The 56753-nt window shown below is 65.9% G+C and carries 52 protein-coding genes and 1 pseudogene (2 of these 53 only partly in view); 34 read left to right on the forward strand and 19 right to left on the reverse strand.

Annotation, left to right across the window (positions count from 1 at the left end):
- A protein-coding gene (locus C7401_RS22270; protein WP_112173562.1) for a methyl-accepting chemotaxis protein crosses the window boundary here: on the forward strand, positions 1 to 368 show its 3' end. The gene continues 1198 nt to the left of window position 1, outside the view; only the last 368 of its 1566 coding nucleotides appear in the window; its start codon lies off the left edge, out of view; its stop codon occupies positions 366 to 368.
- Positions 369 to 437: 69 nt separating this feature from the next.
- Complete coding sequence (locus tag C7401_RS22275; RefSeq protein ID WP_112173563.1) at positions 438 to 836, forward strand: VOC family protein; 399 nt, start codon at positions 438 to 440, stop codon at positions 834 to 836.
- 40 nt (positions 837 to 876) lie between these two features.
- On the opposite strand, the gene C7401_RS22280 is transcribed toward C7401_RS22275, so the two are convergent.
- Positions 877 to 2289 carry a DUF2252 domain-containing protein gene (locus tag C7401_RS22280; RefSeq protein ID WP_112173564.1) on the reverse strand — a complete coding sequence of 471 codons (1413 nt, stop codon included), beginning with the start codon at positions 2287 to 2289 and terminating at the stop codon, positions 877 to 879.
- 291 nt (positions 2290 to 2580) lie between these two features.
- Here C7401_RS22280 and C7401_RS22285 point away from each other — a divergent pair, with 291 nt between their 5' ends.
- The 5 genes from C7401_RS22285 (at position 2581) to C7401_RS22305 (ending at position 7893) form a co-directional block, all read left to right on the forward strand.
- A complete protein-coding gene (locus C7401_RS22285; RefSeq protein ID WP_372460399.1) occupies positions 2581 to 2847 on the forward strand; it encodes a hypothetical protein in 267 nt (88 codons plus the stop codon).
- 313 nt (positions 2848 to 3160) lie between these two features.
- Positions 3161 to 4426, forward strand: coding sequence for an ABC transporter substrate-binding protein (locus tag C7401_RS22290; RefSeq protein ID WP_112173565.1), 1266 nt, complete (start codon positions 3161 to 3163; stop codon positions 4424 to 4426).
- Positions 4427 to 4520: 94 nt separating this feature from the next.
- Positions 4521 to 5396 carry a branched-chain amino acid ABC transporter permease gene (locus tag C7401_RS22295; RefSeq protein WP_112173566.1) on the forward strand — a complete coding sequence of 292 codons (876 nt, stop codon included), beginning with the start codon at positions 4521 to 4523 and terminating at the stop codon, positions 5394 to 5396.
- Between the two features lie 23 nt (positions 5397 to 5419).
- Positions 5420 to 6346 (forward strand): branched-chain amino acid ABC transporter permease, encoded by a 927-nt coding sequence (locus C7401_RS22300; RefSeq protein WP_112173567.1) that lies wholly within the window; start codon positions 5420 to 5422, stop codon positions 6344 to 6346.
- A complete protein-coding gene (locus C7401_RS22305) occupies positions 6343 to 7893 on the forward strand; it encodes an ATP-binding cassette domain-containing protein (protein ID WP_112173568.1) in 1551 nt (516 codons plus the stop codon). The genes C7401_RS22300 and C7401_RS22305 overlap by 4 nt, the downstream gene beginning before the upstream one ends.
- 23 nt (positions 7894 to 7916) lie before the next feature.
- Here the strand turns inward: C7401_RS22305 and C7401_RS22310 are convergent, their stop codons facing one another.
- Entirely contained in the window at positions 7917 to 9650 is a 1734-nt protein-coding gene (locus C7401_RS22310; protein WP_112173569.1) for a Na/Pi cotransporter family protein, read from the reverse strand.
- A gap of 57 nt (positions 9651 to 9707) precedes the next feature.
- Positions 9708 to 12479 carry an HAD-IC family P-type ATPase gene (locus C7401_RS22315; RefSeq protein WP_112173570.1) on the reverse strand — a complete coding sequence of 924 codons (2772 nt, stop codon included), beginning with the start codon at positions 12477 to 12479 and terminating at the stop codon, positions 9708 to 9710.
- A 226-nt stretch (positions 12480 to 12705) separates the two neighbouring features.
- On the opposite strand from C7401_RS22315, the gene C7401_RS22320 reads away from it, so the two are divergent.
- The 3 genes from C7401_RS22320 to C7401_RS22330 all read left to right on the forward strand — a co-directional run bounded on the left by C7401_RS22320 (position 12706) and on the right by C7401_RS22330 (position 16294).
- Entirely contained in the window at positions 12706 to 13614 is a 909-nt protein-coding gene (locus C7401_RS22320; protein ID WP_112173571.1) for a LysR substrate-binding domain-containing protein, read from the forward strand.
- Between the two features lie 118 nt (positions 13615 to 13732).
- Positions 13733 to 15040 (forward strand): MFS transporter, encoded by a 1308-nt coding sequence (locus tag C7401_RS22325; protein WP_112173572.1) that lies wholly within the window; start codon positions 13733 to 13735, stop codon positions 15038 to 15040.
- Between the two features lie 24 nt (positions 15041 to 15064).
- A complete protein-coding gene (locus tag C7401_RS22330) occupies positions 15065 to 16294 on the forward strand; it encodes a metal-dependent hydrolase family protein (RefSeq protein ID WP_112173573.1) in 1230 nt (409 codons plus the stop codon).
- Positions 16295 to 16306: 12 nt separating this feature from the next.
- Here the strand turns inward: C7401_RS22330 and C7401_RS22335 are convergent, their stop codons facing one another.
- The 5 genes from C7401_RS22335 to C7401_RS22355 all read right to left on the reverse strand — a co-directional run bounded on the left by C7401_RS22335 (position 16307) and on the right by C7401_RS22355 (position 19239).
- Complete coding sequence (locus tag C7401_RS22335; RefSeq protein ID WP_112173574.1) at positions 16307 to 16783, reverse strand: hypothetical protein; 477 nt, start codon at positions 16781 to 16783, stop codon at positions 16307 to 16309.
- A 3-nt stretch (positions 16784 to 16786) separates the two neighbouring features.
- Positions 16787 to 17140, reverse strand: a complete 354-nt coding sequence (locus C7401_RS22340; RefSeq protein WP_258397188.1) for an aggregation-promoting factor C-terminal-like domain-containing protein — start codon at positions 17138 to 17140, stop codon at positions 16787 to 16789.
- A 175-nt stretch (positions 17141 to 17315) separates the two neighbouring features.
- Positions 17316 to 17981 carry an O-methyltransferase gene (locus C7401_RS22345; protein WP_112173576.1) on the reverse strand — a complete coding sequence of 222 codons (666 nt, stop codon included), beginning with the start codon at positions 17979 to 17981 and terminating at the stop codon, positions 17316 to 17318.
- Between the two features lie 102 nt (positions 17982 to 18083).
- Entirely contained in the window at positions 18084 to 18470 is a 387-nt protein-coding gene (locus C7401_RS22350; RefSeq protein ID WP_112173640.1) for a VOC family protein, read from the reverse strand.
- Positions 18471 to 18672: 202 nt separating this feature from the next.
- On the reverse strand, positions 18673 to 19239 hold the full coding sequence (locus C7401_RS22355; RefSeq protein ID WP_112173577.1) for a helix-turn-helix domain-containing protein: 567 nt from the start codon (positions 19237 to 19239) through the stop codon (positions 18673 to 18675).
- 248 nt (positions 19240 to 19487) lie between these two features.
- Here C7401_RS22355 and C7401_RS22360 point away from each other — a divergent pair, with 248 nt between their 5' ends.
- From C7401_RS22360 to C7401_RS22370, 3 genes are read left to right on the forward strand one after another with little or no spacing between them, the layout of a single operon-like run.
- Positions 19488 to 20864 (forward strand): LLM class flavin-dependent oxidoreductase, encoded by a 1377-nt coding sequence (locus tag C7401_RS22360; RefSeq protein ID WP_112173578.1) that lies wholly within the window; start codon positions 19488 to 19490, stop codon positions 20862 to 20864.
- A 39-nt stretch (positions 20865 to 20903) separates the two neighbouring features.
- Positions 20904 to 21407, forward strand: coding sequence for a flavin reductase (locus tag C7401_RS22365; RefSeq protein WP_112173579.1), 504 nt, complete (start codon positions 20904 to 20906; stop codon positions 21405 to 21407).
- A 53-nt stretch (positions 21408 to 21460) separates the two neighbouring features.
- A complete protein-coding gene (locus C7401_RS22370; RefSeq protein ID WP_112173580.1) occupies positions 21461 to 22690 on the forward strand; it encodes an MFS transporter in 1230 nt (409 codons plus the stop codon).
- A 32-nt stretch (positions 22691 to 22722) separates the two neighbouring features.
- Here C7401_RS22370 and C7401_RS45050 read toward each other — a convergent pair whose 3' ends face one another.
- The 3 genes from C7401_RS45050 to C7401_RS45055 are packed head-to-tail and all read right to left on the reverse strand — an operon-like array spanning position 22723 to position 23339.
- Positions 22723 to 22893 carry a hypothetical protein gene (locus C7401_RS45050; RefSeq protein ID WP_165842026.1) on the reverse strand — a complete coding sequence of 57 codons (171 nt, stop codon included), beginning with the start codon at positions 22891 to 22893 and terminating at the stop codon, positions 22723 to 22725.
- A 52-nt stretch (positions 22894 to 22945) separates the two neighbouring features.
- Positions 22946 to 23143: a hypothetical protein gene (locus C7401_RS22380; protein WP_112173582.1), complete on the reverse strand. Its 198-nt coding sequence runs from the start codon at positions 23141 to 23143 to the stop codon at positions 22946 to 22948.
- A 19-nt stretch (positions 23144 to 23162) separates the two neighbouring features.
- Positions 23163 to 23339, reverse strand: a complete 177-nt coding sequence (locus C7401_RS45055) for a hypothetical protein (RefSeq protein WP_181565648.1) — start codon at positions 23337 to 23339, stop codon at positions 23163 to 23165.
- A 224-nt stretch (positions 23340 to 23563) separates the two neighbouring features.
- Between C7401_RS45055 and C7401_RS45630 the strand changes: the two are divergent.
- From C7401_RS45630 to C7401_RS22430, 9 genes and pseudogenes are all read left to right on the forward strand, one after another.
- Positions 23564 to 24739 (forward strand): annotated as a pseudogene (locus C7401_RS45630) (GNAT family N-acetyltransferase).
- Between the two features lie 135 nt (positions 24740 to 24874).
- On the forward strand, positions 24875 to 25879 hold the full coding sequence (deoC, locus tag C7401_RS22395; protein ID WP_112173585.1) for a deoxyribose-phosphate aldolase: 1005 nt from the start codon (positions 24875 to 24877) through the stop codon (positions 25877 to 25879).
- Positions 25880 to 25892: 13 nt separating this feature from the next.
- Positions 25893 to 28274: an aldehyde dehydrogenase family protein gene (locus C7401_RS22400; protein WP_112173586.1), complete on the forward strand. Its 2382-nt coding sequence runs from the start codon at positions 25893 to 25895 to the stop codon at positions 28272 to 28274.
- 97 nt (positions 28275 to 28371) lie between these two features.
- A complete protein-coding gene (locus C7401_RS22405) occupies positions 28372 to 28851 on the forward strand; it encodes an RbsD/FucU family protein (protein WP_112173587.1) in 480 nt (159 codons plus the stop codon).
- On the forward strand, positions 28848 to 29789 hold the full coding sequence (locus C7401_RS22410) for a ribokinase (protein ID WP_112173588.1): 942 nt from the start codon (positions 28848 to 28850) through the stop codon (positions 29787 to 29789). The genes C7401_RS22405 and C7401_RS22410 overlap by 4 nt, the downstream gene beginning before the upstream one ends.
- A 64-nt stretch (positions 29790 to 29853) precedes the next feature.
- Positions 29854 to 30903, forward strand: a complete 1050-nt coding sequence (locus tag C7401_RS22415) for an ABC transporter permease (protein ID WP_112173589.1) — start codon at positions 29854 to 29856, stop codon at positions 30901 to 30903.
- Between the two features lie 133 nt (positions 30904 to 31036).
- Positions 31037 to 32050, forward strand: coding sequence for an autoinducer 2 ABC transporter substrate-binding protein (locus tag C7401_RS22420; protein WP_112173590.1), 1014 nt, complete (start codon positions 31037 to 31039; stop codon positions 32048 to 32050).
- A 71-nt stretch (positions 32051 to 32121) separates the two neighbouring features.
- Positions 32122 to 33642 carry a sugar ABC transporter ATP-binding protein gene (locus tag C7401_RS22425; protein WP_112173591.1) on the forward strand — a complete coding sequence of 507 codons (1521 nt, stop codon included), beginning with the start codon at positions 32122 to 32124 and terminating at the stop codon, positions 33640 to 33642.
- A 37-nt stretch (positions 33643 to 33679) separates the two neighbouring features.
- Positions 33680 to 34723, forward strand: coding sequence for an ABC transporter permease (locus tag C7401_RS22430; RefSeq protein ID WP_112173592.1), 1044 nt, complete (start codon positions 33680 to 33682; stop codon positions 34721 to 34723).
- A 48-nt stretch (positions 34724 to 34771) separates the two neighbouring features.
- On the opposite strand, the gene C7401_RS22435 is transcribed toward C7401_RS22430, so the two are convergent.
- Positions 34772 to 35500 carry a DeoR/GlpR family DNA-binding transcription regulator gene (locus C7401_RS22435; RefSeq protein WP_112173593.1) on the reverse strand — a complete coding sequence of 243 codons (729 nt, stop codon included), beginning with the start codon at positions 35498 to 35500 and terminating at the stop codon, positions 34772 to 34774.
- Positions 35501 to 35828: 328 nt separating this feature from the next.
- Here C7401_RS22435 and aldA point away from each other — a divergent pair, with 328 nt between their 5' ends.
- The 4 genes from aldA to C7401_RS22455 all read left to right on the forward strand — a co-directional run bounded on the left by aldA (position 35829) and on the right by C7401_RS22455 (position 41644).
- Positions 35829 to 37250, forward strand: coding sequence for an aldehyde dehydrogenase (aldA, locus tag C7401_RS22440; RefSeq protein WP_112173594.1), 1422 nt, complete (start codon positions 35829 to 35831; stop codon positions 37248 to 37250).
- Positions 37251 to 37452: 202 nt separating this feature from the next.
- A complete protein-coding gene (locus C7401_RS22445) occupies positions 37453 to 38694 on the forward strand; it encodes an MFS transporter (protein ID WP_112173641.1) in 1242 nt (413 codons plus the stop codon).
- Positions 38695 to 38707: 13 nt separating this feature from the next.
- Positions 38708 to 39925, forward strand: coding sequence for a mandelate racemase/muconate lactonizing enzyme family protein (locus C7401_RS22450; protein ID WP_112173595.1), 1218 nt, complete (start codon positions 38708 to 38710; stop codon positions 39923 to 39925).
- Between the two features lie 42 nt (positions 39926 to 39967).
- Complete coding sequence (locus tag C7401_RS22455; RefSeq protein WP_112173596.1) at positions 39968 to 41644, forward strand: GMC family oxidoreductase; 1677 nt, start codon at positions 39968 to 39970, stop codon at positions 41642 to 41644.
- Here the strand turns inward: C7401_RS22455 and C7401_RS22460 are convergent.
- The 5 genes from C7401_RS22460 to C7401_RS22480 form a co-directional block, all read right to left on the reverse strand.
- Positions 41617 to 42495 (reverse strand): LysR substrate-binding domain-containing protein, encoded by an 879-nt coding sequence (locus C7401_RS22460; protein WP_112173597.1) that lies wholly within the window; start codon positions 42493 to 42495, stop codon positions 41617 to 41619. The two genes, C7401_RS22455 and C7401_RS22460, sit on opposite strands and share 28 nt — an antisense overlap.
- 90 nt (positions 42496 to 42585) lie before the next feature.
- Positions 42586 to 43752 (reverse strand): MFS transporter, encoded by a 1167-nt coding sequence (locus tag C7401_RS22465; RefSeq protein WP_112173598.1) that lies wholly within the window; start codon positions 43750 to 43752, stop codon positions 42586 to 42588.
- 9 nt (positions 43753 to 43761) lie between these two features.
- Entirely contained in the window at positions 43762 to 44586 is an 825-nt protein-coding gene (locus C7401_RS22470) for a quaternary amine ABC transporter ATP-binding protein (RefSeq protein ID WP_112173599.1), read from the reverse strand.
- Between the two features lie 76 nt (positions 44587 to 44662).
- A complete protein-coding gene (locus C7401_RS22475; RefSeq protein WP_112173600.1) occupies positions 44663 to 45628 on the reverse strand; it encodes an ABC transporter permease in 966 nt (321 codons plus the stop codon).
- A 72-nt stretch (positions 45629 to 45700) separates the two neighbouring features.
- On the reverse strand, positions 45701 to 46738 hold the full coding sequence (locus tag C7401_RS22480) for an ABC transporter substrate-binding protein (protein ID WP_112173601.1): 1038 nt from the start codon (positions 46736 to 46738) through the stop codon (positions 45701 to 45703).
- 266 nt (positions 46739 to 47004) lie between these two features.
- On the opposite strand from C7401_RS22480, the gene fae reads away from it, so the two are divergent.
- The 5 genes from fae to infA all read left to right on the forward strand — a co-directional run bounded on the left by fae (position 47005) and on the right by infA (position 51205).
- Positions 47005 to 47526, forward strand: coding sequence for a formaldehyde-activating enzyme (gene fae / locus C7401_RS22485; RefSeq protein ID WP_112173602.1), 522 nt, complete (start codon positions 47005 to 47007; stop codon positions 47524 to 47526).
- 28 nt (positions 47527 to 47554) lie between these two features.
- Positions 47555 to 48574, forward strand: a complete 1020-nt coding sequence (locus tag C7401_RS22490; RefSeq protein WP_112173603.1) for an aldo/keto reductase — start codon at positions 47555 to 47557, stop codon at positions 48572 to 48574.
- The gene (locus C7401_RS22495) at positions 48571 to 50025 is read left to right on the forward strand and encodes an NAD-dependent succinate-semialdehyde dehydrogenase (protein WP_112173604.1); all 1455 of its coding nucleotides are present in this window, start codon (positions 48571 to 48573) and stop codon (positions 50023 to 50025) included. The genes C7401_RS22490 and C7401_RS22495 overlap by 4 nt, the downstream gene beginning before the upstream one ends.
- A 375-nt stretch (positions 50026 to 50400) precedes the next feature.
- On the forward strand, positions 50401 to 50604 hold the full coding sequence (locus C7401_RS22500) for a cold-shock protein (protein ID WP_112173605.1): 204 nt from the start codon (positions 50401 to 50403) through the stop codon (positions 50602 to 50604).
- Between the two features lie 334 nt (positions 50605 to 50938).
- The gene (gene infA / locus C7401_RS22505) at positions 50939 to 51205 is read left to right on the forward strand and encodes a translation initiation factor IF-1 (protein ID WP_112173606.1); all 267 of its coding nucleotides are present in this window, start codon (positions 50939 to 50941) and stop codon (positions 51203 to 51205) included.
- Between the two features lie 131 nt (positions 51206 to 51336).
- Here the strand turns inward: infA and C7401_RS22510 are convergent, their stop codons facing one another.
- Positions 51337 to 51804 carry a YaiI/YqxD family protein gene (locus C7401_RS22510; protein ID WP_112173607.1) on the reverse strand — a complete coding sequence of 156 codons (468 nt, stop codon included), beginning with the start codon at positions 51802 to 51804 and terminating at the stop codon, positions 51337 to 51339.
- Positions 51805 to 52050: 246 nt separating this feature from the next.
- Here C7401_RS22510 and C7401_RS22515 point away from each other — a divergent pair, with 246 nt between their 5' ends.
- From C7401_RS22515 to C7401_RS22525, 3 genes are all read left to right on the forward strand, one after another.
- Entirely contained in the window at positions 52051 to 53103 is a 1053-nt protein-coding gene (locus C7401_RS22515) for a sensor domain-containing diguanylate cyclase (protein WP_258397189.1), read from the forward strand.
- Between the two features lie 136 nt (positions 53104 to 53239).
- A complete protein-coding gene (locus C7401_RS22520; RefSeq protein WP_112173609.1) occupies positions 53240 to 55072 on the forward strand; it encodes an SLC13 family permease in 1833 nt (610 codons plus the stop codon).
- Positions 55073 to 55128: 56 nt separating this feature from the next.
- Complete coding sequence (locus C7401_RS22525) at positions 55129 to 56589, forward strand: alpha/beta hydrolase (protein ID WP_112173642.1); 1461 nt, start codon at positions 55129 to 55131, stop codon at positions 56587 to 56589.
- Between the two features lie 69 nt (positions 56590 to 56658).
- Here the strand turns inward: C7401_RS22525 and C7401_RS22530 are convergent, their stop codons facing one another.
- Positions 56659 to 56753, reverse strand: partial view of a S1C family serine protease gene (locus tag C7401_RS22530; protein WP_112173610.1) — the final stretch only. 979 nt of this gene lie beyond the right edge of the window; the window shows 95 of its 1074 coding nt (coding positions 980-1074); the start codon falls outside the window, past its right edge; the stop codon is at positions 56659 to 56661.

Consider the following 56753-nt stretch of genomic DNA (forward strand, 5'->3'; position numbering starts at 1 on the left):
CGAGCGAAGTGCGCTCGCTCGCGCAGCGCAGCGCCGCCGCCGCGAAGGAGATCAAGGAGCTGATCGAATCGTCGACCTCGCGCGTTCAGACCGGCGCGGGCCTCGTCGAACGCTCGGGCTCGACGATGGGCGAGATCGTCGACTCGATCGCGCGCGTGAGCGCCATCATGAACGAGATCGCCTCGGCGGCTTCGGAGCAGAGCACGGGCATCGATCAGGTCAACGTGGCCGTGGGCCAGATGGATCTCGTGACGCAGCAGAACGCGGCGCTCGTGGAGCAGGCGTCGGCCGCGGCGTCGTCGCTCGAAAACGAAGCGCATCGCCTGAGCGCCGCGGTATCGGTGTTCCGCACGGCGCACGCGGCTTAAGGCGCGATCGAGGCGCTGCCGCCCGCCGGTTATAGTCGTGATCTTTCACGACGGGTGACAGGAGAAACGATGCAGCTTCTCGATCATGTGTCGATCGGTGTTCCCGATCTCGACGCGGCGCGGCCTTTCTACGACGCGATCATGACCGCGTTGGGCGCGACCAAGGTGTATGACCGCCCCAACGCGCTCGGCTACGGCGAGCGTTGCAGCGCGGCGGACACGCAGTCGACATGCCTCGCCGTTTATCTCGATGCGAGCGTCATCGAGCCGAACAAGCGGCACTGGTGTTTCAAGGCCGCCACGCGCGCGCAAGTCGATACCTTTCACGCGGCGGGACTCGCCGCCGGCGGGCGCTCCGACGGCGATCCGGGCCTGCGCGCGCACTATCACGCCGACTACTACGGCGCGTTTCTCATCGATCCCGCGGGAAATCGCGTGGAAGCCGTGTGCCATTCGGCTTCGGCGTGACGCTGCGCGCCGAAGCTGTCACCCACTGTTATCGGCCGCGCTAGATGCGGAAATCGGCGGCCATGTCCTCGTCGCTGCGCGCCTGAAGTTTGCCCGAGCGGCATGCCGCCATGAACGTCTGGTAGTCCTTTTCATTCTGGACGGCGCAGGCGAGGGCGTACTGCACGAGCGCGTCGGCGAAGGGATCGCCGCTGCCGAGATAGGCGTCGATTTCGACCGCCTGGCCGCTCGCCTTCGCGTGGGCGCGTGCGAGCGCCCAGCCGCATGCGCGCGCGTAGCCCTGGAGCAGCGTGTTGTCGAGGCGCTCGACATCGGCGGAATACTTCATGTCGCGTAGCTGGCGGAAATAGAAGTGGCGCCCGGCCGGCCCCGTGGTCCAGCCGAGGAAGAGATCGCTTGCGGCCTGAAGGAGCCGCTGGCCGCTCACCACGCGCTCGCCTTCGTGGGCCGCGTCCTGCACGCCGAAGAACTGCGCGACGACCGACTTGCGCGCTTCCTTCACCTGGAGAAAGAGCGGCTTGTCGTGGCTGTCCACCATCAGCATCACGAGGCAGACCGTGCCGACGCTGCCCACGCCCACCACCTTGAACGTGATGTCGTGCAGCTCGAACTGGCGCACCAGCGCACGGCGCTCGGAGGCGAGCGTGGCGAGATAGCCCTCGAAGGTCTTGCCGAGCTTGCCCTTCCAGCTTTCTGTTTCCGCCCAGTTGCTGTCCTTGCCGAGCAGCGAGTTCGGACCGCCGGGGTGGAACATCGCGGGCGGCGCGTCCTGCATGATCCAGGTGTCGTCGCGCTTCACGGCCATCTTGCGCAGCACGCTTTCGTGCGTGCGCGTCTGGCCTTTTTCCTTCGCGCGCTGGATCAGGCGGCGGCCTTCCGCCGTCGCCGCTTCCTCCATCATGCGGTCGAACGTGACGAGCTCGTACCAGAGTTCGAGCGCGCTGCGTTCCGAATATTCGTTCATGCGGTTGCGGTACTCGTACACCGCCGCGCGCACGATGTCGCCGATGGTGGCGTCATCGACGCCCATATGGCGGCCCGCGACGGCGAGGCTGCCGCACAGACGCTTGACGTCCCATTCCCACGGGCCGGTCGCGACTTCGTCGAAGTCGTTCAGATCGAACACCTGCTGACGCTCGGGCGTGGCGAAACCGCCGAAGTTCATCAGGTGCGCGTCGCCGCAAATCGGAAACGTGAAGCCCGAGTTGGGCGTGCGCGCGAGATCGTGCGCCTGCAAGATCGCGCTGCCGCGAAAGAACGTGAAGGGCGAGACGGCCATGCGCCCATAGCGCAGTGGAACCAGCGCTTCCACGCGGCCGCGGCTGTTCGCTTCAAGCAGTTTGATGGGATCGCGATTGACGTTGCCGATCGCGTTATGCTCCGAACGCTTCGCGCGTTCGCGTGCCTGCCGACCGGCGGCTTGCCGCTCGGCCAGCGTTTGTGTCCCCGCCATATGCGCACCTCGATTCGTTCATGTCGTCAGAATGCGATTCGTGAGGCTGCGGACTCGCAGCGTTGCTGCACCATACGCGGTACGCGGTACCCATGCGCCGCGCGGCGCTGCCCAGTGTAGCACCGAAAACTTTGGCGAATCCCGTGCGTGAGACGCGGCGCAATGGGCGTTGGCGGGCGTAGGGAGAAGTGGAAGCCAGGTTAAAGGCGCGCGGCAAAGCGGTTGCCAACCCAACCACGCGCGACGATGATGCGCGCAGTTGCGGCAGTTCGCTACGCACACGAGGGCAACATGAAGGAAGACATGACACGCGCCGACGGCTACTGGTTTCGAGCCAAGCGCTATGGCTGGGGATGGGGACTCCCCCTCACCTGGCAGGGATGGGTCACGCTGGCCGCGTATGTCGTGCTGGTGTGTCTCGTCGCGGTATTTTTCGAGCCGCATGCGCATCCGTTCGTGTTTGCGGCGTTGCTGGTCGTGTTGACGCTCGCGCTTACGGCGGTGTGCTGGCTCAAGGGCGAGCCGCCTCGCTGGCGCTGGGGCAAAGATCGCGAATAACACGGTCGGCGGGCTGCCCGAGTGCTGCCCGAGCGCGTTCTCGCATTCCCGTATTCCCCCGCCATCTCCATCCCGCCGCTCGTGCAGTGCAATGGCTCACGCCCTTTGCGGAGGCGTCGCGTTTTGCACGGAGTCCGTAACGTTGCGCGGCGATATTTTTTCCGCTTTGCACCATCCGTTGCGCAGGGTTCCTGTAATCGTTTGTACCGATTGAGCGCCCGAAAGCGGGTGATAGTGTTGTGGGCGCATTCTTCAAAGCTGCCACATAGCGAGCAGCGGTCGTTCAACGAACCCACCGAATCGGAGATGCCTGATGTCCAGCAACGGAATGTGGAGAAACCTGCATCGTGTCCTGGCTTCGGGCATGGTGGCGACGGGGCTTGGTTTCACGGTGGGCGCCCACGCCGCCGGCGACCCGATCAAGATTGGCGTGATCAGCGAGGAGTCCGCGGTGGCGGGCGCCTCGATCAGCAAGGCGGCGCAACTGGCGGCCGACGAGATCAACGCGAGCGGCGGCGTGGACGGCCGTCCCATCCAGATCATCGCGTACGACGACCACTCGTCGGCCTCGGACGGCGTGCGCGCGTTCCAGCGCGCCGCGACCCAGGACAAGGTCGTGGCCGTGATCGGCAGCTATATCAGCGAAGTGGCGCTCGCCATGGAGCCGTGGTCGGCGCGCCTGAAGATGCCCTTCGTCACGCCCGGCGCCGCGAGCAACGACATCTCGAAGCACGTTCACGACGACTACGACCACTACAAGTACACGTTTCACGGCTGGATGACGTCGGCGTTCATCGCGCAGTCGATCTGCGATTTTTCGCATGACGTCCTCGTCGGCCAGTTCAAGATGAAGTCCACGGTCGTGATGAGCGAGGACGCCGCGTGGACCAAGCCGCTCGACGAGCGCTACATGGAATGCCTGCCCAAGGCCGGCCTCCAGGTGCTCGACCACATCCGCTTCAATCCGGACACCACCGACTTCACGCCGATCTTCAACCAGATCGAGGCGAAGCATCCCGACACCATCACCACGGGCATCAGCCACGTGGGCGTGCAGCCGACCGTGCAGTGGCACGACCAGCAGGTGCCGATCCCCATGTCGGGCCAAAGCTCGCAGGCCACGACCACGAGCTTCTGGAAGGACACGAACGGCGCGACCGAAGGCGTGATCACGGCCTCGGCCGCAGCGCCGGGCGTGGCGATCACGCCGAAGACGGTGCCGTTCGCGGACGCGTACCAGAAGAAGTTCGGCGTCTCGCCCGCCTATTGCGGCTTCTCGACCTATGACCTCGTCTACATCCTCGCGGACGCGATCAAGCGCAACAAGGGCTCGACCGACCCGGACAAGATGGTCGATGCGATGGAGAAGACCGACTACGTGGGCACGATCGGACGCTGGCAGTTCTACGGCAAGAACGATCAGTTCACCCATGCGCTGAAATACGGTCAGGGCTATATCACCGGCATCAACCTGCAATGGCAGAACGGCAAGCAGGTTGCGATCTGGCCGAAGTCCGTGGCCAACGGCACGGTCAAGTTCCCGACCTTCATCAAGGTGCAGCAGGCAAGCGCCAACTAGCCGCGTAGCGGCACCGCGCGCGACACGGCCCCTCGCGAGGCGACGGGCCGCGTCGCGCATGGATCGATATCCTGACTACCATGAAGGGCCGGACATGCTGCTATTGCAGATTCTCGTCGACGGCTTTGCGATCAGTTCGCTCTATGCGCTGGGCGCGATCGGCTTCACGTTGATATTCGGCGTTTCGGGCATATTGAATCTCGCGCACGGCGGCGTGATGCTGGTCGCGGCGTTGATGGGCTGGATGCTCGCGGGCGAAGCCGGTCTCGGCACCTACCTCGGCACGCTGCTGGGCGTAGTGGCCGGGCTCGTCACGGCGTTCATCACCTATCTGATGGTGGTGCGGCCCATTCAGCGCTCGGCGGCCATTCCCGCCGAAGAGAAGGAAATCTTCGTGCTCACCGGCACGCTGCTGTGGGGCATCATGATCCAGCAGGGCATGGCGTGGCTCTTCACCGACAACCCGGTGACGATGCGCCCGCTCATCAGCGGCGTGGCGAACCTCGGCGGCGTGCGTGTGCCATTCAACGAAATCATGATCGCGGTAGTGTGCTGGGCCGTGATCGGCTTGCTGTGGCTGTTCGTGAACCGCACGCGTGCGGGCAAGGCGCTGCTCGCGGCTTCGATGAATCCGCGCGGTCTCACGCTGCTCGGCTTCGAGCTCTCGCGCATCTATCTGCTCGCGTGGAGCATTTACGGTGTGCTGGCGGGCATCGCGGGCGTGCTGCTCGCTTCGTTCCTTGGCGTGAGCACGAACAACGCGGGCCAGCTCACGGCGAGCGCGTTTTCCATTGTCGTGCTGGGCGGGCTTGGCAGCGTGTCGGGGTCGTTGATGGCCGCGTATGTCGTTGGCTATCTGGAGACCGTCACCGCCTATCTCGTCGCGCCGACCCTGCGGCCCTTGCCCGCGCTGCTGCTGCTCGTGCTCGTGGTGTACGTGCGGCCCCAGGGCTTCCTTGGGCGGCGCTAGGCGCGCGACTGGAGCGTATCGACATGTCCGTTCTTCTTCGTTCGCGCGCGCTGTGGGTGGCCGTGCTGCTTGCCGTGGCGGCGGTCACGCTGCCGTGGTGGCTCTCGGGCTATATCCTGGGAGTGCTGACGGTTGCCTACTACTTCGGCGTATTCGCGATGTCGTGGGACCTGCTGTTCGGTTTCGCGGGCGAGGTCAATTTCGGCCCGACGTTTCTGATCGGCCTCGGCGCCTATTCGGCGGCGATCATCGACGCCCATTGGGGCTTGCCGATACCCGTTTGCGTGATCGCGGGCGGTCTCGTTGCGCTGGTGGGCGGCCTGCTGCTCGCGGTGCCCGCGCTGCGCCTGCGCGGCCCGTATTTCGGCCTCGTCACGCTCGTGGCCGTGCTGCTGCTACAGAACGCCATCGTGATCTTCGCGGGCGTGACGGGCGGCGAGATCGGCATGATGGTGCCCGACGTGATGTCGGTGGACGCGAGCCACAACTACTGGATCGCGCTCGCGTTCCTGATCGTTTGCGCGGTCCTGCTGTTCGGCCTCTCGCGCTCGGCCATCGGCCTGATTCTCCAGGCAAGCGGCCAGGACGCGACCGGCGCGCAGGCGCTCGGCTTCAACGTCACGCGTCACAAGCTCGTGGCGTTTTGCATCAGCGCCGTGTTCTCGGGCGTGGCCGGCGCGATGCTCGTGTTCTATCAAGGCACGGCCTCGGTGAGCACGGTCGTGGATCTGAGCGTGGGCGTGCAGATCATCATCGCGGCGGTGCTCGGCGGGCGCCGCACGATACTCGGCGCGGTGCTCGGCTCGATCTTCCTGATCGTCGCGGGCGAATTCCTGCGTCCGCTCGGCCAGCTCAACACGTTTGTCGTCGCGGCCGTGGCGCTCGCCGCGCTACTGTTCTTTCCGGACGGGCTGCTCGGCAACCTGCTGCGCGCGAGGGAGCGCCAATGAACGACACGCCGCTTTTGTCGGTGCGCGGGCTGACCAAGCGCTTTGGCGGTCTCGTCGCGGTGAAGGACATCGGCTTCGACATCCGGCCCGGCGAAATTCTCGGCCTGATCGGCCCGAACGGGTCCGGCAAGTCGACCGTCATGAAGCTGATCATGGGTATCGAGCGGCCCAATGCGGGTTCGGTCAAGGTGGACGGCGTGGAGATGGCGGGCTGGGCGCCGCATCGCATCGCGCGCGCGGGCGTGGGCATCGTGTTCCAGCATTCGCGCCCGCTGCACCGGCAAACGGTGCTGGAGCACATCAAGCTCGCACTGTTGCCCGACTCGCTCGTGAAGCTCGCCGCCGAACCGCACGTGCACCAGCGCGCGCAGGAAATCGCCGCGCGCGTGGGACTTGCCGCCGTCATGCACCGGCATCCGGCCACGCTGCCGTTCGCGGACCTGCGCCGCATGGAAATGGCGAAGGCGATTGCGCGCGATCCGAAAGTCGTGCTCGTCGACGAGCCGTTCGCCGGGCTCACGGTCGCGGAATCGGAGGCGTTTTCCGAGTTGATTCGCGGCTTTCGCGCGGAGGGCCGCGCGGTGCTGCTGGTCGATCACAACGTCAAGAGCCTGTCCGCGCTCGCCGACCGCGTGCTCGCGATGTACCTGGGCGAATACGTGGCCGAAGGCACGGCCGAAGCGGTGATGCGCAACGAGACCGTGCGCCGCGTGTATCTGGGCGGCACGCTCGAACTGCACCCGCGCAACACGGGCGCGGCCAGCGCGAAGCCGGCCATCCTCGAAGTCGCCGACGTGCGCGTGCTCTACGACAAGGCCTGCGCGCTCGACGGCGTGAGCCTCACGGTTCGCGAGGGCGAGTTCGTTTCGGTGGTGGGGCTCAACGGCGCGGGCAAGACGACGCTTTTCAACGCGCTCTCGGGCCTCGTGCCGTACCAAGGTTCGATCCGCTTCGACGGGCGCGACCTGCGCGGCATGAGCGGCGCGGCCATCGCGCGCTCGGGCCTCGTGCAATGCCCCGAAACGCGCGAGCTGTTCGGCGACATGACGGTGCGCGAGAATCTCGAACTCGGCGGCTATCGCCTCACCGACGCCGTGCGCGCAAGTCAGCTCACGTGGCTGTTCGATCTGTTCCCCATCCTCAAGTCGCGCCAGGGTCAAACCGCGCGCACGCTCTCGGGCGGCGAGCAGCAGATGCTCGCCATCGCGCGTGCATTGATGCCGCAGCCCAGGCTCCTGATTCTCGACGAGCCGACGCTCGGGCTCGCGCCCGTGATTCTCGATCAATTGTCGAAAGCGCTCGATGCGTTGCAGAAGGCCACGCCCATTACGGTGCTGCTGGGCGAGCAGAACGTGAGGTTCGCGCTGCCGCATGCGGACCGCGTGTATGTGCTGGAGCATGCGCGCATCGTCTGGGAAGGCAGCGCATCGCGCTTCGAGGCGGAGATGGGCCGCGGCTTTCTTGAAGCGGTGCCGTCGAGCGACCCGCAAGCATTGGCCTGCGGCGAGCCCGGCGGCAAAGGCGACTCGCGGCAGGCGAGCCTGTAGCGCACCCTCACACACACAGCCGCTTACGCGGTTTCTGCCGCCGGCTCCGGCTGCGCATCCGATTCCGGATCGGCCACCTTCACGTCGTGCAGCCAGCGCGTGGCCTTGGCGATGGCGCGCGACAGCCGCGCCACTTCGTTGAGCTGCTCGATCATGTCGTTGGCGAAGCGGAACGCGAAGGCGGCGCCTTCGTTGCGCAACTGCACCGCGGACATGACGCTCTGCCGCGCCTGGTCGGACAGCGCCTCGATATCGGCCTTGGCGTTGACGATGCGCGTCGCGACATCGGCATCGGGATGCGAGACCGTTTGCACGGCGAGCGTGAAATGCTCGATCACCGAAGTCGCGAAATCGATCATCGCCGGCCCGCGCAGGAAGCTCATGTCCGTACTTTGCGCGACTCGCCGCTGGCTCAGCGCGAGCATGCTCGTCGTGGCGACTTCGCGAATCGCGTCGAGGCAAGTGGCGATACGCGCGAGATCCACGACCTGACGCCCTTCGTCGTCGCTCTGCACCGAGTCGGAGAGCTTGCCGATATAGGTGAGCACGGCAGTGCTGAGCGTGTCCGCGGCCTTGTCTTCGTTCGTGAGCGTGGAGAGTGCCTGCGTGGAGCTTTCGACCACGAGCCTCGCGCTATGCTCGACCAGCACCTGCACCTGCTTGCCGAGCGAAGCCAGTTCGAGCTGCACGCGGGCAATGGCGAGCGCCGGCATTTCGACGAGCGTCTCGTCGAGGTAGCGTGGCACGCCCGGGTCCTGCCATCCCTCGCGCGCCGCGGGTGCGAGGCGTTCGGCGATCTTGCCGATGGGCCCGGTGAACCAGATCAGCACGAAGGTGCTGAATACGCTGAACACCGTGTGCGCGTTCGCGGCCTGCCGCGGCGTTTCGGCCGCGAGCCGCGCCGCCCCCGTCAGCTCGGGCGCGGAGGGCGAGATCATACGGATGAAATCGGCGAACTGTGGAATCACGAAGGCGAAGAACAGCACGCCTATCACATTGAACAGCAGGTGGACGATGCCCACCTGCGCGGCCTCCGCCGACTTGCCGATCGACGCGAGCAGCGCCGTGCCGCAGGTGCCCACGTTGGCGCCGAGTATGAGCGCAATGCCCGATTCGAGCGGAATCAACCCCTGGCTGCCGAGCGCGATGACGATGGCGAGCGTGGCCGCCGAGCTTTGCACGATGGCCGTGAACACCGCGCCGATCACAATGCCGATCAACGGATTGCGCATGTTCTGCATGGCGTCGATGAACGGCTGGTAATCGCGCAAGGGCCGCGTGGCGTTGCCCATCATCTCGATGCCGAGAAAGAGAAGGCCCAGGCCGAGCAGCGCGCCGCCGAACTCGCGCACCATCTCGCGCTTCGCGAAGCTGTACAGCAGGAACCCGCCGCCGAGCATGTATGGCGTGATCGCCGAGATGTTGAAGGCGATGATCTGCGCGGTGAGCGTCGAGCCGATGTTGGCGCCCATGATCATGGGGACCGCCTGCTGGAGCGTCATGAGCCGCGCGGAGACGAAGCCCACCAGCAAGACCGTGGTGATGGTCGAGGAGTTCAGCAGCGCCGTGATGCCCGCGCCTGCCAGCACGCCGCGAAAGCGGTTGGCGGTGAGCGAGCCCAGCAGCGACTGGAGGCGCGGGCCCGCTATGGTCTTGAGCGCCCCCGTCATGAGGTCCAGCCCGAACAGGAACAGGGCGAGGCCCCCGACCAGCAATCCGATAATCTCCAGCAGATTCAGGTTAGCACCGGGCAGCATGGCAATGGGTCCTCTCTGGGCAGGACGGCAAGGATAATTCAGCTCATCGAAGCGATCTTACGCGTCATGGTACGACCTTGCGCTCGCGCTACGCTGCTGCGGGGTGACCGAACGCTTGAGCGCCGGGATCGAGCGGATCACGAACTTCTCGAGCTCCACAACGAAGAAGAACAGCACGGCGCCGGCCACGAGCCAGATCCAGGCCGAAAGCGGCAGCGCTTCGGTTTCGAAGATCGCGTGGAACGGCAGGGCGTAGGTGAACAGCAGTTGCAGCACGATCACGCCGCCAATGCCATACCAGAGATACGGATTGCCCTTGTGCGCCCGCAGGGAGAGCGACGAGTTGACGAGCGAGCGGCTATTGAGCAGATAAAAGACCTGGCCCATCGTGATGGCGTTGACGGCGGCCGTGCGCGCGAGCGGGTCCGAGGCGCCTTGCGACTTCATCCAGAAGAACGCCGCGAGCGTATAGAGCACGAGCGCCGCGCCGACAAAGAGGATGCGCCAGATGCCGAAGGGCGTGACGATCGCCCGGTCGATCTGGCGCGGCGGGCGGCCCATCACGTCCGGCTCGTGCGGCTCGAACGAGATGACGAGGCCGAGCGCGACCGACGTGACCATGTTCACCCACAGCACCTGCGGCGCGGTAATGGGCAGCGAAAAGGCGAACAGGATCGCGACCGCGATCACGGTGCCCTGCGCGATGTTCGTGGGCAGCAGGAACAGCATGGCCTTTTCGATGTTGTTGTAGACCGTGCGCCCTTCCTTCACCGCCGCGGAAATCGAGGCGAAATTGTCGTCGGCGAGAATCATGCCCGCCGCTTCTTTTGTGACTTCCGTGCCCTTGATGCCCATGGCCACGCCGATATCGGCTTTCTTGAGCGCCGGTGCGTCGTTCACGCCGTCGCCCGTCATGGCGACCACCTGCCGGTTGGCCTGAATCGCCTTGACGAGCCGCAGCTTGTGCTCCGGGCTCGCGCGTGCGAACACATCGACGTTGCGCACGCATTCCTGGAGCGCGGCGTCGTTCATCGCCTCGATCTCGGTGCCCGCCACGGCCGTCTTGCCGTCGCCGATGCCGAGCATGCCCGCGATGGCCGCGGCCGTGACCTTATGATCGCCCGTGATCATCGTGACGCGGATGCCGCCGCCGTGGCATTCGCGCACGGCGTCGATCGCTTCCTTGCGCGGCGGGTCCATGAGGCCCACGAGGCCGAGCAGCACGAGCGTCTTCGGCAGATCCTGCGGGCCGAGGTTGCCCGTCGCGAGGCCGGGCTCCGGCAGCCATGCGAGCGCGAGCACGCGCTCGCCCTGCGAGGCGAGCCGCTCGCCCTCGCGTGCGAAGCGCTCGCGCTCGAGCGGGGCGGGGCCGCTTGCGGTTTGCTGGCGGTCGCAATGGTCGATGATGACTTCGGGCGCGCCCTTCACGAGCAGCATCTCGCCCTCGGCCGAGCGGTTCAGCGTGGCCATGAACTTGTGCTCGGACTCGAAGGGAATGGCGTCGATGCGCGGCGCGGCGGCCGTTTCCGCCGCGCGGTCCATGCCGAGCTTGCCCGCGAACGGATAGAGCGCGCCTTCGGTCGGGTCGCCCTCGACCTTCCATTTGCCTTCTTCCTCGAACAGTCCGGCGTCGTTGCACAGAATGGATACGCGGCCCATGAGCGCGAGCACCTGCGGCGCGGCATCGAGCGGCTTGCCGTCGGCCTTGACCTCGCCTTCGGGCGCGTAGCCGTCGCCGGTTACCGTATAGGGCGCGTCGGCCGTCACCACGGAAGTCACCATCATCTCCATGAGCGTGAGCGTGCCCGTTTTGTCGGAGCAGATGCGCGAGACGGAGCCGAGCGTTTCGACGGCGGGCAGGCGCCGGATGATGGCGTTGCGCTTCGCCATGCGCTGCACGCCGATGGCGAGCGTGATGGTGATGAGCGCGGGCAGGCCCTCCGGTATCACCGACACGGCGATGCCCACCACGGCCTGGAACAACTGGATGAAGGTCATGTGCCCGAGCCAGTGGCCCCAGGCGAACAGCAGCACGCAGATGATGCCGATGGCGATGGTAATGACGTAACCAAACTTCTTGATCTGCCGTAGCAGCGGCGTTTCGAGCGCGCTGACTTCGGCCAGCATCTGGTTGATGCGTCCCAGCTCCGTCTGGCTTCCCGTCGCCACGACAATGCCGGTAGCGCGGCCTGAAAGGACCATCGTGCCGGAAAACGCCATGTTCTCGCGGTCGCCCACCGTGGCTTGCGCGGGCATCACGGCCGTGCTCTTTTCGGCGGGAACGGATTCGCCCGTGAGCGCGGCCTCCTCGGTGCGCAGGTTGCGCGCCTCGACGAGGCGAATGTCGGCCGGAATCCGGTCGCCCGATTCCAGCAGCACGATGTCGCCGGGCACCACCTCGTCGGCGGGCACGAGGCGCACGGCTCCCTCGCGCAGCACCCGCGCCTCGGCGGAAAGCATGTTGCGGATCGAGTCGAGCGCCTTTTCCGCGCGCCCCTCCTGGAGGAAGCCCAGCAGCGAGTTGAGGATGACGACCGCGAAGATGATCGACGCGTCCAGCCACAGGTTCAGCATCAGCTTGATGAAGCCGGCCGCGAGCAGCACGTAGATGAGGACATTGTTGAACTGGGCGAGCAGGCGCGCGAGCGGCCCGCTTTTCTTGCCCTGGGGCAACAGGTTCGGCCCGTAGGTGCCGAGGCGACTCGCCGCGTCCTGCGCGTCGAGCCCCTGCGACGGGTCCACGTTGAGCTGGCGTTCGACCTGCCCGGCCGGCATGGCGTGCCAGGGCGCTGCGTCCGCGACGGAAGCCGCACTCTCAGCTGAACTCATCTTCGCCCCTCCTGGTTTGATGCCTGGTCAATTGCCACGGTCGCGCGCGCGACCTGGCCGGGAAGACATGCAGCCGGGCCGCCGCCCCTTCGGGGCGAAAGCCTGGAGATTCAACGCAATAGTAAGTTTTTTTCGCATGAGGCACGTCCAACCTGGTTCGTGCAGCGGGTTGGCCGCTGCGCAATGTATGGCAACATTTGCGTGACCGATCCGCCCAGGTGATCCCATGCGCATCACGCCCTTGCCCCCGTTGCCTTGTCTCGTCGCCTTCGAAGCCGCTGTGCGCCATGCGAGCTTCACGCGCGCCGCCGCTGAACTGCATCTCACGCAAAGCGCGATCAGCCGCCAGATCCAGCAGCTCGAAGAGTTTCTCGGCCGCTCGCTGTTCGTGCGCGAGCACCGCTCGCTGCGCCTCACGATGGCGGGCGAGCAGTATGCGGCGCAGGTGCACCGGCTCCTTACGCAATGCGCCGAAGCGACGCTCGACGTGATGAAGCACTACGGCGAGCTCGAACTGACCATTGCGTGCTCCTCGGGCGTGGCCGTGCTCTGGCTTACGCCGCGCCTGCCCGCGTTTCGCGCGGCGCATCCCAACATCAAGCTGCGCCTGATCGTGCGCGACGGCCTCGCCTCGATGTCGCCCGCCGAGTTCGATGTAGGCGTGTACTACGTGCGCCAGCAGGCGCCCGCGCATTTCACCGCGCGGCGCCTGTTCAACGAAGAGGTGTTTCCCGTTTGCTCGCCGCGCTATCTGGCGGGCCGCGAACTCGCGCCCGCCGACCTCGCCGCCGAGGCCCTGCTGCTGCTCGAAGACGGCCAGCGCCAGTGGATGTCGTGGCCCGAATGGTTCGACCTCAACGGCGTGACCATGCCGAAGAGCCCGGCGGGCATCACGATCAATCATTATCCGCAACTCGTGCAGATGGCCATTCTCGGTCAGGGCATCGCGCTTGGCTGGCGCTACATGATCGACGCATGCATCGAGGAGGGCTTGCTCGTGCGTGTGGGCACGAGTTCGGCGAGCCACGGCGGGGGCTATTACGTGATCTCGCCCAACGATCGCGCGCAGAACCAGGCGGCGCGTCTGTTCACGCGCTGGCTGTTCGAACAGGCGGAGAGGCAGACGGTGGCGTGAGCGCGCCGCATGAGCGTTTGGCATGCGCCTGGCGCATGCAAGCATGCGAATCTTTCGTTTCAGAATTTAATCGGGCTGTCATTAGCATGATGGGCATGACGGAAACGAGGGAGGAACCATGCAAGGAACGCTTTCACCCGGCGTCGCGCACGACGCCTTGACGACGAGCGCCCGGCAGCGCCGCCGCGCCATCATCGCGACGGTGCTCGGCAACGGGCTCGAATGGTTCGACTTCACGGTGTACAGCTTCTTCGCGGTCATCATCGCGAAGCTGTTCTTTCCCACTGGCAACGAGCTGACCTCCGTCCTGCTCACGGTGGCGACCTTCGGCGTGGGCTTCGTCATGCGCCCTGTGGGCGGCATCGTGCTCGGCGTCTACGCCGACAAGGTGGGCCGCAAGGCGGCGCTCTCGCTCACCATTTTGCTGATGGCGTTCGGCACCGCGCTCATCGGCCTCGCGCCCACGTACGAGCAAGCGGGTATTGCCGCGCCGTTGCTGATCGTGGTGGCGCGCCTGATCCAGGGCTTTTCCGCGGGCGGCGAAATGGGCGGCGCGACGGCGTTCCTCACCGAATACGCGCCACCCGGCAAGCGCGCCTACTATTCGAGCTGGATCCAGTCGAGCATCGGCTTCGCGGTGCTGCTGGGCGCGGCCACGGGCACCTTCGTGACGTCGTCGCTCGACGCCGCTTCGCTGCATAGCTGGGGCTGGCGTCTGCCGTTCCTGATCGGCATTCTCGTGGGCCCGGTCGGCTACTTCATTCGCAGCCACATGGACGAAACGCCCGCGTTCAGCGCCGTGGAAGCCCAGGCGAAGGACAACTCGCCGCTCAAGGAAGTGTTCGCGCGCTTCCCGCGCGAAACCTTCGCGAGTTTTTCGATGGTCATTCTGTGGACGGTGTGCACCTACGTGCTGCTCTTCTACATGCCGACCTATTCGGTGCGCACGCTGCATCTGCCGCAATCCACGGGCTTCGCGGCCGGCATGGTGGGCGGGTTCATGATCATGTGCGGCTCGCCCGTTATCGGCAAGCTCGCCGACGTGTGGGGCCGGCGCGTGTTCCTGAGCGGCGCGGCGTTCGCCATTCTCGTGCTCGCGTGGCCCATGTTCGCGTGGATCAATCGCGCGCCGGGCTTCGCCTCGCTCATCGTGTTCCAGGCCGTGTTCGGCGTGCTGATCGCGGCTTATACCGGCCCGATCCTCGCCGCGTTCGCCGAGCTGTTCCCCACCAAGGTGCTGTCCACCGGCCTTTCGGTCGCCTACAACTTCGCGGTCACGATCTTCGGCGGCTTCGCGCCGTTCCTGATCACGTGGCTGATCGCGCGCACCGGCAGCAACATGGCGCCCGCGCTCTATGTGATCGTTGCGGCCGCAATCAGCCTGGTGGGCACCTTCTACGTGAAGGATCCACGGCGCGCGAACTGAAAGCATCAATAAGGAATCCAGACAATGACAATCACTGTTCTCAAAGGCGGCAACGTACTCGATCTCGAACGAGGTGTGCTGCTCGACCATCATCACGTCGTGATCGACGGCGAGCGCATCGTGGAAGTCACCGATCGCCCGCTCGACCTGCCGAACGCGCAGGTGGTGGACGTGCGCGGCAAGACGGTGATGCCGGGCTTCATCGATTGCCACGTGCACGTGCTGGCCTCGAACGCGAATCTGGGTGCGAACGCCGTGCAGCCCAATATCCTCGCGGCGATTCGCTCGTTGCCGATACTCGACGCCATGCTGTCGCGCGGCTTCACGAGTGTGCGCGATGCCGGCGGCGCCGACTGGGGCCTGATGCAGGCCGTGGAAACGGGCCTCGTGCGCGGGCCGCGCATCTTCCCCTCGGGCAAGGCGCTTTCGCAAACGGGCGGCCACGGCGATTTCCGCCCGCGCGGCGACCTGCTGGAGCCGTGCTCGTGCTGCTTCCGCACGGGCGCGATCGCGCGCGTGGTGGACGGCGTGGAGGGCGTGCGGCTTGCCGTGCGCGAGGAAATCCAGAAGGGCGCCACGCAGATCAAGATCATGGCCTCGGGCGGCGTGGCCTCGCCCACGGACCCCATCAACAACACGCAGTATTCCGAAGACGAAATCCGCGCGATCGTCGATGAAGCCGAAGCGGCCAACACCTACGTGATGGCGCACGCCTACACGGGCCGGGCGATTGCGCGCGCGGTGCGTTGCGGCGTGCGCACGATCGAGCACGGCAACCTCGTGGACGAAGCGGCGGCGCAGGTGATGCGCGAGTTCGGCGCCTTCGTGGTGCCCACGCTTGTGACCTACGACGCGCTGGCCAAGCACGGCGCGCAGTTCGGCCTGCCGCCGGATTCCGTGGCGAAGGTGGCCTCGGTGCAGCAAAAGGGGCGCGAATCGCTGGAAATCTATGCAAAGGCCGGCGTGCCGATGGGCTTCGGCTCGGACCTGCTGGGCGAGATGCATGCGTTCCAGACCGGCGAATTCCGCATTCGCGCCGAGGTGCTCGGCAACCTGGAGGCGCTGCGTTCGGCCACGAGCGTGGCCGCCGATATCGTCAACATGAAGGGCGAACTGGGTGTGATCGCGGCGGGGGCGATTGCCGACGTGCTGGTGCTCGACGGCAATCCGCTCGCCGACATCGGCGTCGTGGCCGGTGACGGCGAGCGCATCGAGTATGTGTTGCAGCGGGGGCGGGTGGTGAAGGGGCGGTGAGAGGCCGATGGATTAATGGCTGGGTTCGATAGTGGAGGCACGCAGCCGGAATGCCTTGCCGTCGAACGTGTAGTAATACGTGCCGTGTTCGGCGCTTTCGTTCCGGCTTCCTCGCACGACCAGCAAGCAGCTATTTGCGTGAAAGTCGAGCGGCTCGGTCACGTTCAGTGGCCAGTCGGAAACCGTAAAGGGTAATGAGGTGGTGCGGCCGGTCTTCACGTCGATTACGGCCGCCATGACGCAACCCGATCCACAGCCCCACGTCGTGAGAATGTAATGGCCCGCGAAGTTCACGGGGCCTTTCGCGGCGTCGCGTATGACGGTTTGAAAGCGCCGCGCGCTTGCGTCGGCAAACGCAATGCGCGGTGTGGCGTGCTTCGTTTCCACCGTGGCGGGACAATCTTCGAACGTCGGTACGGCTTGCGCATGGGCCAGGCTGGCGGCTGCGCTCAATGCGAGAGCGGCAAGAACGGCGGGACGGGTGCGCATGGGTCAGTACCAGTGGTGACGCTGCCAGAATGCCTTTGCAGAACGGGCTGAATGATAGCGACCATAAATGTAGCGGATCCCGCCCTGACATTCTTCCTGCGCGTTGCCGAAAGATTGCGCACCGTGCGGGTTCAGGCCGTATTGTGCTTCGAGCAGTTGAAACAAGCCACGTGCCGTGGAAGCCCCGTTCCTGGCATTGACTACGCCCGCCGATTCTTGCGCCATGATCCAGAGTAGATCATTGAAATCTGCGGCGGAGACTTGCTCGACGCGCATGGCGTCTCTCAGCGCGTTTTGTACGGATATCGGCACGACGCTGACAGGCTTCTCGGTCCAGCCTTGTTTGCGTTGCTTCATGGGGCGGTGTCCATGGCCATGCGTAGCGGTCATTCTGAGCGTCTCCCTCGCTAAACGAAACGACAGGATAAGAGCAGGCACCCCGCAACTACGCTGTTCTTGGTCAAGCGCAGCGTTGTTTCGTGATGTTTTGCGCGATCGCAAACATCAGCCGTGCAATGGCGGCTCTCATTTTTCACCCCACCCGCATCGACAACTCCACCTCCGCGGCGAACGGTATCGACATGTAACCGTTCGCGGGCTCCCGCACGCGGGCGAGATACTCGGGGCTGTAGTCGGCGTTATCGGCCACGATGAACGCGCCGGGTGCGAGGTACGGCTCCACAAGACCCAGAATGTCGCCATACAGCGCCTTCGCCCCGTCGAGCAGCAGCAAGTCGATCGACTCGGGCAGATCGGCGCTCAACGTCTGCAAGGCGTCGCCTTCGCGGATCTCCACGAGATCGGCAAGGCCGCCTGCCGTCAAATTCGCGCGCGCCCGCGTCACCTTGGATGGCTCGAACTCGCACGTGATCAGGCGGCCGCCGCCGTTCTCGCGCAGCGCGGCGGCGAGGTGGAGCGTCGAGATGCCGAACGAGGTCCCGAATTCGACGATCGCCCGCGCGCGGCGAGCGCGTGCCACCATGTAGAGCAGCCCGCCCGTTTCGCGCGAAACCGGGAGCGCGACATCCTTGAGCCGGCCATAGAGGTCGAGATATTCGGTCTTGCTACGCATGAGCCGGTTGCGTTCGTCTGCCGGGAGCGCGGCGAGATCAGGAATGTCTGCCGGCGAGAAAGCATCCGCTTCATCGAAAAGGCGTGCCAGCAGCGGTGCGAGAGGCGGCGAGGTCAGGATGTTCATATTGCTCTCCATGAGAGAGATTGCAAAGGCGGCTTCACTTATTCAATAGCATGACTAACTAAAATAACAGAAAGCCCGCGGCGATTTCCGGTTATGCCCGATTCAGTTGTCGAACGTCCCGCGATATTCCGGCGCAGCGTCCGCCCGCGTATTCAGTTCGAACATCACGCCGCCCGGCGCACGGCAAAAGAAGCGCGAGCCACGGCCGTTGTTGAAAATGCCCGTTTCCATCTGCACGCCCTCCGCCGAAAAGCGCTCATACAGTGCGCGCACGGCGTCGAGGTCCGGCAGTTCGAAGCCCAGATGAAACGCTTTGGGCCAGGCGGGCGCGCCATCGCTCACGTGGTCGATCACCACGTCGTAGCCAGGGCGCTTGAGGATATACGACTGGTCCCACGTGCCCGCTATCGTGAAGCCCAGGTGGCGTTCGAAGAAGGTGGCGGTCGCGGCCGTGTCGGAGGAGGGGAAGCTCAGGTGATTGAGCTTCATGGCGTGTATCACGTCGTTCATCGTCAGTCTCTCAGGGTGTGGCGGCGGCCCTGTGCCATTGCCGCTTGAGGACTTCAGAATATAAGCAAATGCTCACATTCGGCTACTCGCATTGGGGCGATGTGCCGGATGGGCGCTAATCCTCGTCAGACGCGCTGTTTCAGCGATGGGAGGCGCGGCGCGGTTTTGCGATTGCTCGCATTCAGCGGCGCACCAGCGCCACCGTATAGACGCACGGCACCGTGCCGGGATTGAAAAAAGCGCAAGCCGAGGGCGGTCCCAGTTGCAGGCAATCGCCCGCTTCGAGTGTGTGAACCTGCTCGCCTTCCTCGAAAACCAGCGTGCCGCTGCGCACCCAGATCTGCTGATACTGGAAGGCGAATGCCGAGGCCGGATAAGTCACACGCACGCCGGGCGGCAGTTCGATCTCCACGAGTTCGAGCATGCCGCCGTTGCACGGCGAGACGGCCCGGCGCGTGTAGCCCGTTTCGGGGTCTTGCCACACTGGCTGATCGGCGGCGCGGCTCAGGCGCTCGCCCGTCTGCTCGGCCAGCGAGAGCAGCATGGAAAGCTGCAAGCCGAACGCGCCCGAAAGCCGCCCGAGCACGGTGGCGGTGGGGCTCGCCTCGCCGCGCTCGATCTTGCTGATCATGGCCTTCGATACGCCCGAGCGCTCGGCCATGTCCGAAAGCGACCAGCCGCGCGATTCGCGCTCGATGCGCACGCGCGTGGAGATGGCGGAAGTGGGGTCGGTGAGCGGTCGGTTCATGCCTGGGCTGTTGGCGTGAGATTGGGAATTCGGTCGGCGTTCGCGGCGGGCGGGAGGCGGTCGATTATACGGTCGTGCTCGCGCCGCGCTGTGGGGCAGGGCCGCCGGGCTTTCAGCGCCGTGCACTCAGCGCCGTGCACTCAGGTTAACCCGGAGTCAATCCGTTTTCATGAGTGTTCGTTCGTCCACTATAGTAGATGACAATCGAGAGGTCGCCAAACCGCCATGCGCGCCGAACAGGAGCCGACATGCCACGTGAAATCCGTCTGAACGCGTTCGACATGAACTGCGTGGGCCACATCCAGCAAGGCTTGTGGACGCATCCCCGCGACCAGTCGAGCCGCTATACGGAGCTTCAGTACTGGACGGACTACGCGAAAAAGCTCGAACGCGGGCTTTTCGACGGCATTTTCTTCGCCGACGTACTGGGCGTGTACGACGTCTACGGCGGCAATGCCGACGCCGCGCTGCGCGGCGCGGTCCAGGTGCCGGTGAACGACCCCACGCTCGTCATCCCGGCGATGGCCGCCGTCACGCGGCATCTCGGCTTCGGTGTGACCGCCAATCTCGTCTACGAGCAGCCGTTCCTGTTTGCGCGGCGCATGTCCACGCTGGACCATCTCACGGGCGGGCGCATCGGCTGGAATATCGTCACGGGCTATCTCGACAGCGCGGCGCGCGCCATCGGCATCGACGCCCAGATGGCGCACGACGACCGCTACGATCTAGCCGACGAATACATGGGGGTCGTCTACAAGCTCTGGGAAGGAAGCTGGGACGATGAAGCCGTCATCGCAGACCGAGCGACGGCCCGCTACGCCGATCCCGCGCGCGTGCGCGCGATCCATCATCGCGGCCCGCAATACAAGGTGGACGCGATGCATCTGTGCGCGCCCTCGCCGCAGCGCACGCCGGTGCTCTATCAGGCGGGGTCGTCCACGCGCGGCCGCCGCTTTGCCGCGACGCATGCCGAGTGCGTGTTCGTGAACGGCCAGAAGATGGAGGGCGTGAAGGAGATCGTGGGCGACATTCGCGCCCAGGCGGTGCAGTCCGGGCGCGCGGCCGACGATATCCAGGTCTTTCTCGGCGCGACGCTCATCGTCGCGCGCACGGACGACGAAGCGCGCGAGAAGTTCGAGGAGTATCGCCGCTACGTGAGTTCCGAAGCGGCGCTCGTGCATGCGGCCGCGTCGCTTGGCATCGACTTCGCGCGCTACGATCTCGACGAGCCCATCGACGCCGGCAAGAGCCAGGCCGTCGTTTCGAATGTCGAAGCCGTGACGCGCAGCGCCGGTCCGCAATGGACGCGCCGCAAACTGCTCGAACAGATGGTGCTCGGCAGCCGCCAGGCGCCGTGGGTGGGGTCGGCTGCGCGCATTGCGCAGACCTTGATCGAGTGGAGCGAACAGGCCGGTGTGGATGGTTTCAATCTCTCGCGCACAGTCGTGCCGGAGTGCTTCGACGACGTGATCGAACTACTGGTGCCGGCGTTGCAGGAACGCGGCGCGTACAAAACCGGGTATCGCGAAGGCACGCTGCGCGAGAAACTCTTTCATGGCGCGCGCCTGCCGGCGACGCACGTGGGCGCCCGGTATCGCGGCGCGCGCGCAAACGGCGAACACTGAATTCCCGCTACGAGGAGACCGCGGCAAGCGGGCAAGAACATGATCGACAAATCCTTCTTTCGCGACGCCATGACGGGCCTTGGGGCCGCCGTGAACATCGTCACCACCGACGGCGAGGCGGGCCGCGCGGGCTGCACGGCCTCGGCCGTGTGCGGCGTGACCGACGAGCCGCCCACGCTGCTCGTGTGCATCAACCGCGCGAGCCGCAACAACGCGATCATGCGCGCGAACGGTCACCTGTGCGTGAACGTGCTGGCCGCCGATCAGCGCGAGGTGGCCACGCGTTTCGCCACGAAGGACATGGCGCTCGACGAGCGTTTCGCGTGCGGCGACTGGTACCGGCTCGAAACAGGCGCGCCCGCGCTGCGCGGCGCGGTGAGTTCGTTCGATTGCCGCATCACGCGCGTGACCGAAGTGGGCACCCACACCGTGTTTTTCTGCGAGATCAAGGCCGCGCGCATGGTGGGCGGGCGCGACGGCCTGATCTGGTTCGGCCGCGCGTTTCATCGCGTGCTCGCGCAGGCGCACGCGGCGGCGGCCTGAACGTGGCGCGCCCGCCGCCCCAGGCTACCGCAGGCGCCCATTCCTCCGACGAAATGCGCCCGCCCGAACCCGCAACGGCGCCACGCGGCAAGGCCGCATCGCTTGCCTTGCTGCTGCTCTCGCAGGTCGCGGCCATGGGCGTGTGGTTCTCGTCGAGCACCGTGGTCGCCGTCATCAAGCAGGCGCACGCCATTGCCGCATTCGACGAGGCTCTGCTCACGAGCGCCGTGCAGTTCGGCTTCGTGGCGGGCACCGTCACCTCGGCGCTGCTCTCTTTGCCTGACCGCTACGATCTGCGCCGCTTGCTGGCGGGCTCCGCGCTCGTGGCGGCTGCGGCCACGGCGGCGCTCGCATTCCTGCCGCCCGTTGGCGGCGCGGTCATCGCACTGCGCTTCATTACCGGCATGTGCATGGCGGGCGTGTACCCGGTCGGCATGCGGCTCGCGGCCACGTGGGCGCAGGGCGACCTCGGGCTGCTGGTCGGGTTGCTCGTGGGCGCGCTCACGCTCGGCTCGGCAAGCCCCCATCTGCTTGCCGCCACGGGCGGACTCGACTGGCGCACGATCTACGGCGTCGCGGCGGCTTGTGCGGCGTGTGCGGCCGGGCTCATCGGCTTCGCGGGGATCGGGCCGAACATTCGCCGCGCGACGCGCATCGACTTCGCGAAGGTCACGCAGGCCTGGCGGCGTCCCGCGTTGCGCTTGGCCAATCTCGGCTACCTCGGCCACATGTGGGAGTTGTACGCGATGTGGGCATGGCTCGCGTTGTTTCTCCAGGAAACGCTGGCCGCACGCGGCGTGGCCAACGCGCGCACGCGCGCCGAATGGATGACGTTCGCCGTGATCGCGATCGGCGCGGCGGGCGCGTGGCTCGGGGGCGTGCTCGCGGACCGCGTGGGCCGCACCGCCGTGACGGTGGGCGCCATGGCAACGAGCGCCACGTGCGCGGCGCTAATGGGCTGGCTCGCGGGCGCGCCGCTCTTCGTGATGGGCGCGGTCGCGCTCGTATGGGGCGTTTCGGTGATCGCCGATTCGGCGCAGTTCTCGGCAAGCGTGGCCGAGCTGGCCGATCCGGCTTCGGTCGGCACGCTGCTCACGGCGCAAACCTGCGCGGGGTTTCTGCTCACGCTGGTGAGCATCCATCTCGTGCCTTACGTGGTGGCGTGGCTTGGCTGGCGGGGCGGCTTCGGCATGCTGGCCATCGGACCGGCGCTCGGCTGCGTGGCGATGCTGCGCTTGAGGCGTCATCCCGAAGCAACGCGGCTTGCGGGTGGCCGTCGCTGAGGCGAAAGGCCAGCCTACGTACTGCGAACGAATTACCGGATCAGCATGGCGAGGGGAAGCCAGTCGTCCAGCGCGCGCGCCCCGACGACCATGCAACCCACCAGCACCACGATCCCCACGCACATCGCCACGTCGAGATACAGATGGTTGTGACGCTCGACGATCCCGGCAAGCAGGCTGTCGGGGTTGACCGGTTGCCTCATGCGGCCGCGCGGCGGGTTAGGTTTGAACATGGAACGAGAAAGGTTGATGGCGTTATAGCCTGTCAAGCAGAAAGTAGACGCCAATGACCACCGCCACCGAAAACGCCGCGCAAAAGAGCGCAGCCTCGAAGCTGACGAGCCATCCGTGCCGGGCATGAACGAACTGGGCGACGGCGTGAGCCGAAGAGAGGAAGGGCATCAGCGCTTCCTGCGGGCGTGCCGCCATCCATTGCGCTGCGAGGAGCGTCATCAGCTTCGTCCCGCCGTGCTTATTGGCGGCTGGACAATGCGACGTAAGCGGCGAGGAAGGGCAGAAACAGCAACATGCCCGCGACGAGCGCCTTCACCTGGTCGGTGCGCTCGCTGGCCGGAACGCTGCCGCGCGCGATCGGCGTGTCGAGGCGATTGATCAGCGACGAAGTATCGACGAGCAGTTGCGGACCCATGATTTTCTCCCGGTGCGTTGGATGACGAGACAGGAGTCAGGATAGGCGGCGGACGCGAACGGGGATATCGGACGAATTCGAATTCGTGCGTGGTTCCACCGGGACCGCCGCTCGTGGATCTTTGCAAGGGACCACGACTGCGGTAACTTGACCCCGTTATGGAGCGCGATGGCCCGCTATGACCCACTACGGCGCCCGCGCCGCGCACGAGGAGAGTGTCACGCATGGCAACACGATTGAACGAATACCAGCAGCCTGTCGGCGAACCCGTCACCGCCTGGCAGCCGCGCGAGCGGCCCGCGCGCGTGACGATCGAGGGCCAGTTCTGCCTCATCGAGCCGATCGATCTCGAACGCCACGCCGCCGATCTTTACGAGGCCTATTGCGAAGCGCCGGACGGGCGCGACTGGACCTACCTGTTCGCCGAGCCGTTCGCCGATTTCGCCGTGTTTCGCGAATACCTGGCCAAGGCCGCGGCGTCCGGTGACCCGTTTCACTATGCCGTGATCGACCGCGCGAGCGGCCGGGCCGTGGGCACGTTCGCGCTCATGCGCATCGAACCCGTGCACGGCGTGATCGAAGTGGGCAGCGTGACGTTTTCGCCGCGCCTGAAGCAAACGCCGATTTCAACCGAAGCCCAATATCTGCTGATGCGCTATGTATTCGACGAACTGGGTTATCGCCGCTACGAATGGAAGTGCGACAGCCTCAATGCGCCCTCGCGCAAAACGGCGCTGCGCCTCGGCTTCCAGTTCGAAGGCATCTTCCGCCAGGCGATCGTGTACAAGGGGCGCAATCGCGACACGGCCTGGTTCGCCGTCATCGACAAGGACTGGCCGCTCGTGAAGCAGGCGTTCGAAACGTGGCTCTCGCCCGATAACTTCGACGCCGACGGCAAGCAACGCGCGTCGCTCGCGAGCCTCAGGGAAGCATCCGAATCCTGAATGTCTGGCGCAATGGTTATCCGCGACGTCGCGGCCGCCGACCGCGACGCATGGTTCCGGCTTTGGGCCGGCTACAACGCGTTCTACGAAGCCGACGTCGCGCCGCATATCAGCGAGCGCACCTGGCAGCGCATGCTCGACGCGACTGTGCCGCTGTTCGGGCGCATCGCCGAGGTCGAGGGGCGCGTGGCGGGCTTCAGCCTGTGCGTGCTTCACGAAGGCACGTGGGTTGTCGCGCCGCTTTGCTATCTGGAAGACCTCTACGTCGATCCGGCTTGCCGCGGTCAGGGCGTAGGGCGGCGGCTGATCGAAGACCTCATTGCACTGGCGCGCTCGCGCGGCTGGTCGCGTCTTTACTGGCACACGCGCGAGAACAATCCCGCGCGCAAGCTCTACGACGAGTTCGTCGCCGCCGACGATTTCGTGCGCTATCGCCTGGCAACCGGATCGGAATAAGGGGTTCGGTGTTAACCCGAAACCCCCGTAGATAGGATCGTAACTAGTATTGTCACGATCATTTCACAGGTATAGGATGGGTGCGAATAAACCATCACGGTTTGATGTGCATTGCACAAATTCGCCTCCCAGCCTATGTCAGAAGCTTCAACGAACTCGCTTGTCGTGTTGCGCGGCGGCCCTGCCGCGCACACCGCGCGTAATGCCGGTGTGGCGTTCGACGCGGCCTGGCTCGACGCGCTGCGCGTCAACCAGTCGGCCGTCGAGCGGCGCACGGCCACGCTCGGCACGCGCCGCGCCGTCAAGAAAGACGCGCAGGCTGCCTGGCTGCTGAAGGCCATCACCTGCATCGACCTCACCACGCTCAACGGCGACGACACCGAAGGCCGCGTGCAGCGCCTGTGCATGAAGGCGCGCCACCCCGTGCGTGCCGACCTGCTCGCGGCGCTCGGCTTCGCGCCCAACACCATCACGACCGGCGCCGTGTGCGTCTACCACCGTTTCGTCGCCGCCGCCGTGCAAGCGCTGGCGGGCAGCGGCATTCCGGTCGCGGCCGTTTCCACGGGCTTTCCGGCAGGCCTCAATCCGCATGCGCTCAAGCTCAAGGAGATCGAGGCGTCGGTTGCGGACGGCGCGCAGGAAATCGATATCGTCGTGACGCGCGAGCACGTGCTCACGGGCAACTGGCGCGCGCTCTATGACGAAGTGCGCGAGTTTCGCGCGGCCTGCGGCGAGGCGCATCTAAAGGCGATTCTCGCCACGGGCGACATTCGCGTGCTCTCGAACATCGCCAGGGCTTCGATGGTTTGCATGATGGCGGGCGCGGACTTCATCAAGACTTCCACGGGCAAGGAAGGGAGCAACGCAACGCTCGACGTCTCGCTCGTGATGGTGCGCATGATCCGCGAGTACCGCGAGCGCACCGGCGCGATGGTGGGGTTCAAGCCCGCGGGCGGCGTGTCGAGCGCCAAGACCGCGCTTGCGTATCAGATCCTCATGAAGGAAGAACTGGGGCGGCCGTGGCTCGAACCCGAGCTGTTCCGCTTTGGCGCGTCGAGCCTGCTCGCCGACATCGAACGCCAGCTCGAACACCACGTGAGCGGCCGTTATTCGGCCTTCCACCGCCACCCCGCAGCCTGAGCAGACCAGACCGATGAGCGTAGCCGAGTACTTTCGAACCATGGATTACGGTCCCGCCCCCGAGGACGACCAGCCTGTGCGCGCGTGGCTTGCGCAGCACGCCGGCCGCTTCGGGCATTTCATCGACGGTGCGTGGTTTCAGCGCGACGGCGGCGCGCGCTTCGACGTGCGCGCGCCGGCAACGGGCGAAGCGCTCGCCACCGTAGCGCAGGGCGAAGCGGCCGACGTGGCCGCCGCAGTGGCGGCGGCGCGCGCGGCGCAGCCCGAATGGCACGCCATGGGCGGCGCCGCGCGCGCGCGGCATCTCTATGCGCTCTCGCGCATGGTGCAGCGGCATAGCCGCCTGTTCGCGGTGCTCGAAGCGCTCGACAACGGCAAGCCCATACGCGAAGCGCGCGATATCGACGTGCCGCTGGTCGCGCGTCATTTCCTGCATCACGCGGGCTGGGCGCAACTTCAGGATGCCGAACTGACCGGCTGGTCGCCGCTGGGCGTGATTGGCCAGATCGTGCCGTGGAATTTCCCGCTGCTCATGCTCGCGTGGAAGGTGGCGCCCGCCATCGCTCTCGGCAACTGCGTGGTGCTCAAGCCCGCCGAGTACACGCCGCTCACTGCGCTGCTGTTTGCCGAACTCGCGCATCGCGCCGGGCTGCCCAAGGGCGTGCTCAACGTGGTGACCGGCGACGGCGAAACGGGCGCGGCGCTCGTCGAGCACCCCGGCGTCGACAAGATCGCTTTCACCGGTTCGACCGAAGTGGGCCGCCTTATCCGCACCGCGACGGCGGGCACGGGCAAGTCGCTCACGCTGGAGCTGGGCGGCAAGTCGCCGTTCATCGTATTCGACGACGCGGACCTGGACGGCGCGGTGGAAGGCGTGGTGGACGCGATCTGGTTCAACCAGGGCCAGGTGTGCTGTGCCGGTTCGCGTCTGCTCGTGCAGGAAGGCGTCGAGGCGCGCTTCATCGCGAAGCTCAAGCGCCGCATGGCGACGCTGCGCGTGGGGCCTTCGCTCGACAAGGGCATCGACATTGGCGCGATCGTCGATCCGGTGCAACTCGAACGCATTGAAACGCTGGTGGAGGCCGGGCGGCGCGAAGGCTGCACCGTGTGGCAGCCGCACGAAGTCGAATTGCCTGCCGGCGGCTGCTTCTACCCGCCCACGCTCGTCACCGGCGTCGGTCCGGCCTCGACGCTCGCGCAGGAGGAAATCTTCGGGCCCGTGCTCGCAGCCATGAGCTTTCGCACGCCCGAGGAGGCCGTGGCGCTCGCCAACAATTCGCGCTATGGCCTGGCCGCCAGCGTGTGGAGCGAGACCATCGGCCGCGCGCTCGATATCGCGCCGCGCCTGCAATGCGGCGTGGTATGGATCAACGCGACGAACCTCTTCGACGCGAGTGTGGGCTTTGGCGGCTACCGCGAATCGGGCTTCGGCCGCGAAGGTGGTAAGGAAGGCGTATACGAATATCTGAAACCCGCTGCATGGAGCAAGCTGCCGCTTCGCGTGTCGCGCGAAACGCGCGCGGTAGCCCATGACGTTGCGGCAACGAACGCAGGGCTCGATCGCACTGCGAAGCTTTTTATCGGCGGCAAGCAGGTACGCCCTGACAGTGGCTATTCGCACGCGGTTCATGCGCCGGGCGGCGAATGGGTGGGCGAAGTGGGCGCGGGCAGCCGCAAGGACGTGCGCGACGCCGTGGCCGCCGCGCGCGGCGCGCACAAGTGGACGCAGATGAGCGCGCACGGCCGCGCCCAGGTGCTTTACTACCTCGCTGAAAACCTGAGCGCGCGCGCGGAGGAATTCGCGCGCCAGCTCACCCGGCGCGCGGCCCATGACGCACGCGCAGCCGAGCGCGAGGTGGAAGCGGCCATCGACCGCCTGTTCAGCTATGCGGCATGGGCCGACAAGTTTGACGGCGCGGTGCACACGCCGCCGTTGCGCGGCGTGGCGCTCGCCATGCATGAGGCGCTGGGCGTGGTGGGCGTGGCCTGCCCCGACGAAGCGCCGCTGCTCGCCTTCGTTTCGTTGATCGCGCCCGCGCTCGCGATGGGCAATCGCGTGGTCGCGCTCGCGAGCGAGGCGAGCCCGCTTGCGGCCACGGACTTTTACCAGGTCGTGGAAACGTCCGACGTGCCCGCGGGCGCGCTGAATATCCTCACTGGCGAACGCGCCGCGTTGCTGCCGGCGCTCGCGAAGCACGATGACGTGGACGCGCTCTGGTGCTTCGGCACCGCAGGCGATTCGGCCCTCGCGGAGCGCGAGTCGGTTGGCAACCTCAAGCGGACCTTCGTCGATCACGGCCGCGAGGTTGACTGGTTCGACCGGACGAGCGCAGGATTGCCGTTCCTGCGCCAGGCCGTGCAGGTGAAGAACATCTGGATACCGTACGGCGACTGAGCGCTGCGAAAAGAACGCGCCACGCCGACCCAAACGGCGCTTTGCATGGGACCAGAGCAAACGCTAAAGCGCTAACTCTGATCGACAGGAGACAACAATGCTGAAGAATCTTGACCCGCTTCTGAACGCCGATGTCCTGCAAGCGCTGCGCGCCATGGGGCACGGCGACGAACTCGTGGTTTGCGACGCCAACTTTCCCGCCGATTCCGTTGCGCGCGCAACGGTACTGGGCAAGCTGCTGCGCATCGACGGCGCCGACGCGCCACGCGCCGTGCGCGCGATCCTCTCCGTGCTGCCGCTCGACACCTTTGTCGAAGCGCCGGCCATGCGCATGGAAGTGGTGGGCGAGCCCGCTACGATCCCGACCGTGCAGCGCGAGGCGCAAGCCGAGGTCGACGCCGCCGAAGGGCGCGCCGTGCCGTTCGCGCCCATCGAGCGTCATGCCTTCTATGCGCGCGCGCGCAAGGCGTACTGCGTGATTGCCACGGGCGAGGCGCGCGGCTACGGCTGCTTCGTGTTCGCCAAGGGCGTGCTGCTCGCACCCGACGCGCCGCGCGCGAAGGAGTCCGGCCAATGAGCGGGCGCGTCGTCATTCTCGGCATCTACGTGACGGATCTCGCGTTTCGCGCGAGCCGCATGCCGATGATCGGCGAGACGCTCGCGGGCTCGGCGTTCGCAATGGGGCCGGGCGGCAAGGGCTCGAACCAGGCCGTGGCCGCCGCGCGCGCGGGCGCGCAGGTGGTGTTCTGCACGCGCGTGGGCAAGGACGCGTTCGGTGACATCGCGCACGCCACGTGGGCCGCCGAAGGCATCACGGCGCGCGCGCGGGCCGTGGAGGGCATGGCCACGGGCGCGGCCCATATCTTCGTGGACGACACGACCGGCATGAACGCGATCATCGTGGCGGCGGGCGCGGCAGGGACGATGGAGCCCGGCGACGCCGATGCGATCGAAGTGGATATTGCGGCCTCCCAGGTCTTCGTCACGCAACTGGAGCAACCGCTCGGCGCCGCGCGGCGCGGCCTCGAAATCGCGCGGCGGCACGGCGTGCTGACCGTGTTCAATCCGGCGCCCGCGATGTCGCTGCCCGATGACATCTTTGCGCTGTGCGACTACGTCACGCCCAATGAAACCGAGGCGACGGCGCTCACGGGCGTCGAGATCCGCAACGCAGACGACGCGCGGCGCGCCGCCGACGTGCTGCTCGCCAAGGGCGCGGGCGCGGTGATCGTGACGCTCGGCGAAGCCGGCGCGCTGCTCCATACGCGCGACGCATCGGTCTTGCTGCCCGCGTTCCATTGCGGCCCGGTGGTGGAAACGGCGGGGGCGGGCGACGGCTTCACGGGCGGCTTCGCGGCGGCGCTGGCGCGCGGAGACGATCCGCTCACGGCCACGCGCTTTGGCTGCGCGCTGGCGGGCATTTCCGTGACGCGGCCCGGCACCGCGCCTTCCATGCCGCGCCGTGAGGAAGTCGACGCGATGCTCGCGCGCTCGGCAAGCGCCGCGGCGCATTGAGCAACGCAATAGCAACGCAAAAGCGGCAAGCCCCGCTGCAAACTCATTGCAAAGGACGAGGTCCATGAAGTCTGCTCTCCTGGCCAGTTGGTTCGGCGACCGGCAGTTGAACTTCCTGCTGGCCGTGAACCTGCTTGTCGTGCTGGTCGCCGTGTGGGTCTCGCGCGGCCAGTTCGTCGGCATCGACAATCTGCAATCGATGGGCGCGCAATTGCCCGAAGTCGCGCTGCTCGCGCTGGGCATCATGCTCTCCATGCTCTCGGGCAACGGCGGTATCGACCTCTCGGGCGTCGGGCTTGCGAACCTCTCCGGCATGATCGCCGCGCTCGTGGTGCCGCGTCTCGTGAGCGGCGACGACTCGCCGGTGCTCTACACCGCGCTCTTTTGCGTGATCGTAGTGGGCATGGGGCTGATCGGCGGCTTGCTCAACGGCGTGGTGATCGCGCGGCTCGGGCTCACGCCCATTCTGTGCACGCTCGGCACGCAACTGCTTTTCACCGGCTTCGCGGTGGCGTTGAGCAACGGCGCTTCGGTGCACGTGGACTATGTCGAACCGCTCGCCGACATCAGCAACGGCACGTTCTTCCAGGTGCCGATCTCATTCCTGCTGTTCGTCGCCGTGGTCGTGCTGCTGGGCTGGCTCCTGCGGCGCACGCCGTTCGGACTGCGCCTTTACCTGATGGGCACGAACCAGCGCGCCGCCTTCTATGCGGGCATTCCGCGCGCGCGCATGCTTATCACCACCTATGCGATGTGCGGCGTGCTCGCCTCGCTCGCGGGGCTTGTGAGCGTTTCGCACACGCTCAGCGCGAAATGGGATTACGGCAACTCGTATCTGCTGATCGCGATTCTCATCGCCGTGATGGGGGGCGTGAATCCGGCGGGCGGCTATGGCCGCATCATCTGCGTGTTTTTCGCGGCCACGGTGCTGCAATTCCTTTCCAGTCTTTTCAATCTCATGGGCGTCTCGCAGTTTTTCGGCGACTGCGCCTGGGGCTTCCTGCTGCTGGCCTCGCTCGCCTTCGCGGGCGGCGAGCGGGTGCGCGCGATTTTCGGTCTCGCCGGGGCGCAGTCCCCGGCGCAGAAGGGCGGCAAAGGGCCGGCGCCCGGCTGACCGGCTGGTTCGAGTAGCGGGCGCGCCTCGAGCCTCGGAGGCGCGCCGCGATCCATTTCGGGGCGATTTGGGACCGCGGCGAGCGCACAGGCGCAAAGCGCGGATCGATACATAAAAAACGGAGACATCGAACATGAAGATCAAGCGACTCAGCGTGGCGCTCACGGCTTGCGCACTCGCGGCCGGCATGGCGGCCGTGGCGGCGGTGGCCTACGCGGCGGAAAACCCGACGATCGTGACCGTGGTGAAAGTGACCGGCATCAGCTGGTTCAATCGCATGGACGAAGGCGTCAAGCAGTTCGGCAAGGACAACCCGAACGTCGCGGTCTACCAGACCGGTCCGGGGCGTGCCGACGCCGCGCAGCAACTGAAGATCATCGACGACCTGATCGCGAAAAAAGTGAGCGCGATTGCCGTCGTGCCCTATGACCCGCCCACGCTCGAACCGGCGCTCAAGAAGGCGATGGATCGCGGCATCAAGGTCGTCACCCACGAGGCCGACAACGAGAAGAACACCATGGTCGACGTCGAGGCGTTCGACAACTCGGCCTATGGCGCGGCGCTCAACGACCGCCTCGCCTCGTGCATGCACGACGACGGCAAGTGGGCGACCATGGTCGGCTCGCTCGGCAGCCGCTCGCAGGTGCAATGGGCCAACGGCGGCATCGACAACGCGAAAAAGAAGTTCCCGAAGATGCAACTGGTCGAGACGAACCTCGAAACCAACAACGACGGCGAGCGCGCCTATGAAGTGGCCAAGGAAGTGCTGCGCAAGCACCCGGACATCAAGGGCTTCCAGGGCTCGTCCTCGCTCGACGTGATCGGCATTGGCCGCGCGGTCGAGGAAGCGGGCTTGCAGGGCAAGATCTGCGTGTACGGCACCGGTCTGCCGACCGAAGCCGGCAAGTACCTCGAAAGCGGCGCGATCAACGGCATTGCGTTCTGGGATCCGAAGCTCGCGGGCCTCGCGATGAACAAGATCGCGAAGATGCTGATCGACGGCAAGACGGTGGAGGATGGCGCGAATCTCGGCCTGCCCGGCTACGAGAAAGTCACGGTGTCGAAGGGCCCCGGCAAGGGCGTGATCGTGCGCGGCCAGGGCTGGGTGAGCGTGGACAAGTCGAACTACAAGCAATACAACTTCTGATCGGGAGAACGTGGCGCGCGCAACGGTTTCGAACCGGCGCGCGCTTCATCGCAACGTCACGAAGAGACGACATGGCATCAGAACCGCTATTGCAGGTGCTCGGCGTGCACAAGCGCTTTACCGGCGTGCACGCCCTGCGCGGCGTGACGCTCACGTTCGAGCGCGGGCAGATCTATCACCTGCTCGGCGAAAACGGCTGCGGCAAGAGCACGCTCATCAAGATCATTTCGGGTGCGCAGCCGCCCGACGAAGGCGAACTCGTGATCGACGGCGCGCGCCACGCGCGGCTCTCGCCGCTCGAATCGCTGGCGGCGGGCATCGAGACCGTCTATCAGGATCTTTCGCTGCTGCCGAACATGAGCGTGGCGGAGAACGTGGGCCTTACGGCGGAACTGGCCGAGCACGGCGGGCGCCTTGCGCGCACGTTCGATCGCCGCGAACTGGCGCAAACGGCCGCGCGCGCGCTCAAGGCCGTCGGCCTGCCCGGCGACGCCGAGTTCCAGTCCACGCTGATCGAGCAACTACCGCTCGCCACGCGCCAGCTCGTGGCGATCGCGCGCGCGATCGCGAGCGAGGCGAAGTTCGTCATCATGGACGAGCCCACCACGTCGCTCACGCAAAAGGAAGTGACCAACCTCATCGCCGTGCTCGGCCAGTTGCGCGCGCAGGGCGTGACCGTGCTGTTCGTGAGCCACAAGCTCGACGAATGCTATGCAATAGGCGGCGAGGTGATCGTGCTGCGCGACGGCCAGAAAGTCACGCAAGGCCCGATCACCGACTACACCAAGGCGCAGTTGAGCGAACTGATGACGGGGCGCGAGCTTTCCGTCGAACGCTACCGCAATGCATTGCCCGACGCGCAAGTGTTGCTCGACGTGCGCGGACTCGGCCGCGCCGGGGTGTTCGAGGGCGTGTCGTTCGCGCTCCATCGCGGCGAGATCCTCGGCGTGACGGGCCTGCTCGACTCGGGCCGCAATGAACTGGCGCGCGCGCTTGCGGGCGTCGCGCCCGCGGACCAGGGCGAGATCGTGCTGGAGGGCCGCGCGATCAGGCTGGCCACGCCCGGCGACGCGTGCCGCGAACGCATTGGCTATGTGCCGGAAGACCGCCTCAACGAAGGGCTCTTTCTCGACAAGCCGATTCGCGACAACGTCATCACGGCGATGATCGCGGGCCTGCGCGACCGCTTCGGCCAGATCGACCGCACGCGTGCGCGCGCGCTGGCCGAAGAGACGGTCAAGGAGTTGCAGATCGCGACGCCCAACGTGGACAAAGCGGTGCAGTCGCTTTCGGGCGGCAACCAGCAGCGCGTGCTGATCGGCCGCTGGCTCGCCATCGACCCGCACGTGCTGATCCTGCACGGGCCGACCGTGGGTGTGGACGTCGGCTCGAAGGACATCATCTATCGCATCATGCAGCGGCTCTCGCAGCGCGGCATCGGCATTCTGCTCGTGAGCGACGATCTGCCCGAACTGCTCCAGAACTGCGACCGCGTGCTGATGATGCGCAAAGGGCATCTCGCCGAGGAGCACCGCGCCGAAGGGCTGACCGAGGCGCAGTTGTATCGCGCGCTGCTTGCCGAGGCTGCATGAAATCCGCGTATTCCGCGTAACGTTTGCCGGACCCCGCATGAGCATGAATCAGACAATGAGCACGTCGTCCAATACCGTCGAAGTCGCGCGTCAGCGTGTTGCGCTGAACTGGCGCGCGAAGCTCGCGCGCAATCCCGAGTGGTTCACGGCCACGCTGATCGTGATCACCTGCGTGATCGTCGCCTCGATCAACCCGCGTTTCCTCCAGTGGGCCACGCTGTTTGACCTGCTGCACTCGGCCACGACCACCTCGCTGTTCGCGCTCGGCACGCTCGTCGTGCTGGCGTCGGGCGGTATCGACGTGTCGTTTACGGCCATCGGCGCGCTCACCATGTATGCAATCACGAAGGCCGTGTTCGCCTGGTGGCCCGATGCGCCGTTCGCGCTCATCCTGCTCACGGGCGCCGTGGGCGGCGTCTTGCTGGGCGTGATCAACGGCCTGCTCGTGCACCGGCTCCAGGCGCCGTCGCTGATCGTCACGATCGGCACGCAATACCTCTATCGCGGCCTGCTGCTGACGTTCATCGGCACGACGTTCTTCATGAACATCCCGCACAGCATGGATCATTTCGGCCGCATTCCGCTGATCGCCTACAAGACAGCCGACGGGCTCAACGCGGTGTTGCCGGTCTCGGCGCTTGCGCTCGTGGCGGGCGCGCTTCTTACGTGGTGGCTGCTGAACCGCACGATGATGGGGCGCGGCGTGTACGCCATGGGCGGCAGCACCGCGATTGCGGAGCGGCTCGGTTTCAACCTGCGCGCGATCCGGCTTTTCGTGTTCGGTTATACGGGGTTTCTGGCGGGCGTGGCGGGCATACTGCACGTGTCGAACAACCGGCTCGCCAATCCGTTCGACCTCGTGGGTTCGGAACTCGACGTAATCGCGGCGGTGATCCTGGGCGGCGCGCGCATCACGGGCGGCAGCGGTACCGTGGTGGGCACGCTGCTGGGCGTGGCGCTCGTCACGCTCATCAACAACGTGCTGATACTCGTGGGTGTGCCGAGCACCTGGCAGAAGGTGATTGTCGGCGCGTTCATTCTGGTGGCGGGCACGCTGTTCGCGCTGCGCCGGCGCGGCTGAGAACGCGCGTGTGTTCGTTGGCGCGACCGGCCTTCGCGCCGGTTGACCTTATGCGCCTTGCCCGCGCAGCGTCTGGCCTTTCTCGCTGATGATGGAGTGGAAGTCATCCACCTGCGAAAAGCGCCACGCCTTCACAACGCCGAACTTGCTTGCGTCCACAACGAGATGGCTTTCCACGGCGCTGGCCATGGCGGCCTGCTTGAGCGCGACTTCGTGAAAGTTCCAGCACGTTACGCCGCGCTGGGTATCCACGCCGCCCGCTGAAATGAACGCCTTGTTGATGCCCATGCGGCGCAGCGTTTCGAGACTTTCCTCGCCCGAAAACGAGTCCGATGAGGGCACGTACACCCCGCCCAGCAAAATCATGCGCACGTTGGGCATGCGCCGCAGAATCTCGGCCACGTTGAGCGAATAACACACGGCGGTGATCTGCAACTGCGAAGGGATGAGGCGCGCGAGCGCCGCGAGCGTCGTGCCGCAGTCGATGAACACCGTGTCGTTTTGTGCGATGAGCCGCGCCGCGTGCGCGGAGGCCTGCGCCTTGGCCTGCGCGAAATGGTCCTTTTCGTGTTCGAGCGAGTAACCGGCCGTGTTCGGCACGTCCTGCGCGCTCACGATATAGCCGCCCAGATACGTGAAGCGTTCGGGCGTCGCGGCGATATCGCGCCGCACCGTCATTTCGGAGACGCCAAGCACGCTGGCCGCATCGCGCAGATGCATGACGTTGTGTTTTGCGAGCGCGTCGGCAAGGGCGCGCAGCCGGTCGGTTTTGGCCATGGTGTGGGTTGTCCGGCACGCTGCATGGGTACAAGTGCGCGCTTGCCGGGCGTTAGATTTGTTTCGTCTGCGTGATCGAATTATAACAAGCAAGGTGGGGAGCGTCACGTTTTGCGACCTTCCTGGCATGCGTTTTCGTCGCTTCGGCACAGCGCCGACGCATGAAATTCCACGCCCCATGATCATGCGGTCGAGTTGCGCGTGGCCTTTTTTGAGCATGCGTTTTTCGCATGCTCCGCTCGACAATTAATCGTTTGTCGCGTCCTGATGCCGCACAGATACTGCCCTTTCTCCAGTAGCGGCGGCCACGCCGAACGGGCGGCAATTCATGCGATCAGACCTCAATTTCATCAACGGGCAGTTCGTCGGCGCGCAAGGGCCGCATATTGCCGTCCACAATCCCGCAACCGGCGACGCGATCGGCCAGGTCAGTGCCGCAAGCGTTGCCGACGTCATGCATGCCGTCGAGGCGGCACAAGCCGCACAACGCGCGTGGCGCAAGCTGCCCGCCGCCGCGCGCGGCGCGATCCTCAACCGTTTCGCGGACGTCATCGAAGCGCGCGCGCCGCGCATCGGCGCGGCGCTTGCCGCCGAGTCGGGCAAGAGCGTGGCAGACGCCACCGCCGAAGCGCAGTACGCCGCCGAAATCCTGCGCTACCACGCGCAATGGGCGCGGCGCATTGAAGGCGAAGTCATTCCGAGCGACAGCGAGAACGAAAACCTCATTCTCATGCGCGAGCCGATTGGCGTGGCCGCGTGCCTGATCCCGTTCAACTTTCCCGTCTACACGCTGCTGCGCAAGGTCGCGCCCGCGCTCATCACGGGCAACGCCGTGGTCGTGCGCCCGAGCAACCACACGCCCTGCTCGGCGTTCGAGGTGGCGCAAGCCGCGCAGGAAGCGGGACTTCCCGCGGGCGTCTTCAACGTGCTCGCCATGGACCACGAGACGGCGGCGGCGCTCTGCACGCATCCGGGCGTGGGCATGATCACGCTCACGGGCAGCGTGGCGGCGGGCCGCAAGGTGCTCGACTACTGCAAGGAAAACATCGCAAAGCCCTCGCTGGAACTGGGCGGCAAGACGCCCGCGATCATCGGGGACGACGCCGATCTCGAAGCGGCCGCCACGGCCATCGTGCGCTCGAAGACCACGCATTGCGGCCAGCTTTGCACGGCGATCGAGCGCGTGTATGTGCACACCTCGGTGCATGACCGCTTCGTCGCGCTGCTGCGCGAGAAGATGAGCGCGGTGCGCTTTGGCGACCGCGCCGAAGACGAAACGCGCATGGGCCCGCTCGTGAGCGCGAGCGCCCGCACGGCGATTCACGCGATGGTCGAGCGCGCACTGGCCGAAGGCGCGAAGCTCGAAACGGGCGGCTACCTGCCCGAAGGCAAAGGCCACTTTTATCCGGCCACCTTGCTCACACATTGCCGCCAGGACATGGAGATCGTGCAGGAAGAGATCTTCGGCCCGGTGCTGCCCGTGCTCGCGTACGAGACGCTCGACGACGCGCTGCGCATGGCCAACGATCACCAGTTCGGTCTGTCGTCAGTGCTTTATACGGAGCGCTACCGCACGACGATGCGCGTCGCCAACGAGATCGAGGCGGGCGAACTCTATGTGAACCGCACGCCCGCCGACCCATACCAGGGCTATCACGCCGGCTGGAAGCGATCGGGTCTCGGTGGCGACGACGGCAAGCACGGCATGCTCGAATTCACGCAAACACGTCTCGTGGTCATGCCGTTCTGATCATTCGCGATACTGATTAATTGTTGAGGCGGTGCTCGCCACAACGAGCGCCAAAAATGAAGAAAACGCGCCTCGCGTCGGCTTTGGGTCCGCGCGCGGGCGTCAGGAGACAGTCTTGCAGAAGTCCATCGCCAAGCCTGATGCGCCGGCCGGGTTGCCGCGCGTCGAAACCTCATCGCTCACGCCCGCTGCTTCCGGCGCGATGCAACGCTACATGCAATTGCTGCTGCTCGTGCTGGCCGCGGGCGGCATCTATCCGCTGCTGTATTTGCGGCAGGTGTATCAGACCACGATGCTCGATGTCCTGCACATCGACAACGCGCAACTGGGTTACCTCTATTCGGTGCTCGGCATCGTCTTCTTTCTCTCGTACCTGCCGAGCGGCTGGCTAGCCGACCGACTCGCGCCGCGCCTGTTGATCTGCTTCTCGCTGATCGGAACGGGCGCGCTGGGCCTGTGGTATTCCACCGCGCCCGCGTTCCACTCGCTCCTTGTGATCTTCTGTTGCTGGGGCCTCACCACGGGCCTCACATTCTGGGCCTCGGTGCTCAAGCGCGTGCGCATGATCGCGGCGCCAAATGAGCAAGGCCGCTTCTTCGGTTTGCTCGATGGCGGGCGCGGCCTGGTCGAGGCCTTGCTCGCAACGGTCGCGCTGGCGCTGTTCGCGGCCGCCACCGGATCGGGCCGCGGCGAAGCGGCAGGACTGCGTCACGTGATCTATCTGTATTCGTTCACGTGCATCGCACTCGGCGCGCTGATGAGTTTCTTCAAGGACCCCGCGCCTTCGCAAGCGCAAAGCCAGACCGTCGAAGCGGGCACGGGCGGCTCGCTCTGGCGCGATCTGGCCACGCTCGCTGCGATTCCGCAGCTCTGGCTCATGGCGGCAGTGGTGTTCTGCGGCTATCAGATTTTCTGGGCCACTTATAGCTTCTCCGCGTATCTCCAGCAGGGCGAAATGCATATGAGCGTCGTGGCCGCGGGCATGGTGACCACGGCGAAGCTCTGGATGCGCCCCATCGGCGGCATTGGCGGCGGCTTCCTTGGCGACCGCTTCTCGAACCTGCGCGTGCTGATCTGGGCGCTGTTCCTGGCCGTCGCGGGTCTGATCGGCCTGATTCTGCTGCCCGCGCTGCGCAACATGGCGCTGCTGGGCGCGGTGGTGCTGTTCATCGGCCTCATGACCTACGCGATTCGCGGCCTGTACTGGACGCTGCTCGATTACTGCGCCGTTCCCATGCGCATCACGGGACTTGCGATCGGTCTCGTCTCGCTTATCGGCTACTCGTCGGACATTTTCCTGCCGCTCGTGAACGGCTATATCACCGAGCACTACGCAGGCATGCTCGGCTATCAGCTCTATTTCGCCTATGTGGCCGCCGTTGGCGCGCTCGGCGGTGTTGCCGCGCTCGTGCTCAAGCGCATGACCCACTCCCACTCTGCCTGAAACCGTTCGAACCATGAAAGTTGTCGCAATAGAAACGCATGTCGTTGCCGTGCCGCCTCCGCACCTGGGCGGCATGTACTGGATCTTCGTCACCCTGAAAACCGATTGCGGTATCGAGGGCGTGGGCGAGATCTACGCCGCCACGTTCCACCCCGACGTGATGGCGCCCGCGATTGAAGACGTGTTCTCGCGCTATCTGCTCAACCATGATCCGCACCATGTGGAGCGCTTGTTCCGCGAGACGTATTCGAGCGGCTTCACACAGCGCCCCGACCTCACGATGATGGGCATTGTGAGCGGCCTGGAAATGGCGTGCTGGGACATCATCGGCAAGGCGGCCGGCAAGCCGGTGTACGAGTTGCTGGGCGGCATGGTGAACGAGCGGCTGCGTTCGTACACCTATCTTTATCCGAAGAACGCGCAAGGCGAATACGACTACGACGACCCCGATCTCGCCGCCGAATGCGCGGCGGAGAACGTGAAGCGCGGCTTCACGGCGGTCAAGTTCGACCCGGCGGGACCGTACACGGCGTATTCGGGCCATCAGCTTTCGCTGGAGGTGCTAGAGCGCTGCGAAACGTTCTGCCGCAAGGTGCGCGAGGCCGTGGGCAACAAGGCCGATCTCCTGTTCGGCACGCATGGCCAGATGGTGCCGTCTTCGGCCATTCGTCTTGCGAAGCGGCTCGAAAAATACGACCCGTTGTGGTTCGAAGAACCCGTGCCGCCCGGCCAGGAAGAGGCCATCGCCAATGTCGCGAAGCACACGTCGATTCCGGTTGCGACCGGAGAGCGCCTCACCACCAAATACGAATTCCACAAGCTGTTGCAGGCGGGTGGCGCGTCGATTCTCCAGTTGAACGTCGCGCGCGTAGGCGGCCTGCTCGAAGCGAAAAAGATCGCGACGCTGGCCGAAGTGCACTACGCGCAGATCGCGCCGCATCTCTACAACGGGCCGGTGGGCGCGGCGGCGAGCATCCAGCTTGCGGCCTGCACGCCGAACTTCCTGATTCAGGAAAGCATCGGCACGTGGGACGGTTTTCACGCGCAGGTGCTCAAGCACCCCATTCAGTGGGAGGACGGTTACATCATTCCGTCGAAGGCGCCGGGCCTGGGCGTCGAACTCGACATGGACGTCGTGCGCGCGCACTCGCCTTACACGGGCAAGCGTCTGCATCTACAGATGGCCAGCCGGCCCGCCGATGTGCGCGACACGTCGCCTGCGCGCGGTTGATGAGCACAAGCAATGAACGGACTCGACTGCGGGAGCATGTCTATGAGCTATGACTACATCATCGTTGGCGCGGGGTCGGCGGGCTGCATTCTGGCGGAGCGGCTTTCAGCCTCCGGGCGCCATTCGGTGCTGCTGCTCGAAGCGGGCGGACCCGACGACTCGTTCTGGTTCAAGATCCCCATCGGCTTCGCCAAGCTGTACTACAACAAGCAGTACAACTGGATGTATTACAGCGAGCCGGAGCCGGAACTCGCGGGGCGGCAGATCTATGCGCCGCGCGGCAAGGTGCAGGGCGGTTCGGGCGCGATCAACGCGATGATCTATGTGCGCGGCGCGGCGCGCGACTATGACGACTGGGCGGCGGCGGGTAATCCGGGCTGGTCGTACCAGGAAGTGTTGCCGTATTTCCGCAAGCTCGAATCGCATCCGCTCGGCGACACGCCGTGGCATGGCGCGAGCGGCCCGGTGCGCATCACGCCGATGAAGGACGGCGCGCATCCAGTCTGCCGCACCTTCATTGAAGGCTGCGCCCAGCTTGGCTACGAGCGTAACAACGACTTCAACGGCGCGCGTCTCGAAGGCGTGGGCATCTACGACGTCAACACGCGCGACGGCAAGCGCGATTCGAGCAGCGTGGCCTATTTGCATCGCGCGGGGCATCGCTCGAATCTCACGATCGAGCATCACGCGCGCGCCACGCGCGTGCTGTTCGACGCGAGCCGTCAACGCGCCATTGGCGTGGAGATCGTTCAGCAAGGCGTGAAGCGCACGTTTCATGCGAACCGCGAAGTGATCGTGGCGGCGGGGGCGGTCGATTCGCCCAAGCTGTTGCAGCTTTCCGGCGTGGGTCCGCGCGCGTTGCTTGCGAAGCACGGTATCGACGTGGTGCACGAGTTGCCTGCGGTGGGGCAGAACATGCAGGACCATCTGTGCGTGAGCTTCTACTATCGTTCACGCGTAAAGACGCTGAACGACGCGTTCGGCAGCTGGATGGGCAAACTCAAGTTCGGGCTTCAGTATGTGTTCCAGCGCAAGGGGCCGTTCTCGATGAGCGTGAACCAGTCGGGCGGATTCTTCCGCACAAGTGTGAACGAGCCTCATCCGAACATGCAGGTGTATTTCAATCCGCTTTCGTATCGGATTCCTAAGTCAGATCGTGCACAACTCACGCCGGAGCCGTATTCGGGCTTTCTCGTCTGCTTCAATCCGTGCCGCCCGACGAGCCGGGGCTCGGTGGAGATCGCCTCGGCGAACGTAGAGGACGCACCGAAGATTCGCGGCAACTATCTGTCGACGCAAAAGGACCGCGACGAAGCGATTGCGGGCAGTCGCCTCGTGCGCAAGCTGATGACGGCGCGCGCGTTGCAGGAGATCACCGAAGCCGAGGTCACGCCCGCCGGCGAAGTGACGGACGACGCGAGCATGCTCAAGTTCTTCCGCGAGCAAAGCGGCTCGATCTATCACCTGTGCGGCACCTGCGCGATGGGCCCCGACCCGCGCACGGCAGTGGTGGATGCACGCCTGCGCGTGCACGGCATCGACGGCCTGCGCGTGGTGGACGCTTCAATCTTTCCGAATGTCACGTCGGGCAACACGAACGCGCCGACGATGATGGTCGCGGAAAAAGGGGCGGAAATGATTCTGGAAGACGCCGACCAGACCCTTGTGGCCCAGGCCATCGCGTCGAGCCATCAGCGCGCGGCGGCGATTTCGTCCTGAAGCCACTGCCGGAAAAGCCGCAGCGGCTTCGAAGCCTTTTGCTCGGGCCGCACCACGAACCAGTATGACTGGCGGCCGTCCACATGCACGTCGCGCACGGGCGCGAGCTGGCCCTGCGCCAGTTCGCGCTCGATCATGTGGCGGTCGGCCATCGTCACGCCCAGTCCCTCAATCGCCGCGCGAATCGCGTGGTCGAGCAGATCGAATTCGTAGCCGCCCGAGGTATCCACGTCCTCGATGCGCGCGGCGTCGAGCCAGTGCCGCCACGTGAGATAGCGCTGGTTGTCGCCCGCGAGCACATGCAGCAAGGTCTGCTGCGTGAGGTCGACCGGTCCTTGCGCGAGCAGCGCGGGCGCGCACACCGCGATATGCGATTCGTGCATCAGCAGCGAGCTGTCCAGTCCCTCCCATTCGCCGTCGCCAAAGCGGATCGCGCAGTCGAGCGCCGTCGAATCGGCGAGACTGTCCTGGAGCTGCGTGGTGAGGCTCAGTTCGAGCTCGGGATGGCGCGCGTGCAGGCGCGTGAGGCGCGGCACGAGCCAGCGGCTCGCGAAGGTGGGTGGTGCGTTCACGCGCAGGCGGTTGAGGTCGCTCTTTTGCTGGATCGTGCGCACCGTGAGCTCGATGCGGTCGAACGATTGCTGGAGCGTGCGCAGCAGCGCGCGGCCCGCTTCGGTCAGTTCGAGGCGGTGGTGATGGCGCTCCAGCAGCGTTTCGCCGAGCTGTTCTTCGAGTTGGCGCACCTGGCGGCTCACCGCGCTCTGCGTCACGTTCAACTGTTCCGCGGCGCGAGTGAAGCTGCCGCTCGTGCCTGCCGCTTCGAACGCCTTCAGGGCGTTCAGCGCCGGCATCTTTCGCTTCACGATCCTCTCCTTGCGGGTGATGCCATCTCGAAATGGCGCCTCATGCAAACGAGGGAGTATAGCGGCACGCGGGGCCATTCAGGCGCTCCGGGCGCGTGAGAGCGCGGCCAGCCCGAGCGCGACGGTGAGCGCGAACACGTACAGGCCGCCTGCGCCGAGCAGACGCATGAAGAGCGACGCGAGGGTCGGGCCCGCCGCGCCGCCCAGCGAGAAAACCAGCAGCAGCGTCGCGCTTGTCTGTACCCGCCGCGCCTGATCGACGCGATCGTTCACGTCGGACACGATCACGCCGTAGAGCGTGAACGTGAGCGCGACATAGACGAAGAGCAGCGTGTCGACGAGGACCGGCGCGCGCACGACGACCAGCGCCGCTGCCGCGCACGCGGAGACGATCGCGACCACGCCGAGCGTGGCGCGCCGCCCGAGGCGGTCTGAGAGCCGCCCCACGGGCCATTGCGAAAGCAGTGCGCCGATCAGCACGACGCCCATGGCGTGCGAGATATCGCTGGCGGGGTAGCCGATGCGTGCGAGATACACCGGCGTGAGCGCATAGAACGCGCTGGAGAGCAGGCCCGCGGCGATGCAGGCGGGCACGCTGCGCGGCGCGACGCGATGCAGTTCGCGCAGGCCGTCGAGCAGCAGCGTGGGGCGCTTGGGCGTGGCGAGCGCGGAAGGCGGCGCCTTGGCGGCCAGCGGCGCGGCATCGACCGATTGCCATTCGCCGATCAACGCCACGGGTATGAGCGCGGCCACGAACAACCCGTTTACCAGCGCGTGCTCGAACATGCCGCCGGGCGTGCCGAGGCCCAGCAGGAATTGCCCCGCGCTCACGCCGAGATAGGTCAGCACGAGATAGAACGCAAACGCGCGCCCGCGCCGCTCGTTGGGCACGGCGCCGTTCACGCCGCTCTCGATCGAGGTGAACACGCCGACCATGCTGAAGCCGGTAATGAGGCGCAGCACGGCCCAGACGTCAGGCGAATCGAACGAGAGATAACCGAGTGCGGCGAGCGCCGCGAGTGCGCCGAAGCCGATGAAGGCGCGCTGCGGGCCGATGCGCCCGACCATCGGCCCTAGCCCGAGCGCGCCGACGATAAAGCCCACGTAGTAGCACGATTGCACGAGGCCCACGTCGAGCGCGGTGCGCTCGTCGTGGAGCATGCGCAGCGAGATCAGCGTCGTGAGCAGGCTGTTCCCGCAAACGAGGATCGTGTAGCCGCCCAGCAGGCCGATGAGCGCCCGCATGTGCGGCGCTTAGTGCGCGGTCCCGGCGCGGCGCTCGACGAAGCGCCGCACGTAGTCGTCGGCGGGGCGGCGCAGGATGTCGTCGGGCGTGCCGCACTGGATCAGCCGCCCGTCGCGAAGGATCGCGATCTGGTTGCCGATGCGCAACGCCTCGTCGAGATCGTGCGTGATGAACACGATCGTCTTTTTGAGCGTGGCCTGGAGTTCGAGCAACTGGTCCTGCATTTCCGTGCGGATGAGCGGATCGAGCGCCGAGAACGCTTCGTCCATCAGCAGCACGTCGGTGTTCGCGGCGAGCGCGCGGGCCAGGCCCACGCGCTGGCGCATGCCGCCCGAAAGCTCGTCGGGATAGTGGTCGGCGTAACCCGCGAGCCCGACCTTGCCGAGCCATTCGCGCGCGCTCGCATGCGCGGCGGCCTTGTTCTCGCCGCGCGTGACGAGTGCATACGCGGCGTTGTTGAGCACCGTTTGATGAGGCAGGAGTCCGAAGCTCTGGAACACCATGCTCACGCCGTAACGTCGCAAATCGCGCAGGCCGTTGTCGGAGAGCTTGATGACGTCCTTGCCGTCGATCAGGATCTCGCCCACGGTCGGCTCGATGAGCCGGTTGAAGTGGCGCACGAGCGTGGACTTGCCCGAGCCCGAGAGACCCATGATCACGAAGATCTGGCCCGAGCCGATGGAGAGGCTCACGTCGTTCAGGCCCACGTTGCAGCGCGTTTTTTCGAGGACTTCGGCCTTGCCCGCGCCGCCGCGCAGCAACGCCAGCGCGCGCTGGCTCGCGTCGCGCGAGCCGAAGATCTTGTAGACGTTCTTCACTTCGATGCCGCTCATGATCGTTACCTCATTCCTTGTTCAGGAAGCGCCGGCCCAGCTTGTTATTGTGCCGGTGCTTTTGTCTTCGCGTTCGTTACTTGGCCGGCTGGCTCGTCAGTTCGTTGGCCTTCGCCGCTTCAGCGCCGTCGCCCGCCTGGTCGCGCGCGCGGCGAAACGGCACGCGCGAAGGCTGCTTCGGCTTGCGTGCCAGACCGCGCGTGCGCCGGCCCTGGCCGTAGCCCTGGCTGATACGGTCGATCACGATCGCGAGAATCACGATGGCGATGCCCGCCTGGGTGCCCTTGCCCACGTCGAGCGTCTGGATGCCCGCGAGCACGTCCTCGCCCAGGCCCCGCGAGCCGATCATCGAAGCGATCACGACCATGGAAAGCGCCATCATCGTGGTCTGGTTGATGCCGGCCATGATGCTCGGGCGCGCCAGCGGCAACTGCACGCCAAAGAGCAACTGCATGCGCGTGGTGCCGAATGCGCGTGCGGCTTCGACGATTTCCCCGTCCACATGGCGAATGCCGAGGTCGGTCAGGCGAATGAGCGGCGGCAGCGCATAGACCACGGTGGCGAGAATGGCGGGCACCTTGCCGAGACCGAACAGCATGAGCACCGGAATGAGGTACACGAAGCTCGGCAGCGTTTGCATGACGTCGAGCACCGGCAGCAACACGCGGCGCAGCTTGCTGCTCGACGCCGCGAGGATGCCCAGCGGCACGCCGAGCATGACGGAGATGAGCGTGGCCACCACCATCAGCGCGAAGGTCTGCATGAGCTTGTCCCACAGCCCGAAGCAGCCGATCAGCCAGAGCAGCACGACGAACATCAGCGCCACGCCGATGCGCCGCGAGGCATGCCAGCCGAGCAGGCCCACGGCGGCCAGCACGACGACGGGCGGCGTCGCGCGCAGCAGGGCTTCGAGTGGCACCAGCACGTCGCGCAGCAGCAGCACGCTGAAGTTGTGGAAGGCGTCGCCGTAGCGCTGCACGAAGGCGGCGACCTGATCGTTGACCCAGTCGGCAATGGAAAGGTGAAGGAAGGGAGATCCCATGATGAGCCTCATTCTGCGTGTGTCGTGTGATGCGAGCGGCGGTTTCGCTTATTTGCGGGTTAACTGCGTCCCTTAGCTGCGCAGGCCTGCCTGCACGCGCGCCGCGACGTCCGGCGTGACCCATTGCTTCCAGATTTCCGGGTGCTGCTCGAAGAAGGCGCGCGCGACCCGTGCGGCGTCGAGCTTCTTGTCGTGCATTTGCTGCACCAGTTGTTCGTCGAGCGCGAGCGGCAGGCTGACCTTGCTGAAGAACGCGACGGCGTCGGGCGCGGCGTCGTAAAACGGCGTGGAAACCGCGACCTTCAGATGCGAGACCTTGAACGCGGAGGCGCACGGTGCGCCCTGCGGCTCGGCGATGGTGTTCCAGCAGGCGTCCGAGTAGGGCGCGCTTTCCAGTTGCACGAAGCGGTACTTCGCCATCAGCCCGGCGGGCTGCCAGTAGTAGAAGAGGATGGGCTTGCCGCGCTCGTAGGCCGAGGCGATGGCCGCGTCGAGCGCGCCGCCGGTGCCGGGGCGGAAGTTCGTGTAGTCGTCGCCGAGCTTGTAGGCGGTGAGCAGGCGATTGTTGAAGCGCTCGCAGTCCCACCCCGCCGGGCAGTTGTAGAAGCGGCCCTTGCCCGGTTCTTCGTCGTCGGTGAAAAGCGCCTTGTACTGCGGCAGTTGCGCGATGGAACGCAGTTGCGGCGCGAGGGGCTTGATGCCGCGCTTCGCGTCGCCGTTGATCACGTAGTCGGGTACGTACCAGCCTTCCTTGTCGCCGCCCGGAATCAGTTCGCCCACCAGTTTCACGCTGCCGTCCTGCAAACCGCGCGCGACGATCGGGCTGCGGCCCGTCCAGTGTTCGGCCCACACCTGGAGGTCGTTTTTCGTGAGCGCCGTTTCGGTGGCGGCCGTGGCGCCGGGCACGATCTCGGTCTTGCAGCCGTAGCCCTTCTCCAGCACCGTGCGGACCATTTCGGTCATCAGCGCGCCGCTTTCCCAGGTGATTTGCGCGAGCTTTACGGTCTTGCCCGCCTCGCACCAGCCAGTGGCGGCGAAGCTGCTCGTGGCCGCGCAGGTGAGCGCGAGGGCGGCGGCAATGCGCACGCCGGACAGCGTGATACGTCTCATGTCGTCTCCAGTCTTGTTGATGCGCGGACCGCGCTTTTTTGAACCGATCCGACCAGAGTCTAGCGGCAGCATTTTGGGTTGCGAAGCAACGAAAACTCATCGATGCATTACCTGTTTTCATGCCACTGTCAGCGCGTGAAAGTGAGCGTCGCGGCGATGACTGCGCGTCATGCCCCCATGAGATTTCATAGCTTTTGGGCGCTTGCCGCGTGTGCTGGAATGCGTCTGGCCTGAATCAAACCCATGACAAAGGAGACGGAGTCAACATGAAAGACCTGCAAGTCTATATCGGTGAAGGTTTCGCGGGACCGGGCGTCAACGCGGCCCACATCAACATCATGATCGGGCCGCGCAACGGCCCTGTCGGGCAAGCGTTTACGAACAGCTTGTCCTCGCCTTCGCAGGGCCACGTGCCGTTCATGGTGGTCGCGCAACCCAACGTGCCGGTCAAGCCCGCCACGCTCTACGTGAACAAGGCCGACATTCGGGGCGACCTGCACGGCAACGCCACGTGGGGCGCTTCGCAGGCGGCCATCGCGAAGGCTGTGACCGAGGCGATGCTCGACGGCACGCTGCCGCCCGAGGCCGAAAACGAATGGTGCATCATCACGGCGAACTGGGTGAACTGGTCCTGCGACGACCTCGACGCGGTGTACGAGCACAACTACGCGGCCTGCAAAACGGCTATTCGCGCCGCGATGAACGGGCTACCGAAGCTCGACGATGTCGCGAAGATCAAAGACCGGATCAGCAACCCGTTCTACACGCCGAAGGCCAAAGCGGCCTGAGCCGCGCAATTCGTTACAGGTGACTACGATGCAATACGTGCAACTTGGCCGCTCGGGCCTGAAGGTGTCGCGCCTGTGCCTCGGCACGATGAACATGGGCACGCCCGACTGGAAGCCCTGGATTTTCAACGAGGAGCAGAGCGAGCCGATCGTGCGTCGCGCGCTCGAAGCGGGCGTGAACTTCATCGACCTCGCGGACTTCTATTCGACGGGGGTGGGCGAGGAAGTGGTTGGGCGGCTCGTGCGGCGGCTCGCGAGGCGCGACGAACTGGTGCTCACGACCAAGGTCGGCTATCCGATCGGCAACGGCGTCAACAATCAGGGACATTCGCGCAAGCACATCATGGAGGGCATCGATGGGTCGCTGCGCCGCCTGCAAACCGATTACGTCGACGTCTACATGCTCCACTACTTCGACGTGAACACGCCCGTTGAAGAAACCATGGACGCGCTCAACGACATCGTGCGCTCGGGCAAGGCGCGCTATATCGGCGTTTCGACCATGTTCGCGTGGCAGTTCGCGAAGATCCTCCAGGTCTGCGATCGTCATCATTTCGCACGACCCATCAATATGCAACTGCAACTGAACTGCGCGTATCGCGAGGAAGAGCGCGAGATGGTGCCGTTCTGCCAGGACCAGGGCGTGGGGGTTTCGGTGTTTAGCCCGCTGGCGCGAGGTCTGCTTTCCGGCGACGCCAGATCGGTGCGCAACCAGACCGACTTCTTCACCGTGCAGATGTACGACGACGAAGCGTCGCGCGATATCGCACGCTCGGTGGCCGAGGTCGCGGCCGGGCGCGGCGTGTCGTGCGCGCAGATCGCGCAGGCGTGGGTGCTGGGCCGCCCGGGCGTGAGTTCGATGCTGGTGGGCGCCGATACGGTCGCCCAGTTCGAAAGCGCGCTCGCCGCGCTCGACACGCCACTGAGCGCCGACGAGCTTTACGAGCTCGACCGCAATTACACGCCGTGCGACGTCATCAACGACTACGTGAGCGCGCGCATTCCGCGCGTGCCGCGCGCGGCACGCCGCCTGGAGATTGCGGCATGATCGACGGACTCAGCCAGACGCGCCTGTGGCGCACGTCGAATTTCATCGACGGCGAATGGGTGGCGAGCGACGCGACCTACGCGGTCATCGACCCGGCCAGCGGCGCGCCGCTCGCGCAGGTCGCGCGCGCCGGCGCACGCGAGGCGCTGCAAGCGGTGGCGGCGGCCTCGCATGCGTTCCCCGCGTGGCGTGACGCCACGGCGGGCGAACGCGGCGCGAAGGTGCGCCGCTGGGGCGAACTGATGCTCGCGCACCGCGAAGACCTGGCGCGCATCATGACGGCCGAGCAGGGCAAGCCCTACGCGGAAGCGCTGGGTGAGGTGGCCTATGCGGCGAGCTTCCTCACCTGGTTCGCGGAAGAAGCGCGGCGCGCTTACGGCGACGTGATTCCCGCGCCGAAGCCGGGCGCGCGCATCGTCGTGACGAAGGAGCCCGTGGGCGTGGTGGGGGCGATCACGCCGTGGAATTTTCCGCTCGCCATGGTCACGCGCAAGGCGGGCCCCGCGCTCGCGGCCGGTTGCACGATGGTGCTCAAGCCTTCGGAGGAGACGCCGCTGTCGGCGTTCGCGCTGGCCGAACTGGCGGCCGAGGCGGGCATTCCGCGCGGCGTGTTCAACGTCGTCTCGGGCGACGCGCCCGCGATCGGCGACACGCTCATGGCCTCAAGGGCCGTGCGCAAGATCTCGTTTACGGGGTCCACGCGCGTGGGCAAGCTGCTCATGCGCGCCGCCGCGGATACCGTGAAGAAGGTCTCGCTCGAACTGGGCGGCAACGCGCCCTTCATCGTGTTCGACGACGCCGATCTGGACGCCGCCGTGCAAGGCGCGATGGCCTCGAAATTCCGCAATACGGGACAGACCTGTGTGTGCGTGAACCGCTTCTACGTGCAGGCCGGCGTGCACGACGCGTTTGTCGACAAGCTCGTGGCGGCGGTGCGCGCGCTGCGCGTGGCGAGCGGCATGGAGCCGGGCGCCACGCAAGGGCCGCTCATCAACGGCGCGGCGCTGCGCAAGGTCGAGGCGCACGTGAGCGACGCGCGCGAGAAGGGCGGCACGGTCGTGTGCGGCGGCCGCGCGCACGCGCTGGGCGGCACGTTCTACGAGCCCACCGTCATCACGGGCGCGCATGGCGGCATGATGCTTGCGCACGAGGAAACGTTCGGGCCTGTCGCGGCGGTGTTCCGCTTCGAGACCGAGGAAGAGGCGCTCCATGCGGCCAACGATACCGACTTCGGTCTGTCCGCCTACTTCTACGCTCGCGACATCGGCCGCGTGTGGCGCGTGGCGGGCGCGCTGGAAAGCGGCATGGTGGGCATCAACGACGGCATTCTGTCGACCGAAGTCGCGCCGTTTGGCGGCGTGAAGGAGTCGGGGCTGGGGCGCGAGGGCTCGAAGTACGGGCTCGACGAATATCTCGAGGCGAAGTACATGATGATGGGCGGGCTTGGCTGATTGCCGGGCCGTCTTTCAGGTTTTTCCACGCTTGCCCAGGTTTTGGCGAAGGCCGCCGCGCGAAGGCTCGGCGGCCTTTTTTTGGGGGTCATGCAGGGGCGGCGCAGCCGCAAACCGGCGATGGGCGGGCGTGGGCGGACTATCGAAAAAAGGGCGCCAACCTGGTGATAATCGGGTGACAGCTCGATAAGGCAAGAAACCGCTTGACGTGGCGGCGGCTACCGCGTACTGTGGCTAGCTAAAATCTGTAAAATGCTTGATTGATCATCATCCGGGTCGCCATCAGCGGCTCTCGTTGACCTCTCCGTTTTTTGATTTTTTATTCGCCCTTTTTTCGGGGCGTATGTGTTTATTCGTCTGTTCAAGGAATATCTAGTGGAAACCGGTACCGTCAAGTGGTTCAACGATAGCAAGGGCTTTGGCTTCATCACCCCGGACAAGGGCGGCGACGACCTGTTCGCGCACTTCTCGGAAGTCCGTGGCACGGGCTTCAAGACCCTGGCTGAAGGCCAGAAGGTCACCTACGAAACGAAGCGCGGCCCCAAGGGCCTCCAGGCTTCGAACATCACGCCGCAATAACGCTGTCTGATGTCCTCCGCCCCGTTGTCGGGGCGGCGCGAGTCTCTCGCTTTGGCGTGGCGGCTGTCTGCCACGCCTGCCAATTCTCTTTTCTTGCATTCCTGTTCTCGCCGCATCCGCAAGCTCGCGGTGTGGTGTCCTCGGCTCACCAGGTTGCGACGCTCCATGCGTTGCCGATACCCAGCCCAGGTTCGTACAGATTCCGCTTTCGGCGTACCCGCAACATGCGCCGGGCAACGCTCTACCACACCTACGCGTGCAAGTGCTGCACTGAACGGCGGTATGCGCCGGCGCCTTGCATTGACGCGACATTAAGCCCTCTGGAGGCACTAACTTGGCAAAAGAAGAACTGCTGGAACTGGACGGGGTCGTTGACGAAGTGCTGCCGGACAGCAAATACCGCGTCACGCTGGAGAACGGCGTGGTCGTGAACGCCTACGCGTCGGGCCGCATGCGCAAGAATCACATCCGTATTCTTGCCGGCGACCGTGTCACGCTGGAACTGTCGGTCTACGATCTGTCGAAAGGCCGGATCAACTTCCGTCACAAGGACGAGCGCGCGCCCGGCGTGCAGCCGCGTCCCGCCATGCGCCGCCGTTAAGCGCGTCGCCGTCCCGGCCTGAGCGCGCGTGAGTGTGCCTGGGCACGCCTGAGTTTGCCTGAATTTGCGCGCCGGTACGGCGTGCGGCGCGGCAGGACGGCACCTTCTCTCTCTCCCGAGATTTCTGCCGCTCAAGGCGTTGCGCGAGGCGGTGTGCCGTGCCGCGCAAGAAACCGGTCGAGCTGGCTGGCAAACGCCTTGCTGTCGCGCGCGCTGAACGGCGCCGGGCCACCCGTTTCGATACCCGCGTTGCGCAGTTGGTCCATGACGTCGCGCATCGTCAGCCGCTCCTGGATATTCTCGCGCGTGAACCAGTTTCCGCGCGGATCGAGCGCATGAGCGCCCCGCTCCAGCACCGCGGCGGCGAGCGGGATGTCCGCCGTGATCACCAGGTCGCCCGATGCGGCGAGCTCGACGATGCGGGCGTCGGCCACGTCGAAACCCGCCGGCACCTGGATTGCCTTGATAAAGGGCGACGGCGGCGTGCGCAGAAACTGGTTGGCGACCAGCGTGACCGTGACTTCGGCGCGCCGCGCGGCCCGGAACAACATGTCCTTGATGACGGCCGGGCAGGCGTCAGCGTCGACCAGTATTTGCATGAAGGCGATTCCCCTACGTTAAACGGCGATCATATAGCAAGGCGGCCGGCCGCTTGCCACCGCCGCCTGCAAGCACGCGCGCGCCGCGCGCTGCGATCCGGCCGCCGCCGCCGGCTCAAGTCTGGCCCCGATCTGCCGTAATAGAAGGCTTCGGAATATTCTCGATGCATCGTGACACACCCCGGGAACCAGCCTGTAGCGGACCTTGCTGCGCTAATCGAAACCGTCCAGCGTAACGAGCGCGCGTTGAAGAGCTTCCAGGACGTGGAGCTGCGCCTGATCGCGGCGCACGACTGGAGCGCGTTTCTCGAAGGGGTGTTCGTCTACCTGCCCGAGGTGTTCGGCCTCGCTTCGGTCAGCGTCTGGCTCGACCGGCGCACGCCGCTCCTGCGCGACCTGCTCGAAGCCGAATGCGCTCGCGCCGACCTCGAAGCGCATCTGAAAACCGGGATGCAGGGCGGCCTCGCGCTGTCCCACCTGTGCGCGGACAACCTGCCGTGGCTGGGCCGCGTGAGCGAGCTGGAGCCTGCCGTGAGCGAGACCTTTTTCGGCGCGCAGGCCGCGGCCGGGAGTGCCATCGTGCTCCCGCTTCTCACCCGCACCCAGGTGCTCGGCTATCTGTGCCTGGCCAGCGACGACCCCGCCCGCTTCGACGCCACCATGGCGACCGATCTGCTCATGCGCTTCACGCGCGTGGCGGCGGCGAGCCTCGACAACGTCGCGCACCGCGAGCATCTGCGCCGCACCGGCGTGACGGACCCGCTCACGGGCCTGTCGAACCGCCGCTATTTCGACGAGCGCCTGCATCACGAAATCCGGCGCGCGAGCTCGCACGCGGCGCCCATGTCGTGCCTGTTCATCGACATCGACCATTTCAAGCTGATCAACGACACCCACGGCCATGCGCTCGGCGACCTCGCGCTGGGCGCCATCGGCACCTGCCTGAAGCAGCACGTGCGCGTGGGAGACACCGTTTCGCGCTACGGCGGCGAAGAGTTCGTCGCGCTCCTGCTGTGCGAGTTGCCCGATGCGCTGGCCGTGGCCGAGCGGATCCGCCGCGCGGTCGAGGCCATCGAACTGCTCGACGACGAGGGCGAGCGCATCGCGCTGAGCGTGTCGATCGGGGTGGCGCCGTATCGCGTGAGCGCGCTAACCCACGGACAAACAGACGCGCCCGAAGCCGCCGAAGCGAGCCCCGAGGCCGCCGCGCGCTCGTTGCTCGACGAGGCCGATCAGGCGATGTATCAGGCCAAGCACCAGGGGCGCAATCGCGTGTCCCTGCTCGCCGCGCGCCAGTGAGCCGCTAGCGCGGCGGCACGATAAAGTGCCGCCAAAACAGCGACTTGCGGCCGCGCGCCGACACCGAATCCCGAAAACCGGCACTATTTGCGGTAGCAGTGGTTTCCATGGCCCGTTCGCGAGGCGTAGCGGAATCATGTCTACCGACCTTTTGATGACCGTTGCGTGCCTCGCCAGCGCGATCGCGATGTTCCTGATCGGCCGGCCCCGCGCGGACGCGGTGGCGCTCATCATGATCGTCGCGCTGCCGCTCACGGGCGTCGTGAGCGTGAACGAAGCGCTGGCGGGTTTCGCGGACCCGAACATCGTGCTCATCGCCGCGCTGTTCGTGCTCGGCGACGGACTCGCGCGCACGGGCGTCGCCCAGCGCGTGGGCGACTATCTCATCGAGCGCGGCGGCTCGAACGAGCGCCGGCTCGTGATGCTGATCATGGCCATCGTCGCCATGATGGGCGCGGTGATGAGTTCGACCGCCGTGGTCGCGATCTTCATCCCCATCGTGATTCGCATCGCGCGCCAGTCGGGCGTCTCGCGCGGCCGGCTCCTCATGCCGGTGAGCATGGCGGCGCTCACGAGCGGCATGCTCACGCTCGTCGCGACGACGCCCAATCTCGTCGTCAACAGTGCGCTGGCCTATCGCGGCTACGCCGGCTTCGGTTTTTTCGCCATCACACCCGTGGGCGCGCCGATTCTCGCCGCGATCATCGCTTATATGCTGTTCGCGCGGCGCTTTCTGAACGGCGCGCGGCAGGACGACGCGGCCAAACGGCCTTCCGTGAACGACTGGGTGGCGCGCTATTCGCTCGAAGGCCGCGCGTTTCGCCTGTGTGTCGGGGCGGCCTCGCCGCTCGTGGGGCAGACGCTCGGGCGCTGCGGGCTGGACGACGATCCCGTTGCGCACGTCGTGGCGATCGAGCGGGCCGCGCGCATGGGCACGACGGTGCTGCTCGCCACGGCCGACAGCAGCATTGCGCCCGGCGACGTGCTGCTGCTCGACGTGGACGCCGCCGGCTTCGACGTACAGGCCTTTTGCGAGCGCAACGCGCTGGTGGAGCGCCGCATGTCGGGCGCATACTTCACCGACCAGACCCACGACGTGGGCATGGCGGAGGTGATCGTGCCGCCCGATTCGTCGCTCGTGGGCAACCTCGCGCGCAGCTCCGCCACGCTCGCGCGTCACGGCGTCACGGTCGTCGGGCTGCGCCGCGCCGAGGCCGCGCACGTGAGCGACCTGCAAACCACGCGCCTGAAAGTCGGCGACACGCTGCTGGTGGTGGGGCCGTGGATCGATATCTTTTCGATGCAGTCGGTCGAGCACGACATCGTGTGTCTCGCCATGCCGGTTGAAAGCGAGGCCTACGTGCCCGTGCCGCACAAGTCGCTGCACGCGCTCGGCAGCATGGCGCTCGTAATCGCGCTGATGCTCGCGCCCGGCGTGCCGAACGTGCTCGCGGGCCTGATCGGCTGCCTGCTCATGGGTGTGCTGGGGTGCGTGAGCCTCGACAGCGGCTACCGCGCGATTCACTGGCGCAGTCTCGTGCTGATCGTCGGCATGCTGCCGTTCTCGATCGCGCTGCAACGCACGGGCGGCATCGACATCGCCGCCGACGCCGTGCTGCGCGTGGCGGGCGACTGGGGAGCGCATGGCTTGCTCGGCGCCGTGTTCCTGCTCACGCTCGTGGTGGGCACCGTGATTTCGGGCACGGCCACGGCGGTGCTGATGGCGCCCGTGGTCATTGCGATGGCGGGGCACCTGCATGCGTCGCCGTATCCGTTTGCGATGACGACGGCTGTCGCCGCCTCGGCGGCCTATATGTCGCCGGTCTCGAATCCGGTGAACGCGCTCGTGAGCACCGCGGGCGGCTATCGGATCCGCGAGTTTTTTTTCGTCGGCATGCCGGCGGCCCTGGGGGCGCTCATCATCACCGTAGTGGTCGTACCGCTGTTCTGGCCGCCGTACCCGCGCTAGCGCGTGGCACGGCGGGTCCACCGTTCGCGAGGCATTGACCGGACATGGCGAATTTCATGACAAAAACGTGGCTGTGGCGCTGGACGAAGCGGCTTTCCCTTTTCGTGCTGATCGCGTTTCTGTGCATCGTGGCCGTGCGGTTCTACGACGCGCAGCGCAAGGCGCCGCTGAGCGTGTGGCATACCTGGGTGCCCGAAGAGATGCACGAGCACGAAATCGACCAGGCGACATGGGCCGATTACATCGCGCACGAAAACCGCCTGTTCGATGCGGTCAAAAAGAATGTGACCGACAAGTTGCCGGAGGACGAGCGCGTGCCGGCCAATCGCTATTTCTCGGGCAGCCCGATTTATCCGGGGCGCTTTCGCACGGACTGGAACCGCTCTTACACGCTCATGCCCGAGGGCGCGCCGCGCGGCGTGGCCGTGATGCTGCACGGGCTGACCGACTCGCCATACAGCCTGCGCCACATCGCGCAGCGTTATCAGCGCGATGGCTTTGCGGTGGTGGCGGTCCGGCTGCCTGGGCACGGCACGGTGCCCTCGGGCCTGACCGAGGTGACGGCGGAAGACTGGGAGGCGGCCACGCGGCTCGCCGTGCGCGAAGCGCGCCGGCTCGTGCCGGCGCCCGCGCCGCTGCATATCGTGGGCTTTTCCAACGGCGGCGCGCTGGCGCTGCAATATTCGCTGGAAGCGGTGCAGAACCCGAGCCTGCCGAGGGCGGACCACCTGATCCTGATCTCGCCGATGATCGGCATTACGCGCTTTGCGCGCTTTGCCGGGCTCGCGGCCTTGCCGTCGATCCTGCCTTCGTTTGCGAAAGCGGCGTGGCTCGACATCGTGCCGGAGTTCAATCCGTTCAAGTACAACTCGTTTCCCGTGAACGGCGCGCGCCAGTCCTGGCGCGTGACCCAGCGGGTCCAGCAGGAACTGGCACAGGCGGGCCGTAGCGGGCAACTGGCGCAGTTGCCGCCCGCGCTGACCTTCCAGTCCGTGCTCGACTTCACGGTGAGCACGAGCGCGATCGTCAGTTCGTTGTATGCGCAACTGCCTGCCAACGGCAGCGAACTCGTGCTGTTCGATATCAACCGCACGGCGCAATGGAGCCCGCTGCTGCGCGCTTCGATGCGCGACGCGCTGCGCCGCATCGCGCCCGCACCGCCGCTGCGTTACCGGCTGACGTTGCTCACCAACGCGTCGGCCACTTCGCCGCAAGTGATCGAGCAGAGCACTGCCGCCAACGAAACGACGGCGGCCGTCAAACCCACCGGGCTCGACTATCCGCCCGACGTGTATTCGCTTTCGCATGTGGCGCTGCCGTTTCCGGTGACCGACTCCTTGTACGGCCGCACGCCCGACCCCGACGACGACCTGGGCATCCACCTCGGCGCCCAGTCCGTGCGCGGTGAAACGGGCGCGCTGATCGTGGGCGCGGGACTGCTTACGCGCCTGTCATGGAACCCGTTTTATCCGTACATCGTCGAGCGCATCGACTATCTGGCGCACGCTTCTCCCTGATTCTGCCTGTGCGTTGCGTGCTGCCCAGCGTGCGCCGTATGTGCCGTGTGTGCCGTGTGCCCGGTGCGATCAGCCCTGCGCGAGGTCGACCTGCGCGATCATCCGCTCGCCGTCGCGGTTGACGACGATCGACACGGCCTCGTCGGCTTGCGCGATCATCTTCT

Origin of the sequence: Paraburkholderia unamae, assembly GCF_003268775.1 — a bacterium.
Lineage (GTDB): Bacteria > Pseudomonadota > Gammaproteobacteria > Burkholderiales > Burkholderiaceae > Paraburkholderia > Paraburkholderia unamae.

Coding starts and splice junctions, on each gene's coding strand:
- C7401_RS22275 (WP_112173563.1), top strand. CDS start 438: ATGCAGCTTCTCGATCATGTGTCGATCGGTGTTCCCGATCTCGACGCG.
- C7401_RS22280 (WP_112173564.1), bottom strand. CDS start 2,289: ATGGCGGGGACACAAACGCTGGCCGAGCGGCAAGCCGCCGGTCGGCAG.
- C7401_RS22285 (WP_372460399.1), top strand. CDS start 2,581: ATGAAGGAAGACATGACACGCGCCGACGGCTACTGGTTTCGAGCCAAG.
- C7401_RS22290 (WP_112173565.1), top strand. CDS start 3,161: ATGTCCAGCAACGGAATGTGGAGAAACCTGCATCGTGTCCTGGCTTCG.
- C7401_RS22295 (WP_112173566.1), top strand. CDS start 4,521: ATGCTGCTATTGCAGATTCTCGTCGACGGCTTTGCGATCAGTTCGCTC.
- C7401_RS22300 (WP_112173567.1), top strand. CDS start 5,420: ATGTCCGTTCTTCTTCGTTCGCGCGCGCTGTGGGTGGCCGTGCTGCTT.
- C7401_RS22305 (WP_112173568.1), top strand. CDS start 6,343: ATGAACGACACGCCGCTTTTGTCGGTGCGCGGGCTGACCAAGCGCTTT.
- C7401_RS22310 (WP_112173569.1), bottom strand. CDS start 9,650: ATGCTGCCCGGTGCTAACCTGAATCTGCTGGAGATTATCGGATTGCTG.
- C7401_RS22315 (WP_112173570.1), bottom strand. CDS start 12,479: ATGAGTTCAGCTGAGAGTGCGGCTTCCGTCGCGGACGCAGCGCCCTGG.
- C7401_RS22320 (WP_112173571.1), top strand. CDS start 12,706: ATGCGCATCACGCCCTTGCCCCCGTTGCCTTGTCTCGTCGCCTTCGAA.
- C7401_RS22325 (WP_112173572.1), top strand. CDS start 13,733: ATGCAAGGAACGCTTTCACCCGGCGTCGCGCACGACGCCTTGACGACG.
- C7401_RS22330 (WP_112173573.1), top strand. CDS start 15,065: ATGACAATCACTGTTCTCAAAGGCGGCAACGTACTCGATCTCGAACGA.
- C7401_RS22335 (WP_112173574.1), bottom strand. CDS start 16,783: ATGCGCACCCGTCCCGCCGTTCTTGCCGCTCTCGCATTGAGCGCAGCC.
- C7401_RS22340 (WP_258397188.1), bottom strand. CDS start 17,140: ATGAAGCAACGCAAACAAGGCTGGACCGAGAAGCCTGTCAGCGTCGTG.
- C7401_RS22345 (WP_112173576.1), bottom strand. CDS start 17,981: ATGAACATCCTGACCTCGCCGCCTCTCGCACCGCTGCTGGCACGCCTT.
- C7401_RS22350 (WP_112173640.1), bottom strand. CDS start 18,470: ATGAAGCTCAATCACCTGAGCTTCCCCTCCTCCGACACGGCCGCGACC.
- C7401_RS22355 (WP_112173577.1), bottom strand. CDS start 19,239: ATGAACCGACCGCTCACCGACCCCACTTCCGCCATCTCCACGCGCGTG.
- C7401_RS22360 (WP_112173578.1), top strand. CDS start 19,488: ATGCCACGTGAAATCCGTCTGAACGCGTTCGACATGAACTGCGTGGGC.
- C7401_RS22365 (WP_112173579.1), top strand. CDS start 20,904: ATGATCGACAAATCCTTCTTTCGCGACGCCATGACGGGCCTTGGGGCC.
- C7401_RS22370 (WP_112173580.1), top strand. CDS start 21,461: ATGCGCCCGCCCGAACCCGCAACGGCGCCACGCGGCAAGGCCGCATCG.
- C7401_RS45050 (WP_165842026.1), bottom strand. CDS start 22,893: ATGAGGCAACCGGTCAACCCCGACAGCCTGCTTGCCGGGATCGTCGAG.
- C7401_RS22380 (WP_112173582.1), bottom strand. CDS start 23,143: ATGACGCTCCTCGCAGCGCAATGGATGGCGGCACGCCCGCAGGAAGCG.
- C7401_RS45055 (WP_181565648.1), bottom strand. CDS start 23,339: ATGGGTCCGCAACTGCTCGTCGATACTTCGTCGCTGATCAATCGCCTC.
- deoC (WP_112173585.1), top strand. CDS start 24,875: ATGTCAGAAGCTTCAACGAACTCGCTTGTCGTGTTGCGCGGCGGCCCT.
- C7401_RS22400 (WP_112173586.1), top strand. CDS start 25,893: ATGAGCGTAGCCGAGTACTTTCGAACCATGGATTACGGTCCCGCCCCC.
- C7401_RS22405 (WP_112173587.1), top strand. CDS start 28,372: ATGCTGAAGAATCTTGACCCGCTTCTGAACGCCGATGTCCTGCAAGCG.
- C7401_RS22410 (WP_112173588.1), top strand. CDS start 28,848: ATGAGCGGGCGCGTCGTCATTCTCGGCATCTACGTGACGGATCTCGCG.
- C7401_RS22415 (WP_112173589.1), top strand. CDS start 29,854: ATGAAGTCTGCTCTCCTGGCCAGTTGGTTCGGCGACCGGCAGTTGAAC.
- C7401_RS22420 (WP_112173590.1), top strand. CDS start 31,037: ATGAAGATCAAGCGACTCAGCGTGGCGCTCACGGCTTGCGCACTCGCG.
- C7401_RS22425 (WP_112173591.1), top strand. CDS start 32,122: ATGGCATCAGAACCGCTATTGCAGGTGCTCGGCGTGCACAAGCGCTTT.
- C7401_RS22430 (WP_112173592.1), top strand. CDS start 33,680: ATGAGCATGAATCAGACAATGAGCACGTCGTCCAATACCGTCGAAGTC.
- C7401_RS22435 (WP_112173593.1), bottom strand. CDS start 35,500: ATGGCCAAAACCGACCGGCTGCGCGCCCTTGCCGACGCGCTCGCAAAA.
- aldA (WP_112173594.1), top strand. CDS start 35,829: ATGCGATCAGACCTCAATTTCATCAACGGGCAGTTCGTCGGCGCGCAA.
- C7401_RS22445 (WP_112173641.1), top strand. CDS start 37,453: ATGCAACGCTACATGCAATTGCTGCTGCTCGTGCTGGCCGCGGGCGGC.
- C7401_RS22450 (WP_112173595.1), top strand. CDS start 38,708: ATGAAAGTTGTCGCAATAGAAACGCATGTCGTTGCCGTGCCGCCTCCG.
- C7401_RS22455 (WP_112173596.1), top strand. CDS start 39,968: ATGAGCTATGACTACATCATCGTTGGCGCGGGGTCGGCGGGCTGCATT.
- C7401_RS22460 (WP_112173597.1), bottom strand. CDS start 42,495: ATGCCGGCGCTGAACGCCCTGAAGGCGTTCGAAGCGGCAGGCACGAGC.
- C7401_RS22465 (WP_112173598.1), bottom strand. CDS start 43,752: ATGCGGGCGCTCATCGGCCTGCTGGGCGGCTACACGATCCTCGTTTGC.
- C7401_RS22470 (WP_112173599.1), bottom strand. CDS start 44,586: ATGAGCGGCATCGAAGTGAAGAACGTCTACAAGATCTTCGGCTCGCGC.
- C7401_RS22475 (WP_112173600.1), bottom strand. CDS start 45,628: ATGGGATCTCCCTTCCTTCACCTTTCCATTGCCGACTGGGTCAACGAT.
- C7401_RS22480 (WP_112173601.1), bottom strand. CDS start 46,738: ATGAGACGTATCACGCTGTCCGGCGTGCGCATTGCCGCCGCCCTCGCG.
- fae (WP_112173602.1), top strand. CDS start 47,005: ATGAAAGACCTGCAAGTCTATATCGGTGAAGGTTTCGCGGGACCGGGC.
- C7401_RS22490 (WP_112173603.1), top strand. CDS start 47,555: ATGCAATACGTGCAACTTGGCCGCTCGGGCCTGAAGGTGTCGCGCCTG.
- C7401_RS22495 (WP_112173604.1), top strand. CDS start 48,571: ATGATCGACGGACTCAGCCAGACGCGCCTGTGGCGCACGTCGAATTTC.
- C7401_RS22510 (WP_112173607.1), bottom strand. CDS start 51,804: ATGCAAATACTGGTCGACGCTGACGCCTGCCCGGCCGTCATCAAGGAC.
- C7401_RS22520 (WP_112173609.1), top strand. CDS start 53,240: ATGTCTACCGACCTTTTGATGACCGTTGCGTGCCTCGCCAGCGCGATC.
- C7401_RS22525 (WP_112173642.1), top strand. CDS start 55,129: ATGACAAAAACGTGGCTGTGGCGCTGGACGAAGCGGCTTTCCCTTTTC.